This window comes from uncultured Microbacterium sp., assembly GCF_937927635.1.
In the GTDB taxonomy this organism is placed as follows: domain Bacteria; phylum Actinomycetota; class Actinomycetes; order Actinomycetales; family Microbacteriaceae; genus Microbacterium.
This window is the reverse complement of record NZ_CALBRW010000018.1, coordinates 279312-335572: the sequence shown is the minus strand read 5'-3', so window position 1 is coordinate 335572 and position 56261 is coordinate 279312. Positions and strand designations below refer to the sequence as shown.

General features: G+C 69.3%; 56 protein-coding genes (2 of these 56 cut by a window edge). 43 read left to right on the top strand and 13 right to left on the bottom strand.

Annotated features, from left to right (window positions below; all coding sequences use genetic code 11):
* Nucleotides 1–2335 carry the 5' portion of an ATP-dependent helicase gene (locus Q0568_RS10105; RefSeq protein WP_298865965.1) on the bottom strand. Its footprint begins 2282 nt before the window's first position, so 2335 of the gene's 4617 nt are visible here — the first part of the coding sequence; its start codon is at nucleotides 2333–2335; its stop codon lies off the left edge, out of view.
* Between the two features lie 125 nt (nucleotides 2336–2460).
* Here Q0568_RS10105 and Q0568_RS10100 point away from each other — a divergent pair, with 125 nt between their 5' ends.
* Complete coding sequence (locus tag Q0568_RS10100) at nucleotides 2461–5085, top strand: hypothetical protein (protein WP_298865963.1); 2625 nt, start codon at nucleotides 2461–2463, stop codon at nucleotides 5083–5085.
* A gap of 50 nt (nucleotides 5086–5135) precedes the next feature.
* Nucleotides 5136–5546, top strand: coding sequence for a DUF6157 family protein (locus Q0568_RS10095; protein ID WP_298865961.1), 411 nt, complete (start codon nucleotides 5136–5138; stop codon nucleotides 5544–5546).
* Between the two features lie 3 nt (nucleotides 5547–5549).
* Here the strand turns inward: Q0568_RS10095 and Q0568_RS10090 are convergent, their stop codons facing one another.
* The gene (locus Q0568_RS10090) at nucleotides 5550–7214 is read right to left on the bottom strand and encodes an ATP-binding cassette domain-containing protein (RefSeq protein WP_298865959.1); all 1665 of its coding nucleotides are present in this window, start codon (nucleotides 7212–7214) and stop codon (nucleotides 5550–5552) included.
* A gap of 279 nt (nucleotides 7215–7493) precedes the next feature.
* On the opposite strand from Q0568_RS10090, the gene Q0568_RS10085 reads away from it, so the two are divergent.
* A complete protein-coding gene (locus Q0568_RS10085; protein WP_298865957.1) occupies nucleotides 7494–7772 on the top strand; it encodes a hypothetical protein in 279 nt (92 codons plus the stop codon).
* Here the strand turns inward: Q0568_RS10085 and Q0568_RS10080 are convergent.
* Nucleotides 7763–8416 (bottom strand): alpha/beta fold hydrolase, encoded by a 654-nt coding sequence (locus Q0568_RS10080; RefSeq protein WP_298865955.1) that lies wholly within the window; start codon nucleotides 8414–8416, stop codon nucleotides 7763–7765. The two genes, Q0568_RS10085 and Q0568_RS10080, sit on opposite strands and share 10 nt — an antisense overlap.
* Nucleotides 8417–8483: 67 nt before the next feature.
* Between Q0568_RS10080 and Q0568_RS10075 the strand changes: the two genes are divergently transcribed.
* Nucleotides 8484–9071: an NUDIX hydrolase family protein gene (locus tag Q0568_RS10075; RefSeq protein ID WP_298865953.1), complete on the top strand. Its 588-nt coding sequence runs from the start codon at nucleotides 8484–8486 to the stop codon at nucleotides 9069–9071.
* A 167-nt stretch (nucleotides 9072–9238) separates the two neighbouring features.
* Here Q0568_RS10075 and Q0568_RS10070 read toward each other — a convergent pair whose 3' ends face one another.
* Nucleotides 9239–10306 (bottom strand): low specificity L-threonine aldolase, encoded by a 1068-nt coding sequence (locus tag Q0568_RS10070; protein ID WP_298865949.1) that lies wholly within the window; start codon nucleotides 10304–10306, stop codon nucleotides 9239–9241.
* 165 nt (nucleotides 10307–10471) lie between these two features.
* On the opposite strand from Q0568_RS10070, the gene Q0568_RS10065 reads away from it, so the two are divergent.
* Nucleotides 10472–11125 carry a TMEM175 family protein gene (locus Q0568_RS10065; protein WP_298865947.1) on the top strand — a complete coding sequence of 218 codons (654 nt, stop codon included), beginning with the start codon at nucleotides 10472–10474 and terminating at the stop codon, nucleotides 11123–11125.
* Here Q0568_RS10065 and Q0568_RS10060 read toward each other — a convergent pair.
* Nucleotides 11091–11741, bottom strand: a complete 651-nt coding sequence (locus Q0568_RS10060) for an SDR family oxidoreductase (RefSeq protein ID WP_298865945.1) — start codon at nucleotides 11739–11741, stop codon at nucleotides 11091–11093. The genes Q0568_RS10065 and Q0568_RS10060 overlap by 35 nt on opposite strands.
* A gap of 149 nt (nucleotides 11742–11890) precedes the next feature.
* Nucleotides 11891–13339: a DUF6421 family protein gene (locus Q0568_RS10055; RefSeq protein ID WP_298865943.1), complete on the bottom strand. Its 1449-nt coding sequence runs from the start codon at nucleotides 13337–13339 to the stop codon at nucleotides 11891–11893.
* 72 nt (nucleotides 13340–13411) lie between these two features.
* On the opposite strand from Q0568_RS10055, the gene Q0568_RS10050 reads away from it, so the two are divergent.
* A complete protein-coding gene (locus Q0568_RS10050) occupies nucleotides 13412–13852 on the top strand; it encodes an Lrp/AsnC family transcriptional regulator (RefSeq protein ID WP_298865941.1) in 441 nt (146 codons plus the stop codon).
* Between the two features lie 6 nt (nucleotides 13853–13858).
* Here the strand turns inward: Q0568_RS10050 and Q0568_RS10045 are convergent, their stop codons facing one another.
* Entirely contained in the window at nucleotides 13859–14656 is a 798-nt protein-coding gene (locus Q0568_RS10045) for a pyridoxal kinase (protein WP_298865939.1), read from the bottom strand.
* The gene (locus Q0568_RS10040) at nucleotides 14653–15420 is read right to left on the bottom strand and encodes a YggS family pyridoxal phosphate-dependent enzyme (protein ID WP_298865937.1); all 768 of its coding nucleotides are present in this window, start codon (nucleotides 15418–15420) and stop codon (nucleotides 14653–14655) included. The genes Q0568_RS10045 and Q0568_RS10040 overlap by 4 nt, the downstream gene beginning before the upstream one ends.
* A gap of 317 nt (nucleotides 15421–15737) precedes the next feature.
* Here Q0568_RS10040 and Q0568_RS10035 point away from each other — a divergent pair, with 317 nt between their 5' ends.
* Together Q0568_RS10035 and Q0568_RS10030 are read left to right on the top strand one after the other, a co-directional pair.
* Nucleotides 15738–16631, top strand: coding sequence for a 1,4-dihydroxy-2-naphthoate polyprenyltransferase (locus Q0568_RS10035; RefSeq protein ID WP_298866039.1), 894 nt, complete (start codon nucleotides 15738–15740; stop codon nucleotides 16629–16631).
* A gap of 62 nt (nucleotides 16632–16693) precedes the next feature.
* The gene (locus Q0568_RS10030; protein WP_298865935.1) at nucleotides 16694–17335 is read left to right on the top strand and encodes a dihydrofolate reductase family protein; all 642 of its coding nucleotides are present in this window, start codon (nucleotides 16694–16696) and stop codon (nucleotides 17333–17335) included.
* Nucleotides 17336–17359: 24 nt separating this feature from the next.
* Here the strand turns inward: Q0568_RS10030 and Q0568_RS10025 are convergent, their stop codons facing one another.
* A complete protein-coding gene (locus Q0568_RS10025) occupies nucleotides 17360–17623 on the bottom strand; it encodes a DUF4229 domain-containing protein (RefSeq protein WP_298865933.1) in 264 nt (87 codons plus the stop codon).
* Between the two features lie 92 nt (nucleotides 17624–17715).
* Between Q0568_RS10025 and Q0568_RS10020 the strand changes: the two genes are divergently transcribed.
* Nucleotides 17716–18057, top strand: coding sequence for a PLD nuclease N-terminal domain-containing protein (locus tag Q0568_RS10020; RefSeq protein ID WP_298865932.1), 342 nt, complete (start codon nucleotides 17716–17718; stop codon nucleotides 18055–18057).
* Between the two features lie 92 nt (nucleotides 18058–18149).
* On the top strand, nucleotides 18150–19931 hold the full coding sequence (locus Q0568_RS10015) for a thiamine pyrophosphate-binding protein (RefSeq protein WP_298865930.1): 1782 nt from the start codon (nucleotides 18150–18152) through the stop codon (nucleotides 19929–19931).
* Between the two features lie 420 nt (nucleotides 19932–20351).
* Here the strand turns inward: Q0568_RS10015 and rmuC are convergent, their stop codons facing one another.
* Complete coding sequence (rmuC, locus tag Q0568_RS10010; protein ID WP_298865928.1) at nucleotides 20352–21941, bottom strand: DNA recombination protein RmuC; 1590 nt, start codon at nucleotides 21939–21941, stop codon at nucleotides 20352–20354.
* Between the two features lie 57 nt (nucleotides 21942–21998).
* On the opposite strand from rmuC, the gene Q0568_RS10005 reads away from it, so the two are divergent.
* Nucleotides 21999–22841 (top strand): polyphosphate kinase 2 family protein, encoded by an 843-nt coding sequence (locus Q0568_RS10005; protein WP_298865926.1) that lies wholly within the window; start codon nucleotides 21999–22001, stop codon nucleotides 22839–22841.
* An 87-nt stretch (nucleotides 22842–22928) separates the two neighbouring features.
* Here the strand turns inward: Q0568_RS10005 and Q0568_RS10000 are convergent, their stop codons facing one another.
* A complete protein-coding gene (locus Q0568_RS10000; RefSeq protein ID WP_298865924.1) occupies nucleotides 22929–23642 on the bottom strand; it encodes a class I SAM-dependent methyltransferase in 714 nt (237 codons plus the stop codon).
* 172 nt (nucleotides 23643–23814) lie between these two features.
* Between Q0568_RS10000 and Q0568_RS09995 the strand changes: the two genes are divergently transcribed.
* From Q0568_RS09995 to Q0568_RS09960, 8 genes are all read left to right on the top strand, one after another.
* On the top strand, nucleotides 23815–24411 hold the full coding sequence (locus Q0568_RS09995; RefSeq protein ID WP_298865922.1) for a hypothetical protein: 597 nt from the start codon (nucleotides 23815–23817) through the stop codon (nucleotides 24409–24411).
* A 9-nt stretch (nucleotides 24412–24420) separates the two neighbouring features.
* Entirely contained in the window at nucleotides 24421–25686 is a 1266-nt protein-coding gene (locus Q0568_RS09990) for an isochorismate synthase MenF (RefSeq protein WP_298865921.1), read from the top strand.
* A 4-nt stretch (nucleotides 25687–25690) separates the two neighbouring features.
* Nucleotides 25691–26131 (top strand): MarR family transcriptional regulator, encoded by a 441-nt coding sequence (locus Q0568_RS09985; protein WP_298865919.1) that lies wholly within the window; start codon nucleotides 25691–25693, stop codon nucleotides 26129–26131.
* Nucleotides 26132–26184: 53 nt separating this feature from the next.
* Nucleotides 26185–27243 carry a M20/M25/M40 family metallo-hydrolase gene (locus Q0568_RS09980; protein WP_298865917.1) on the top strand — a complete coding sequence of 353 codons (1059 nt, stop codon included), beginning with the start codon at nucleotides 26185–26187 and terminating at the stop codon, nucleotides 27241–27243.
* Nucleotides 27244–27294: 51 nt separating this feature from the next.
* The gene (locus tag Q0568_RS09975; protein WP_298865915.1) at nucleotides 27295–28356 is read left to right on the top strand and encodes a polyprenyl synthetase family protein; all 1062 of its coding nucleotides are present in this window, start codon (nucleotides 27295–27297) and stop codon (nucleotides 28354–28356) included.
* A gap of 13 nt (nucleotides 28357–28369) precedes the next feature.
* On the top strand, nucleotides 28370–29749 hold the full coding sequence (locus Q0568_RS09970; RefSeq protein ID WP_298865913.1) for an FAD-dependent oxidoreductase: 1380 nt from the start codon (nucleotides 28370–28372) through the stop codon (nucleotides 29747–29749).
* 78 nt (nucleotides 29750–29827) lie between these two features.
* Nucleotides 29828–30820 carry an alpha/beta hydrolase gene (locus tag Q0568_RS09965; protein WP_298865911.1) on the top strand — a complete coding sequence of 331 codons (993 nt, stop codon included), beginning with the start codon at nucleotides 29828–29830 and terminating at the stop codon, nucleotides 30818–30820.
* A gap of 471 nt (nucleotides 30821–31291) precedes the next feature.
* Nucleotides 31292–31708 (top strand): hypothetical protein, encoded by a 417-nt coding sequence (locus Q0568_RS09960; RefSeq protein WP_298865908.1) that lies wholly within the window; start codon nucleotides 31292–31294, stop codon nucleotides 31706–31708.
* A gap of 226 nt (nucleotides 31709–31934) precedes the next feature.
* Here the strand turns inward: Q0568_RS09960 and Q0568_RS09955 are convergent, their stop codons facing one another.
* Nucleotides 31935–32582: a GntR family transcriptional regulator gene (locus tag Q0568_RS09955; RefSeq protein ID WP_298865906.1), complete on the bottom strand. Its 648-nt coding sequence runs from the start codon at nucleotides 32580–32582 to the stop codon at nucleotides 31935–31937.
* 158 nt (nucleotides 32583–32740) lie between these two features.
* Nucleotides 32741–33229: a YajQ family cyclic di-GMP-binding protein gene (locus Q0568_RS09950; protein WP_298865904.1), complete on the bottom strand. Its 489-nt coding sequence runs from the start codon at nucleotides 33227–33229 to the stop codon at nucleotides 32741–32743.
* A gap of 189 nt (nucleotides 33230–33418) precedes the next feature.
* Between Q0568_RS09950 and Q0568_RS09945 the strand changes: the two genes are divergently transcribed.
* The 24 genes from Q0568_RS09945 to rpsS form a co-directional block, all read left to right on the top strand.
* Entirely contained in the window at nucleotides 33419–34657 is a 1239-nt protein-coding gene (locus Q0568_RS09945) for an extracellular solute-binding protein (protein WP_298865902.1), read from the top strand.
* Nucleotides 34658–34732: 75 nt separating this feature from the next.
* Nucleotides 34733–36349 carry an ABC transporter permease subunit gene (locus tag Q0568_RS09940; protein WP_298865900.1) on the top strand — a complete coding sequence of 539 codons (1617 nt, stop codon included), beginning with the start codon at nucleotides 34733–34735 and terminating at the stop codon, nucleotides 36347–36349.
* 1 nt (nucleotide 36350) lies between these two features.
* Entirely contained in the window at nucleotides 36351–37238 is an 888-nt protein-coding gene (locus tag Q0568_RS09935; protein WP_298865898.1) for a sugar ABC transporter permease, read from the top strand.
* 15 nt (nucleotides 37239–37253) lie between these two features.
* Nucleotides 37254–39143 carry a glycoside hydrolase family 13 protein gene (locus Q0568_RS09930; protein ID WP_298865896.1) on the top strand — a complete coding sequence of 630 codons (1890 nt, stop codon included), beginning with the start codon at nucleotides 37254–37256 and terminating at the stop codon, nucleotides 39141–39143.
* Nucleotides 39144–39364: 221 nt separating this feature from the next.
* Nucleotides 39365–39691 (top strand): PadR family transcriptional regulator, encoded by a 327-nt coding sequence (locus Q0568_RS09925; protein ID WP_298865893.1) that lies wholly within the window; start codon nucleotides 39365–39367, stop codon nucleotides 39689–39691.
* 2 nt (nucleotides 39692–39693) lie between these two features.
* Nucleotides 39694–40284, top strand: coding sequence for a hypothetical protein (locus Q0568_RS09920; protein WP_298865891.1), 591 nt, complete (start codon nucleotides 39694–39696; stop codon nucleotides 40282–40284).
* 257 nt (nucleotides 40285–40541) lie between these two features.
* Nucleotides 40542–40694 (top strand): hypothetical protein, encoded by a 153-nt coding sequence (locus tag Q0568_RS09915; protein ID WP_298865888.1) that lies wholly within the window; start codon nucleotides 40542–40544, stop codon nucleotides 40692–40694.
* A 102-nt stretch (nucleotides 40695–40796) separates the two neighbouring features.
* Nucleotides 40797–41828: an ABC transporter gene (locus Q0568_RS09910; protein WP_298865886.1), complete on the top strand. Its 1032-nt coding sequence runs from the start codon at nucleotides 40797–40799 to the stop codon at nucleotides 41826–41828.
* A gap of 39 nt (nucleotides 41829–41867) precedes the next feature.
* Nucleotides 41868–42362: a hypothetical protein gene (locus tag Q0568_RS09905; protein WP_298865883.1), complete on the top strand. Its 495-nt coding sequence runs from the start codon at nucleotides 41868–41870 to the stop codon at nucleotides 42360–42362.
* 49 nt (nucleotides 42363–42411) lie between these two features.
* A complete protein-coding gene (locus tag Q0568_RS09900) occupies nucleotides 42412–43059 on the top strand; it encodes a spermidine/putrescine ABC transporter substrate-binding protein (RefSeq protein ID WP_298865881.1) in 648 nt (215 codons plus the stop codon).
* Between the two features lie 90 nt (nucleotides 43060–43149).
* Nucleotides 43150–43626: a DUF2975 domain-containing protein gene (locus tag Q0568_RS09895; RefSeq protein ID WP_298865879.1), complete on the top strand. Its 477-nt coding sequence runs from the start codon at nucleotides 43150–43152 to the stop codon at nucleotides 43624–43626.
* A 1-nt stretch (nucleotide 43627) separates the two neighbouring features.
* A complete protein-coding gene (locus Q0568_RS09890; protein ID WP_298865877.1) occupies nucleotides 43628–43843 on the top strand; it encodes a helix-turn-helix transcriptional regulator in 216 nt (71 codons plus the stop codon).
* Nucleotides 43840–47784: a hypothetical protein gene (locus tag Q0568_RS09885; RefSeq protein ID WP_298865875.1), complete on the top strand. Its 3945-nt coding sequence runs from the start codon at nucleotides 43840–43842 to the stop codon at nucleotides 47782–47784. The genes Q0568_RS09890 and Q0568_RS09885 overlap by 4 nt, the downstream gene beginning before the upstream one ends.
* Before the next feature lie 213 nt (nucleotides 47785–47997).
* On the top strand, nucleotides 47998–48366 hold the full coding sequence (gene rpsL, locus Q0568_RS09880) for a 30S ribosomal protein S12 (RefSeq protein WP_067194597.1): 369 nt from the start codon (nucleotides 47998–48000) through the stop codon (nucleotides 48364–48366).
* Nucleotides 48367–48371: 5 nt separating this feature from the next.
* The gene (gene rpsG, locus Q0568_RS09875) at nucleotides 48372–48842 is read left to right on the top strand and encodes a 30S ribosomal protein S7 (RefSeq protein ID WP_017201608.1); all 471 of its coding nucleotides are present in this window, start codon (nucleotides 48372–48374) and stop codon (nucleotides 48840–48842) included.
* A gap of 77 nt (nucleotides 48843–48919) precedes the next feature.
* A complete protein-coding gene (gene fusA / locus Q0568_RS09870; protein WP_298865872.1) occupies nucleotides 48920–51034 on the top strand; it encodes an elongation factor G in 2115 nt (704 codons plus the stop codon).
* Nucleotides 51035–51189: 155 nt separating this feature from the next.
* Complete coding sequence (gene tuf, locus Q0568_RS09865; RefSeq protein ID WP_298865871.1) at nucleotides 51190–52383, top strand: elongation factor Tu; 1194 nt, start codon at nucleotides 51190–51192, stop codon at nucleotides 52381–52383.
* Between the two features lie 150 nt (nucleotides 52384–52533).
* Nucleotides 52534–52746, top strand: a complete 213-nt coding sequence (locus Q0568_RS09860; RefSeq protein WP_298865869.1) for a hypothetical protein — start codon at nucleotides 52534–52536, stop codon at nucleotides 52744–52746.
* A gap of 678 nt (nucleotides 52747–53424) precedes the next feature.
* On the top strand, nucleotides 53425–53733 hold the full coding sequence (gene rpsJ / locus Q0568_RS09855) for a 30S ribosomal protein S10 (RefSeq protein ID WP_193596815.1): 309 nt from the start codon (nucleotides 53425–53427) through the stop codon (nucleotides 53731–53733).
* An 8-nt stretch (nucleotides 53734–53741) separates the two neighbouring features.
* On the top strand, nucleotides 53742–54401 hold the full coding sequence (gene rplC, locus Q0568_RS09850) for a 50S ribosomal protein L3 (RefSeq protein ID WP_298865866.1): 660 nt from the start codon (nucleotides 53742–53744) through the stop codon (nucleotides 54399–54401).
* A 2-nt stretch (nucleotides 54402–54403) separates the two neighbouring features.
* On the top strand, nucleotides 54404–55066 hold the full coding sequence (gene rplD, locus Q0568_RS09845; protein ID WP_298865864.1) for a 50S ribosomal protein L4: 663 nt from the start codon (nucleotides 54404–54406) through the stop codon (nucleotides 55064–55066).
* Nucleotides 55063–55383, top strand: a complete 321-nt coding sequence (gene rplW / locus Q0568_RS09840) for a 50S ribosomal protein L23 (protein WP_285637097.1) — start codon at nucleotides 55063–55065, stop codon at nucleotides 55381–55383. The genes rplD and rplW overlap by 4 nt, the downstream gene beginning before the upstream one ends.
* A gap of 20 nt (nucleotides 55384–55403) precedes the next feature.
* Complete coding sequence (rplB, locus tag Q0568_RS09835) at nucleotides 55404–56243, top strand: 50S ribosomal protein L2 (RefSeq protein ID WP_298865857.1); 840 nt, start codon at nucleotides 55404–55406, stop codon at nucleotides 56241–56243.
* 12 nt (nucleotides 56244–56255) lie between these two features.
* Nucleotides 56256–56261, top strand: the beginning of a protein-coding gene (gene rpsS / locus Q0568_RS09830; RefSeq protein ID WP_197220002.1) for a 30S ribosomal protein S19. 276 nt of this gene lie beyond the right edge of the window; the window shows 6 of its 282 coding nt (coding positions 1–6); its start codon is at nucleotides 56256–56258; the stop codon falls past the right edge of the window.

Here is a 56261-nt window from a genome sequence, read left to right as displayed (position 1 = left end):
GCGCACGGGCCGCGCACTCGCGGAACCGTGAGGCGAACAGCGCCGAACCGCCGACCTCGGCCGTGACGATCTGCTCGAGCTCGTCGGCGTCGAAGACGAAGAGGTCCGCACCGGGCGGCTCGGCGTCGGCATCCGGGATGCGCACGATGATGCCGTCGTCGCTGGCGACGGCCGAGCCCTCCACGCCGAGCCGCTCGCGCACCCGCGAGTTCAGGGCGAGCGCCCACGGCGCGTGCACCTTCATGCCGTAAGGGGAATGCAGGATCAGTCGCCAGTCGCCGACCTCGTCGTGGCCGCGCTCGACGGTGAGCGTGCGATCGGTGGGCAGGGTGCCGGTGGCCTCGCGCTGCTCGGTCAGGTAACCCAGCAGATTGTCACGGGCCTTCTCGTCCAGGCCCGCGTCGATCAGCCGCTGCTGCGCCTTGGCGGGTGCAGCGGTGGACACCTCGCGCGAGAACCGGCCCAGCGCCTCGCCCAGTTCGAACGGACGTCCGATGCCGTCGCCGTGCCAGAACGGCACCTTGCCGGGCTGGCCGTAGGCGGGCAGCACGTTCACGCGGTCGTGCGTGATCTCGGCGATGCGCCAGCTGGTGGTGCCCAACGTGAACACGTCGCCCACGCGCGATTCGTACACCATCTCCTCGTCGAGTTCGCCGACGCGGCGGCCGGGTCCGTCGCCGGCGACGAACACGCCGAACAGCCCGCGGTCGGGGATGGTGCCGCCGCTGGTCACCGCGATGCGCTGCGCGCCGGGCCGGCCGGTCAGAGTGCCGGCATCCCGATCCCACACCACCCGCGGCCGGAGCTCGGCGAACTCGTCGGACGGGTACTTGCCGGCCAGCAGGTCCAGCGTCGCCTCGTACGCCGAGCGCGGCAGGGTCTGGAACGGGGCGCTGCGGCGCACGGTCTCGTACCACTCCTCGACCGAGAGCGGATCCAGCGCGCAGGCGGCGACGGTCTGCTGCGCAAGGATGTCCAGCGGGTTGCGCGGCACGGCGATGGCCTCGATCTGCCCCTTCAGCATCCGCTCGGTGACGATGGCCGTGTGCAGCACGTCGCCGCGATGCTTGGGGAAGAGCGAGGCGCGGCTGACCTCGCCGACCTGGTGACCGGCGCGGCCGACGCGCTGCAGACCGGATGCCGCCGACGGCGGCGCCTCGACCTGGATCACGAGGTCCACCGCTCCCATGTCGATGCCGAGCTCCAGGCTGCTGGTGGCGACCACGCAGCGCAGGATGCCGGATTTCAGCTCCTCCTCGACGACGGCGCGCTGCTCCTTCGACACCGAGCCGTGGTGGGCCTTGGCCAGCACGGGCTCGCTGCCGGGCGCCGCAGGCTCGGTCTCGCCGCGCATGATCGCCAGCCGCGCCTCGTAGATCTCATTGAGCCGCCCGGTGAGCCGTTCGGCGAGGCGTCGGGAGTTGGCGAACACGATGGTCGAGCGGTTCTCGAGCACCTTGTCGACGATGGCCTCCTCCACGTGCGGCCAGACCGAGCCCGTGACCTCGGTGTATTCGGCATCCGCCGCTTCGGTGGGTGTCGGCGTGCCGGGAGGCGGGGGAGGGTTGCGCATGTCGTCGATGGGCACAACCACGCCCAGCTCGAACGTCTTCATGGCGCGCGGCGCGACGATGTCGACCGGCGCGGATCCCCCCAGGAACCGGGCCACCTCGTCGATCGGGCGCACGGTCGCGGACAGGCCGATGCGCTGGGCGGGGCCCTCGGCACCGCGCGCCTTGCGCAGGGCGTCGAGCCGCTCCAGACTCACCGCCAGGTGCGCGCCGCGCTTGGTCGCCGCCACCGCGTGCACCTCGTCGATGATCACCGTGTGCACGCCGCGCAGCGTCTCGCCGGCGCGGCTGGTGAGCATGAGGTACAGCGATTCGGGAGTGGTGATGAGGATGTCGGGCGGGTCGCTGACCAGCCTGCGACGATCTGCCGCCGGGGTGTCGCCGGAGCGGACGCCGACGGTCACCTCGGGCACCGGCAGACCGAGCCGGCGGGCGGACTGGCCGATGCCGATCAGCGGGGAGCGCAGGTTGCGCTCGACGTCGACGCCCAGCGCCTTCAGCGGGGATATGTAGAGGATGCGGGTGCGCGGCGTGCCGTCGGAGGGCTCTTCGGATGCCGGGTTCGCCCGCTCCCGGAACACGCTGTCGATGGCCCACAGGAACGCGGAGAGCGTCTTGCCCGAGCCCGTCGGCGCGACCACGAGCGCGTTGTGGCCCGCGGAGATCGCCTCCCAGGCGCCGGCCTGGGCGGCCGTCGGCGCGTCGAACGCCCCGCGGAACCAGTCCTGGGTGGCGGGGGTGAATCGCTCGAGCACGTCGCGCACCCCTCCATCATGCGGCAGACGTCCGACATCGCTCCTCGCGGGACCTCCTGATCGGCGTCACGGAGTTTGAGCGGAAGGCCTCGGAACTGGTACACAGGGAACACTCAGACTTCAGAGGGGGAGCGATGAGCGATCAGTCGCGCATGGATGGAAACGAGCCGGAGGGCCCGGCAGCCACAGCGGATGCCGTGGTGCCGCCGGCACCGGCGGAGGAGCCCGCAGCGGTATCAGGTGCGCTTCCGCCGGCCCCGCCGGCAGGTGCGGTTCCGCCGGTACCGCCAGTCGTGCCCGGCGCTGAGTCCGCGGTTCCGGCATCCGCTCCTGCTCCGTCATCCGCTCCACCGGTGCCCGACGCCGCGCAGATTCCCGGACCCACCGCGCAGGTGCCCGCATCCGATACCGTCCCGCCCCTGCCCGGCTCCATCCCGCCCGCGCCTCCGCGGCAGGGATCCACCTGGCTGAAGCCGTTCACGCAGCCCGTGCTGCTCGGCGCCCTCTCGCATGTCGGCATCGCCGTCGGCGCGGCGGTGGTCGGCGCGATCCTGCTGGTGTTCCTGGTGCTCTCCAGCGCCTCCGACCTGCCTTCGACGCCGCTCGGCTCGATCGACGATGTCCGCGTGGACTTCGGCGTCCTCGCGGGTCTGCTGTTCGCGCTCGCCGCCGTCGTGTACGGCGGCGAGATCAACGGCACCATGGATGCCGGTGGTGGCCTGTTCTCGATCGGCGGCTCCGCATCCATCTGGGTCTTCCCGCTCACCCTCACCCTCGCCGCGCTGGTGGCCGTGTTCTGGTGGGGCGTCCGACAGGGTCGCACCCACCGTCTCCCGACCTGGCAGCACCGCGCCGCGTACTCGGCCGTCGTCGGCCTCGCCACGGGGCTCGTGCTGCTGATCCTCACGCTCGTCTTCGCCATCCGCGTCGACGAGAGCAGCGTGCATGTGCTGGTCACCGCTGCCGGGTACCGCGTCGTGCTGTTCTCCCTGGTGCTGGTCGGCATCGCGACGCACCTCGGACGCTGGGCGGGATCGGTCGCGCAGCCGGGAGAGAACTGGTTCCGCTCCGGCATCCGCCTCTTCCGCGCTCTGCCCCGCGTCGCGCGCGAGGCGCTCGCCTACGCCGCGTTCGGCGGCGCTCTCTTCGCCGTGCTCGGCGCTGTCTTCGGCGTGATCGGCTCGTGGCAGACTCTCGGCGTGGGCTCGATCGCCCTCGGCCTGCTGGGGCTGCTCAACATGGCCCCGCTCGCCGCGGTCCTCGGCCACCTCGGCGGGCTTACGGCCACCGTCCCCGGGGTCGAGAGCACGTTCACGGTCTTCAAGACGGATGACCCGCTGCTGTGGATCGCCGTGCTGGCGGCCGTGCTGCTCAGCATCTTCGTGGCGCTCTGGATCGGCATCCGACGCCCCCGCCGCAACGGCATCGACTGGGCGTCCACCTGGCGGCTGCCTCTGGTCGTGCTGCTGGGCTGGTTCGTGGTCGGATCCGTGTTCTTCGGCCTGGGAGTGAGCGCGGGCGCTCGTGGTGCGGCTTTCAGCGTGGGTATCGGGATCGCACTGTGGTCCCCCTTCGTGATGGCCGTGTGGGCGTTCGCCGTCGAGGTCGGCGCGCAGACGCTGCCCGCGCTCGCCTACGGCTCGGCCCCGCAGCTGCTGGGCGCACTGACCGGACACTCCGCCGTCGCGGCGTGGGCGGCCGGCACCAGCGGCACCACGGTCGGAGCGGATGCCGCGGATCATTCCGCGGGTGCCGTCGGCGCCGTTCCCGAGCCCAAGCCGCTGAGCCCGGCCGCCAAGCGCGGGCTCCTCATCGGCCTGTCCGCCGTCGGCGGCGTAGCCGTGCTGGCCATCGCCGCCGGCATCGCGGTGAGCGTGCTGAACTCCAGCCGCACTCCCGAGGCTGTCGCCCAGCAGTACCTCGACGCGATCGCGGCGGGTCACGCCGAGGCCGCCAACGCGCTCGTGGACCCGAATGTCCCGACAGCGCAGCGCGCGTTCCTCACCGATGCCGTGATGAAGTCGGCATCCGATCGCATCACCGACGTGTCCGTCGAGCGCGAGGGGACCGGCGGCGGCGACTCCGCATCGCTCATCGTCACCTACCGGCTCGACGGCGTCAAGCAGACGGCGCAACTCAACGCGTCCAAGGGCGATCCGGAGTTCGTCGTGCTGGACACGTGGAAGCTGGATGACAGCCTGGTCGTGCCGGTGGACATCCAGATCGACGGGCAGGGTAAGGCGAGTGTCGGCGGCGTGGAGCTGCCGTTCGAGTTCGAAAACGGCTACGGGCAGGCCACGGTGCCGATGTATCCGGGCGTGTACGAACTGTCGACCGAGGGGTCGAAGTACTTCGCCCTGGAGCAGAAGGCGCTGAAGGTCGGGTCGCCGGACGACTCCTTCCAGGATCTGTCCTTCGCGCCGACGGATGACCTGAAGGAGGCCGTCACGAAGCAGGTGAACGATCTGGTGGACACCTGCCTGGCCTCCGCCGCGGCTGACCCCGACGGATGCCCGTTCCACGCGTACACGTTCGACGACGACACCAAGGTGACATGGACCAAGCAGGGTGAGCCGACCGTCGAGATCGATGACCGGGGCACTCAGGTAGCCGTGGAGGGTACCGTCGTCGGCAGTTACACGGAGGACTTCTTCGGCACCACGCGCGAGCAGTCCGACGAGGACGATTACTCGATGTACGGAGACATCGTGATCGACGGCGACACCGTGAAGGTCGCGTTCGACGACAGCTGGTGGTGAATCGCCGGCGGGGGCTTGCCGATGTCGGCGGCCCCCGCCAGGCTGTGGTCATGGCGCACACGACCAACTACACCAGCACCTTCATCGAGGTCTCCGAGGACTGCCGCGCGGAGCACGGCGAGGAGCCCCCGATCGCTGAGAACCTCTCGATCGCGGCTCTGCACTACCGACTGCTCAACGACGAGCCTTACACCCGCACCTCCGACGATGTGCTGTTCGAGACGCATGCGCTGCGCAAGGGCATCGACCCGGCCGATGCCGCTGCCCGCGAGGAGTTCTTCTCGACCGGCCAGGCGTGCCTGCGGTCCTCGCCGCTGGCCAAGCGCTACGGGTGGGGCATCCATCACGATGCGCAGGGAAGAGTGGCGCTGGTGTCCCGCGATTCCGAGGAGTACGCGCGTCTGGCCGCCGATCCCGCGCTCGAGCATGTGAAGGCCATGCGGTCCAGCCGGGCGGCGTGACCCTCACCCGACCTCGGTGAGGTGCCCCTCTGCATCCAGCTCCAGGGTCAGCGTGAGACCGAGCCGCTGCAGGAAGACGTCGTCGTGGCTGACGACCAGCACCGCACCGCGGTAGGCGCGCAGCGCCTCGACCAGCTGGTCCACGGTGTCGAGGTCGAGGTTGTTGGTCGGTTCGTCCAGCACCACGAGGTGCGGTGCTGGATCGGCCAGCAGCAGGGTCGCCAGCGCAGCCCGGAATCGCTCACCGCCGGACAACGCCGACACGGGGCGGTCCATGGCGGCTCCTCTGATCAGGAAGCGGGCGGGGCGGTTCCGCAGCTCCTTGTCGGGCACGTGCGGGGCGGCTGCGGCGACGTTCGCCACGACGGACTGGGTGTCGTCCAGACCGTCCACGCGCTGGGACAGGTAGCCGATGCGGTCCGTGTGCGGTTCACAACTCCGGAGAATCGGCAACAGAAGCTCCGGAATGCCGGATTCCGGGTCGATTCCGCTCGGATCTCCGGAGTTGTGAACGGAGCCCGCCACAAGCCGCCGCAGCAGCGTGGTCTTGCCGACTCCGTTCCGGCCGATCAGCGCCACCCGCTCCGGCCCCTGGATCACCCACGACCGCTCGCCGTCGCCCAGCGTGGTGATGCGCCGAGAGTCGGAGACGCCGGGATCGGGCAGGTCGATCTTCATGGTCGCGTCGTCGCGGATGCGCCGGCCGGCGGCATCCCGAGCAGCGCGGGCGGCGTCCTCCTTGCCCGCGACCTCCGTGCGCAGCCTGCCCGCCGACACCTGTGCCGCCATCTTCCGGCCGTTGGCGACGATCTTGGGCACACGCTTCTCCTCGAACGCCTTCTTGGCGAAGCTCGCCCGATGCGCGAGCTTCGTCTCGGCCTCGATGCGCTGCCGCTTCTCCTTCTTGAGTGCCTGGGTCGCATCGCGCTCGGCCTGCTTCGCAGCATCCTGCTCGGCATCCAGCCACGCCCGCCACGCGGAGTACGGACCGCCGAACACGTTCAGCTCGCTGCCGTACAGCTCGGCGGTGTCGTCCATCAGCTCCAGCAGGGCGATGTCGTGGCTGACCACGATCAGTGCGCCCTTCCAGGAGCGCACCATCTCGGAGAGCCTCGCGCGCGCGAACCTGTCGAGATTGTTGGTGGGTTCGTCGAGCAGGGTGATCGGCGCGCGGCGCAGGCGGATGCCGGCGATCGCGACCAGCACGGCTTCGCCACCGGACAGCTCGCCGACCGTGCGATCGAGGAACGACGGGTCCAGCCCTGTCTCGGCCAGCGCGGCCTCGGCCCTGGCCTCGATGTCCCAGCCGTCGCCGACGGCGTCGAAGTGCGCGGGGTCGACGTCGCCCGCGGCGATGGCGCGCACGGCATCCAGCGCTGCGGCGACGCCCAGCAGCTCGGCCACGCGGCGGCCGGTGTCGAGCGTGAGCTGCTGCGGCAGGTACGCCACCTGGTCGGTGCGGATGATCTGCCCCGATGTGGGCGTCAGCTCTCCTGCGATCAGGCGCAGCAGGGTGGACTTGCCGGCGCCGTTGCGTCCGACGAGCCCGGTGCGGCCGGCCCCGAACGAGCCTGAGACGGCGTCGAGCGCCGTCGAGCCGTCGGGCCAGGTGAAGGTCACGCGGTCGAGCGTGACGGCGGCGGTGGTGAAAGCGGATGGTGCTGACATGAGCGTCTCCCGGAGATGTGCGGGTGCGCGGATGTCGACGGCACGTCGGGACGTGGCAGGACCGGAGCCTCGAGGGGCCTGAACGGGTCGGAAGGATCGTCGGATCAGCGCGTGGATGATTGCGCGGAGGGCGACGACTCAGATCAAGGAACTTCCAGACACGGCGGACAGGACTCTGCGACGATACCCGCTGCCGACCGAGGGTGCAACCCGAGCGTGTCGTGGATATCCGTCGCACGGCGGATGCCGGGCATGCGGCGATTCCGTACGGTTGAGGTCATGGACGACAGGCAGCCGAGTTCGCACGAGACGCGCGCTCGTATGGGTTTCGCAGGCAGCATCCTGATCGGACTCGGCGTCGCGGCAGCCATGAACGCCGCCACGCACGACATGGGCGTGAGTCTCGGAATCGGCCTGGCCATGACCGTCGTGTTCATGGTCGTGTTCACGCGCAGGCCGCGCCGACGGCATCCGGATGCCGGTGGTGCGAAGGATGCCGGTGGCGAGAACGATGCCGGTGACGAACCCGGCTCGGCGGAAGACGGCCCTCAGTCCTGAAGCGCGTCCTTCCACTGCGAGAGGAACAGGTTCACGTCGGCCAGCTCCTGCTCGGAGATGGAGTGCGTGAGACCGGTGTAGACGCGGCCGGACAGTTCGGCGTGGCCGGGCAGCCACTGCGCGGTGTGGTCGATGAGGTTCGGCGGGATCACGTCGTCCCGGCTGCCGCGACCCCAGAACACCGGCGGACGCAGCTCCTGAAGCGAGGCGTCGTTCGGCAGGTCGCCCGGTGCCGCATAGCCGCTGAGCGCCACCACGGCCGAGATGCGCGACGGCGCCAGTCGCAGCGCCTGCAGCGCCACCGCCGCGCCCTGCGAGAAGCCCAACAGAGCCACCGACGAGCCGTCTGCGGCTGTCGCATCCAGCCATCGCAGCACGGCCTCGGCCGCGACGGTGATGCCCGCGGCATCCCTCGAATTCAGCGCGTCGATGGCGTACCACGAGCGTCCCGGCATCGGCCACGGCGGCGTGAGCGGGGCGGCGACGGAGGCGACGGTGATCCCGCCCGGCAGATACGGCACCAGGCTGAACAGGTCCTTCTCGTCGGCGCCGTAGCCGTGCAGCAGCACCAGCAGCGCCTGCCCGGACTGATCCTCGGGCGACCACAGCGTGAGGGAGTCGTCGATCTCCATGGGTTCGCTCATGCAGTCATCCTGCCAGCGACGACCGACGCGCGGTCGTGCCGTCTGCGGGTGCTGGTAGAAAAGACACATGGCGGTGCGCACACCAGATCCAGACCCCGACGGCGGCTTCGGGTTCGATGACGTGCCCGGCGCGGACGCGAATCCGGCGTGGCTGACGGACATCGAGCTGGAAGAGGCGAGGCGGCGCCTGCCCATGCTGTACGTCGAGGCGGTGCCCGTCGTCACCGACGGCTCGGGACAGGTCACCTCGATCGGCGTGCTGCTGCGCTCCACGCCGTTGGGGGAGATCACCCGCACCCTGGTGTCGGGGCGCGTGCGCTACGGCGAGACCATCCGCGACGCGCTGTTCCGGCACATGGAGAACGACCTGGGGCCGATGGCCTTCCCCCTGCTGCCGGTCTCTCCCACGCCGTTCACAGTGGCGGAGTACTTCCCGATCCCCGGTGTGAGCGCCTACACCGACGACCGGCAGCACGCCGTCTCGCTGGTGTACATCGTCCCCGTCACCGGCACCTGCGAGCCCCGCCAGGACGCCCTCGAGGTCACCTGGTTCTCGCCGGAGGAAGCCGCCTCCGACGCGCTCGCCTCCGAGATGGAGGGCGGTCGCGGCACGCTGATCCGCCATGCGCTCGCGCATCTCGGCCTTCTGCGCTGAGGTCGGGCTGCGCGCGCTGACGCCGACACCCCGGATATCTGCTGAGACCCCGTGCTGCAGACGTCCGCAGCACGGGGTCTGGCCGGTAAGACGGGGCCTCGGCGAAGGCATCGGCGGCGGCTGCGACGTGCTGCGTGCGCGGCCTGCACGTGCAGGACTGGACCTGATCAGGCCGTCGTCAACCGGCTCAGCTCGGCGACGAACGCGTCGACGTCGGACTCCTGGGTGTCGAAGCTGCACATCCAGCGCACCTCGTTGCGCGACGCATCCCAGTCGTAGAACCGGAACTTCGAGCGCAGCTGGTCGGCCACGCCGTCGGGCAGGATCGCGAAGACGCCGTTGGACTGGGTGGGCTGCGAGAACGAGACGCCGCGGATCGATCCCTCGCGAAGGCCCGCCTCGACGGCGCCGCGCAGGCGCTGGGCCATGGCGTTGGAGTGCTGGGCATTGCGCAGCCACAGATCGCCGTCGAGCAGCGCGATCAGCTGCGCGGAGATGAAGCGCATCTTCGAGGACAGCTGCATGTTGAACTTGCGGCTGTAGATGAGCCCGTCCGCGGCCGACGGGTTCAGCACGACGATGGCCTCGCCCAGCATCGCGCCGTTCTTGGTGCCTCCGAAGCTCAGCACGTCCACACCGGCGTCGCGAGTGAAGGCGCGCAGCGGCAGGTTCAGGGCGGCAGCGGCGTTGGAGATGCGGGCGCCGTCGACGTGCAGCTTCATGCCGTGCTCGTGCGCGTGATCGGCCAGGGCCTTGATCTCCTCGGCCGTGTACAGCGTGCCCACCTCGGTGGACTGCGTGATGGAGACCACCAGCGGCTGCGCACGGTGCTCGTCGCCCCAGCCCCAGGCCTCGCGGTCGACCAGTTCGGGGGTGAGCTTGCCGTCGTCGGTGGGCACGGCCAGCAGCTTGAAGCCGCCGATGCGCTCGGGAGCTCCGCCCTCGTCGACGTTGATGTGCGCGGTGGTCGCGGAGATCACCGCGCCCCAGCGCGGCAGCATCGACTGCAGGCCGGTGACGTTGGCGCCGGTGCCGTTGAACACGGGGAACGCGGTGACGCCCTCGCCGAAGTGCTTCGTGAACACCTGCTGCAGGTGCTCGGTGTAGACGTCCTCGCCGTACGCGATCTGGTGGCCCTCGTTGGCCTGGGCGATCGCCTGCAGCACCTCGGGGTGGATGCCGGAATAGTTGTCGGATGCGAAACCGCGCACAGCGGTGTCATGCAGAATGCTCACCCGACAACTCTACGGCTCAGCATCCGTTCTCCTCTGTCGGCAGCCCTGGCGGATGTCGGCGTCCTCGGGACGTTGTTCGCCATCCGCGACTGGTGGCCGCGACCGTTCCGCAGATCGCCGCGGGAGGGGCTTGACGCCGCCACCGTGGCGCGAGAGCATTCCCCGGTGACAGATGCGACCGACAAGACCGGGATGTCCGCGCATCCGCTGGTCTCCGCCGACCGGCTGAAGGCCTTCACCGACGGGGTCGTCGCCATCGCGATGACGCTCCTCATCCTGCCGCTGATGGAGGGCGTCATCGATCTGGGGCGCGAGGGGCGTACGGTGCTGGAGTACCTCGACGAGGATCAGGGCCAGCTGATCAGCTTCGTGATGAGCTTCGTGCTGATCGCGTCGATGTGGGTGTCGCACCATCGCATCTACGAGCGTGTCGAGCGCACCTCGAACATGCTGACCTGGCTGACGATCGCGTGGATGTTCACGATCGTGTGGCTCCCGGTCGCGACCGCGATGGTCGGCGCGATGCCCGACGACGCGGCGCAGAAGTCGCTGTACGTGGGCACCCTCATCGCCGCGACCCTGATGCTGCTGCTCGTCCGCATGTACCTGCGCAGGCATCCCGAGCTGCACGATTCGCCCCACGAGCAGCTGCGAGGCGGTATCCGCGCCGACGCTGTGACCATCGTGCTGTTCGCACTCGCGCTGACGGTCGCGGTGACGCTGCCGCAGATCGGCTACTTCGCGATGTTCCTGATGCTGCTGACCAGCCCGGTGATCCGCCTTCTCAGGCGGCGGTCAGCTCGACGACGCTCGCGTTGAGCTCGCTGGCTGGTGCATCCCACAGGCCGACCACGGCCCGGGCGAGCGAGTCGGGATCCAGCCCGCCCTCCACGCGCAGGATGACGGATGCCGCGCGCAGCGCCGCGCCGGCATCCCGGGCCGCCTTCGCATAGCCCTGCGCGACGGCGCGCGCCCACGTCTCGGCGGCGGCCTTGATGGTGACGTAGTTCGCACCGCCCGCCAGGGGCTTGAGCACAGCGGTGGAGGACACGATTGCGAAGCGACCGGCATCCGACGCCTTCAGCTGCGCGTCGAACGCGCGACTGGTGACGCGGACGGCCTGCAGGGCCGGGAGCAGGGCGGCGAAGTCCTCGTCGCTCTGCCCGGCAAGACCCCCGCCGCCGCGCCAGCCGCCGACCAGCGAGATCACGCCGTCGACGGCATCCAGTCGCTCGGCCAGCGCCGTCATGTCGGCCCAGGCCGTGGCATCCGCCACCTCGATCTGCGCTCCCGCCTCCGCAAGCGGGGCCAGGCGCTCGGCGGAACGGCCGGTGGCCACGACGTGCGCGCCGGCGGCGATCAGCGCGCGGGCCGTGGCCAGGCCCGCGGCGCTGGTGGCGCCGGCGAGGACGATCGTGCGTCCGGATGAGGTCATGAGCAACTCCTTCGAGGGACGGATGTCGGCCGAGATCACGGATGTCGGCCGTTTCAGCCATTCTGCGCCGACATCCGTGAAACCGACCGCCATCTGTACCACGCTTGCACGGCCGATGTCGGTGGACGGGTCAGCCGGTCGGCCGTACGTCAGTCGTCGGTGCCGCGGATGCCGACGGTCGACTCGATGACGGGACGCATCTTCTTGTTCAGCGTCTCGAAGAACATCGACAGCGGGAACTCGTCGTCCATCACCGCGTCGGTGTAGCCGCGGGGCGCCCCGGCGAGGATCTCGTCGCTCAGACCGCGGGCCCACTGGGATGCCGGGTGCGGGGTCAGCGTGCCGCGGACCAGCTCGTAGGCGGCCAGCCAGTGCGCGATCTTCGGGCGGTCGATCGAGTGCCAGTACAGGTCGTCGATGGCATCGCCCAGCGCGACGACGGCGTCGGGCACGTTCTCCCAGTCGAAGGCGAGAGCGGTGTCGGTCCAGTGCAGCACGCCGCGCTGGTGCAGCCAGGCGAACAGCAGCTGCCCGCCGACCGCGTCGTAGTTGCGCACGCGGGTGCCGGTGATCGCGAAGCGGAAGATGCGATCGAAGATCACGGCGTACTGCACCAGGTGCGCGTAGTCGTGCATCTCCTGCTCGGCCTCGGTGAGCGTCTCGCCGGCGGCGACACGGGCGTCGAGCGCGCGCTCGATCTTCACCGACTCGCGGAACGCCGTCATGTCGCAGCGCATCTCCTCGAGGGAGTACAGGAAGAACGGCATCCGCTGCTTGATCATGAACGGGTCGAACGGCAGGTCGCCGCGCATGTGCGTGCGGTCGTGGATGATGTCCCACATCACGAACGTCTTCTCGGTCATCTGCTGGTCATTCAGCATCGCCGCGGCGCGCTCGGGCAGCTCGAGGTTGGTGATCTCGGATGCCGCGCGCACCACGCGACGGTATCGGGCGGCCTCGCGGTCCTGGAAGATCGCGCCCCAGGTGAAGGACGGGATCTCGCGCATCGCGATGGTCTCGGGGAACAGCACGGCCGAGTTGGTGTCGTAGCCGGGGGTGAAGTCGACCAGCCGCAGCGAGACGAACAGCTTGTTGCTGTAGTCGCCGGCCTCGAGCTCGGCGATGAACTCCGGCCATATGGTCTCGACGATCAGCGCCTCGACCAGACGGTCGGTCGAGCCGTTCTGGGTGTACATCGGGAAGACGACCAGGTGGCGGATGCCGTCGATGCGGTTCTGCTGGGGCTGGAACTGCATCAGCGAGTCTAGGAAGTCCGGCTCGCCGAAGCCGCCGTCCATCCAGCGCTGGAAGTCCACGATCGCGGCCTCGAGATAGGCGGCGTCGTGCGGGAAGGCGGGGGCCAGGGCCCGGATGCCGGAGATGATGGCTGTCACGTGCTGCGCTGCGAGCTCATGGGTCGGGGAACCCGTCGAGGGGTCGACGCCCTCGGGGATCGAGCCGTCCTTGATCTGCAGCGGGCGCAGCGCGATGGCGGCGTCCTTCAGCTGCTTCCAGGCGGCGCTGGTCTCGGCGGTGGCGGCGTCCTCAACGACCTCGGGCTCGCCGATGATGGTCTGGGTGGTGCTGATGATGGACATCGAAGCCTCCGATCCTGAGGAGAAGTGGAAATTTTCCGACAGTTGCCGGTTTCAACAACTATTATTCCACTCATGGATGATGCTGTCGACCGCACCCTGCTCGCCGAGATCTCGCGCGACGGGCGGGCCACGCTCTCGCACCTGTCCGAGCTCGTCGGGCTGTCCACCTCGGCCGTGCAGTCCCGCCTGAAGCGGCTGGAGGCCCGTGGCGTGATCGCCGGCTACCGCGCCGTACTGGATGCCGAGAAGGTCGGTAGGCCGCTGTCGGCGTTCGTGGAGATCACGCCCATCGACCCGGGCCAGCCCGATGACGCCCCGGCGCTGCTGGAGGAACTGCCCGAGATCGAGGCGTGCCATTCCGTCGCTGGAGAGGCCAGCTACATGCTGATGGTGCGCGTGGCGGGGCCGAAGGCCCTGGAGAAGCTGGTCAACGACATCCGTGCGATCGCCAACGTCCGCACCCGCACGACCATCGTGCTGCAGACCTACTACGAGCACCGCCCCATCGTCTGAGTCGCGTCAGGCGAGCAGGTCACGCACCGCGGCGGCTGCGTGATCAACGGCATCCGTCACGGAGGCTCCCCGACGCAGTGACGCGAGCAGCGCGCCGGCGAACGCATCGCCGGTGCCCTTGACCGTGGTGGGGATGAGCGGATGCTCGAATTCCTCGCTGCCGTCGCGGGTGACCACGACGTCCACCAGCGTGCTGTCGCCGGATGCGGCGCCGCCGCTGATCACGGCCCACTGCGCACGCGGGCCGAGCAGTGATCGCGCAGCCTCGGCGGCATCCGTCTGCTGCAGATCCGCACCGCTCAGCAGCGCGAGTTCGAAGCGGTTGGGCACGATGCCGGTGGCGAGCTTCAGCAGCCGGTCGCGCAGCGCCGGGGCGACGGCCGGATCCGTGTACAGCCCGACATCCGAGTCGCCGAGCGTGGGATCGACCAGCACGCGCAGGCCGGGCCGGCGATCGAGCAGCGGCTGCACGGCATCCGCCACCGCCTCCACCTGATCGGACGAGGCGAAGTACCCCGTGCAGATGCTGTCGATCTCGTCCAGCACGCCGAGTGCGTCCAGATCGCGGATGCTGTCGCCCAGCCACTGCGCGGGCATCGGCTGCGCCTGCACTCGCGGATAGTGCGGCAGGTTCGCCAGCACGATGGTCGGCAGCGGCACGACCCTGGCATCCGCCAGCATGGGCAGGACGCCGTTCATCCCGACCGAACCGAACGCGACCTGTGAGCCGATCAGCAGCACGTCCGCCGGCCGGCGGTCCAGCTCCCAGCGCTCGCGGCCCTCCGACCAGCCCGCCTCGCTCATCCCGCGAAGCCCGGCCAGTACTCGGAATCGGGCGTGGATCGCGCGCCGAAGATGGCCTGGCCCACGCGCACGACCGTGGCGCCTTCCTCGATGGCGGCCTCGAAGTCGCCGGACATGCCCATCGACAGCCCGCCGGGGCCGATCAGGTCGCGCTCGCGAGCCTGATCGCGCAGGTCGCGCAGGATGCGGAAGCACTCCCGCACCCGCTCGGTGTCGCTGGTGAACAGCGCGAGGGTCATCAGGCCCTGCACGCGCAGACTGTCGCGATGCCGCAGCTCCTCGAGGAATGCGAGGGTGTCGGCCGGCTCCAATCCGAACTTCGACTCCTCGGCCGAGGTGTTCACCTGCACGAACACGTCCAGTCCGCGCCCGGCCGCCTGCAGGCGGTGATCCAGGGCGTCGGCCAGGCGGATGCTGTCCAGCGCCTGGAACTCGTCGGCGAAGGCCACCACGTCCTTGGCCTTGTTGGTCTGCAGATGCCCGATCACCGACCAGCGCACGTCCTGGTCGGCGAGGTTCTCGGCCTTGCGCTTGGCCTCCTGCACCTTGTTCTCACCGAGGTCCGTCGCTCCCGCCTGGATGGCCAGCAGCAGCCGCTCCTCGGGCACGGTCTTGCTGACCTGCAGCAGCCGCACCTCGTCCGCCGAGCGCCCGGCTCGCTCGGCAGCGGCGGCGATCCTCGCGCGCACGTCGGCGATGTTGAGGGCGAAGTCCTCCACGGACTCCGCATGCGGATACTGCGGGCGAGCGGGCTGATCGGTCACGCCTCGAGGCTACCGCCGCCGCCTTGCCCCCGCCGCCTCGCCCCCCGTCCGCCCCGCCCCCCTTCCGTCGAGAGCACGGGACCTCGCCGAGTGCACGCGAAGATCGCGCGAAGAAGTCGTGCGATCGGCGAGATGTCGTGCTCTCGACGGTGCAAGACGGCGGCACCGCGGGGTGCGCGGGCGGCAAGTAGGATTCCAGCGTGGCATCCCGTTCCTCCAAGAAGCGCTCCCGTCCCCGCGGCCAGGGCGCACGCGGCCAGCGTCAGCAGGCAGGCTCGCAGCGCCGGCGCACCAGCGGGAACCCCGCGAAGCGCCCGGTGATCGAGGCGGGCCCGGTCACGCTGGGTGACTGGATCGGCGCTGCCCGGCTGCGCACCCTGCCGCTGGCCGTCGCCCCCGTCATCCTCGGCACCGGCGCCGCGCAGGTAACAGACCGCCACCTGCACTGGGTGATCGCGCTGGCATGCCTGGCAGTGGCCGTGCTGCTGCAGATCGGCGTGAACTTCGCCAACGACTACAGCGACGGCATCCGCGGCACCGACGCCAACCGCGTCGGCCCCGCCCGGCTGACGGCATCCGGTCGTGTTCCCGCCAAGCAGGTGCTGGTGATCGCGCTGGTCTTCTTCGCGCTCGCCGCCGTCGCGGGTCTCGCCATCGTCATCCGCACGCAGCAGTGGTGGATGCTGCTGGTCGGCGCTGCGTGCATCGTGGCCGCCTGGTTCTACACCGGCGGCAAACGCCCCTACGGCTACAACGCCCTGGGCGAGCTGTTCGTGTTCGTGTTCTTCGGCCTGGTGGCCGTGCTCGGCACCACCTGGGTGCAGTCCTTCGCGCTGCCGCTGGAGGCCTGGCTGGCCGCCGTCGCCGCAGGGCTGTTCGCCTGCGCCGTGCTGCTGGCCAACAACCTCCGAGACATCGACCAGGATCGCGTCTCCGGCAAGCGCACGCTGACCGTGCTGATCGGCAGGCGCGCCACGCAGATCGTCTTCACGGTCTTCGCCGTGCTGCCCTTCCTCATCGCCGCGTTCTTCGCGCTGCTGCTGTACCCGGTGGCGTGGCTGGCGCTGCTGGCGCTGCTGGGAGTCGGACCCGCGATCCTCATCGTCTGGACCTATCGCGAGGCCCGCGAGCTGGTCATCGCGCTGAGCCTGACCTCGCTGTCGTCCGTGGCGTATGCCGCGCTGATGTACTGGGCGCTCGTCGCGCCGTGATCGACGGCTGATCCTCACGCGCAGGGGTTCCCTGCGGCCATCCGCTCGGGGAGAATCGACGGATGACAGTACGCGTCGACCTGAACATCTCCCTCGACGGATTCGCGACCACCGTCGACCAGACGCCCGAGAACCCGATGGGCGAGGACTGGGGACGGCTGGTCTCGGCCTACACGGCCACGCGCACCTTCCGCGAACGCGTGATGGGCGAGACCTCGGGCGAGGGGACCACAGGTGTCGACGAGAAGTACGCGAGCGCGTACTTCGAGGGCATCGGCGCGGAGATCATGGGCGCTGGCATGTTCGGGCTGCATCTGAATGCCGACGACCCCGACTGGCGCGGCTGGTGGGGAGAGGAGCCGCCGTTCCGCGTGCCGGTGTTCGTGCTCACGCACGTGCCGCGCGAATCGATCGAGTTCGCCAACGGCACGGTGTTCCACTTCCTGCAGGCGTCACCGAAGGATGCCCTCATGCGGGCCCGGGATGCCGCCGGCAGCGCGGATGTGCGCATCGGCGGGGGAGTGGACGTGGTGCGGCAGTTCCTCGCCGCCGGACTCGTGGACCGGCTGCATGTCGGCATCGCCCCGATCCTGCTCGGTGACGGCGAGCGCCTCTGGGACGGACTGCGAGGCCTGGAGGACGGTGCCGAGGTCGTCAGCGAAGTGGCCGAGAGCGGCGTCGTGCACGTGACGTTCCAGCGCTGAGGCGCCGGGTCGCGGGCATCCGCTTCACTCCTCTTCGGTCGCGCTGTCCTCCACGTCCTCGTCGGCGTCGTGACGGTTGCGCTTCGCGTACAGCGCGCGCGAGGTGGCCGACAGCGGCGCGCGCAGGAACAGCAGGGAGATGCTCATGCCGATGAGTGCGGCGAACAGGGCGGCCAGCCACCAGAACTCGCGGAAGATCGGGAAGAAGAACCACATGATCGCGAGCGGCACGAGAAACGCCAGCAGCCGCAGCACGCTGTAGACGAGGAGGGGTGGCAACTTCTTCACGCGCTCAGTCTAGGAGCGCACGCTAGGCGGGGGCTGTGCAGTCCTGATGAGACATCGGAACCCGCCTGAGCGCCGCGACCTACACTGGAGGCATGGCTCGTGTCCTGATCGTCGGCGGTTTCCTCGCCGTCGTGTTCTGGGTGTACAGCATCGTCGACTGCACCGTGCAGCCGGCGACGCGGCACCGTGGCGTCTCCAAGAGCGTCTGGGTGCTCATCGTGATCCTGCTGCCGGTGATCGGCGGCGTGCTGTGGTTCACGCTCGGCCGGTTGGCCGCAGGGCAGGTCCCGACCGCGTACGTCGTGCCGCCGGATGACGACCCGCAGGTGCTGCGGCGGATGCACAACGCCGAACAGGATGCCCGCATCCGCGAGCTCGAGGCGGAGCTGGCGCGCCTGGACGACGACTCCGACGGCGCGGACCCGCGCTCGTGACGGCGGCTGGTTCCTCTTCGGCTCCTGCTGATCCGGCGACGCCTGCTGATCCGGCGGCGCCTGCTGATTCGACAGCCTCTGCAGCTGCGGGGATGCCTGCTGTTCCGGAGACTCTGGCTGTTCCGGGCGGTTCGCCCGCCTCGGATGCTGCGGCAGCGCTGCTGACGGAACTGGTGGCCAACGGCATCCGCGACCTCGTGCTCTCTCCCGGATCTCGCTCGCAGGCCCTCGCGCTGGCGGCCATGGAGCTGTCCCGCCAGGGCGTGCTGCGCGTGCACGTGCGCATCGACGAGCGCGCCGCCGGGTTCACCGCGCTGGGCATCGCCCGGGAGAGCCGGCTGCCGGTCGCGGTGGTGTGCACGTCGGGCACTGCCGCGGGCAACCTGCTGCCGGCGACCATGGAGGCCTTCCACTCCGGGATCCCGCTGCTGCTGCTGACCGCCGATCGCCCACCCGAGCTGCGCGGCGTCGGCGCCAATCAGGCCACCATGCAGTGGGGGCTGTTCGGTTCGTTCGTGAGATGGCAGGCGGATGCCGAGGTACCCGGTGCTGTCGTGCCCGGTCGCCTGGAGCGGGGGGCCCGTGCGGATCGCGTCTCGGAGGGACGTGCCGCCGCGACGACCGGTGTCCCGGATGACGGCGCGACTGCGTGGCCCGCGCTCGGCCGTCGTGCCGTGGTTGCGGCGCTCGGGCTCTCCGGGGAGGGCGTGCCTGGGGTTGCTGGACCCGTGCACCTCAACCTGCCCGCGCGCGAGCCGCTGTCCGCCGTGACGGATGTCGTCGCCCAGCCGGGGCCCGCCCCAACCCGCGCTGCCGTCGAGCCGCTGGTGCTGGAGCGCGCGTTGCGCACGATCGTGATCGCGGGAGCGGATGCCGGGCCCGGTGCCGAGGAGATCTCGCACCAGGGCGGCTGGCCGCTGATCGCCGAGATCGTCAGCGGCGCGAGGTTCGGGCGCCTGGTGGTGCACGGATACCGCGAGCTGCTGAAGGACGAGTCCTTGGGCGGTCGGATCGAGCGTGCGGTCGTCTTCGGGCATCCGACTCTCAGTCGTGAGGTGGCGGGGCTGCTGGCGCGCGATGACATCGACGTCGTCGCCGTGCGCGGCGGCGGCGAAGAGCTGAACCTCAACGGGCGCACGATGGCCGTGGACGGTGTCGCGGTCGCCGACGGTGACAGGGACCGGCAGTGGCTGGGCGCCTGGATGAACGCCTCGGCCGCGCGCGTGGTCGACCTCAGCGCCCCCGCGCCCGACAACGACGGACTGTTCTCCGACGACAAGGAGGCCCGGCTCAGCGCCGTGCGCGCGGAGCTGGCGGCTGTGCGGGCTCGAGTGGATCGGGAGATTCTCGTGGATGCCGTGTGGCGGGCGACCTGGCCGCACGACCGGCTGATGTTCGGGTCGTCGCGGCTCGTGCGCGTGGCCGATCAGGTGCTGGGCGGCAAGAAGGTGCCGGTGCACGCCAACCGCGGGCTCGCCGGCATCGACGGCACGATCGCGACCGGGCTCGGCATCGCACTGGCCAGCCAGGCCGCCGGAGCGGCGGGCGTGACGCGCGTGCTGCTGGGTGACCTGGCGTTCCTGCACGATGTCGGAGCACTGCTGCTGCCCGCCGATGAGCCGCATCCGCGCATCCAGGTGATCGTCGGCAACGACGGCGGCGGCACGATCTTCGACGGGCTCGAGGTCGCCGCATCCGCTCCGGCCGAGGATCTGGACCGGGCGTTCTACACCCCGCACGGTGCGGACCTGTCGGCGCTGGCGACAGCCTACGGCTGGGAGTACACCCAGGTGTCCACGCGCTCGGCGCTGGAGCAGGCGCTCACCTCCCCCGCACCGGGTCCGCAGATCATCGAGGTCCCGCTGGAGCGCTGAGGGTGGGGCTTGGCTTGCTGGGCTGAGAGCAGCGCAGTCTCGCGGGGCCTATATGGCGGCCTCCTCGTCCTTGAGACAGCCGAACGGGACCCGTGACATGCGCGGGTGATTCAGGCCCGCCGCCCGCGGGGCCCACTTGGTCGTTTCCTCGTGGTTGAGGCAGCCATCCGGGACCCGCGAAAGCTCATGCGCTCGCGCTGCAGTTCTCAGCATCCGTGAATCGTCGCGCTGCACTTCTCAGCGCCTGGAAGGTTCCGCGCTGCAGTTCTCAGCGTCGATGAGTCTCCGCGCGGCAGTTCTTCGTCCGCGCGGCGCATATATCCGCCGCGCTGATCGAGAAGTGCCGCGCGGGCTGAGGAGTGCCGCGCGGGCTGAGGAGTGCCGCGACCGAGAAGGGCTGCGCGGCACGCGAGGAGCCGCTTACTCGAGCCGTCGGCTGACCTCGCCGAGGTCGACGCTGGCGTAGTGCTCCTCGTCGCCGGAGCCTCCGTCCGCGGAGCCTGAGCCCGCCTCGAGTTCGAGCTCGGACACCTCGTACAGGTCTGCCTTCGACGGGGCGATGGCCAGAGCCTCGACAGGCGAGGTCTCGGTGAGCACCTCGTCCAGACCCTGTAGGGCGCTGAACCGGCGCGCCTGCGTGACGACGTTGCGGTCCAGCGAGCCGGCGAACCTGTTGTACGCGTCGACCGTGGAGTTCAGGCTCTTGCCGAGTTTGGCCAGGTGCTGGCCCAGGGTGCCGAGGCGCTTGTGCAGCTCCTTGCCGACCGTGAAGATCTGCTGCGCCTCATGCGCAAGCTGGTCCTGCCGCCACGCGTGCCCGACCGTGCGCAGCAGCGCGATGAGCGTGGACGGCGTGGCGATGACGACGTTGCGCTCGAAGGCGTACTCGTACAGCGTGGCGTCCTGATCCAGCGCTGCCGCCAGGAACGGCTCGGCCGGCACGAACATCACCACGAACTCGGGGGAGCCGGCCACCACGTCCCAGTACTGCTTGGTGCCCAGGTCGTCGATGTGCTTCTTCAGATGACGGGCGTGCGCGGCCAGGCGCTGCGCGCGCACCGTGTCGTCGGTGGCCTCCATGGCCTCGAGATATCCGTTGAAGGCGACCTTCGAGTCGACGACCACGTTCTTGTCGCCGGCCAGGTGCACGACCAGGTCGGGGCGCAGCGCGCCGTCGTCGGTGTCGTGGTGCATCTGCTCGTCGAAGTCGACGTGATTGAGCATCCCCGACGCCTCCACCACGCGGCGCAGCTGCAGCTCGCCCCAGCGGCCGCGCACCTGCGGCGCGCGCAGCGCGTTGACCAGGTTGCGGGTCTCCGAGCCGAGCGTCTCGGACGACTGCCGCATCAGCTGCACCTGCTCGTGCAGCGCGGCGTTGGCCTCCAGCCGGGCCTTCTCGGCGGTGCCCATCTCGGTCTTCACGCCCTCGAGCGTCTTCTGGATGGGCTCGATGAGCTGCTGCACGGCATCCTGCCGCTTCTGCAGCTCGGCCGCACCCTCGCTCTGGCTGCGTTTGAGGCGCTCCTCCGCCTGCTGCAGGAACACCTTCGAGTTCGCCTCGAGCGCTCGCCTGCTCAGCGCATCGAACTCATCGGAGAGCCGCTTCTGGTCCGCCTTCAGCTCCTCCAGCCGGTCGGCTGCGCGCCGCCGCTCGGCCAGCACATCGGCATCCGCCTCCTGACGAACCTCGGCCAGCCGCCGCTCGTGCTCCAGACGTTCGTGCTCCAGGCGCGCCTGCGCCTGGGCGCGAGCATCCGCCACTGCCGCCTCGCCCAGCCGACGCGTCTCGACGACCCGCTGCTCGCCCAGCGCACGCTCCTCCTGCACGCGGGTGGCGGTCTCGTCACGCAGCGCCGCGGCATCGGCCTCCAGCGCCTGCACCCGCAGCAGCGCGGCCCGGCCCTCGGCATCCGATGAGCGGCCGCGCTGCGTGCCCAGCACGAATCCGAGCGCGCCGGCCAGCGCCGCGGCGATGACGGCGACGACGATCACGAGAAGCGAGGTGTCCATGCTCCGATTGTGCCCGGGGCCACCGACATCGCCCGTCGCACCCTGCACAATGGCACCATGACGAAGACGACATGGGCCACCGCGTTGCGGGTGGACGACGGTTTCCAGCTGGCGGACGTCGACCCCGACAGCACACCCGGGTTCGATGGCGACAAGAAGGACGGCGAGAAGGCGCTGGACAAGCGCAGGGAGACATTGAGCGACCTGCAGGAGCGCCTGTACGCGGCGTCCCGATCCGGCGAGTCGACGGATGCCGTTCTGCTGGTGCTGCAGGCCATGGACTCCGCAGGCAAGGGCGGCATCGTGCGGCACGTCGTCGGCGGTGTGGATCCGCAGGGCGTGGAGCTCGCCGCCTTCAAGGCGCCGACCGACGAGGAACGCGCGCACGACTTCCTCTGGCGCATCGAGAAGCGCCTGCCGCGGCCCGGGTTCATCGGCGTCTTCGACCGCTCGCACTACGAGGACGTCCTGATCGGCCGGGTGCGGATGCTCGCACCCGAGGACGAGATCGAGCGCCGCTACGGCGCCATCGTCGACTTCGAGCGCCGCGTCGCGGCATCCGGGATCCGCATCGTCAAGGTCATGCTGCACATCTCCCGCGACGAGCAGAAGGAGCGCCTGATGGAGCGCCTGGACCGCTCGGACAAGCACTGGAAGTACAACCCGGGAGATGTCGACGAGCGGATGCTGTGGGACGACTACATGGCCGCCTACCAGTCCGTGTTCGACCGCACCTCCGCGCCAGAGGCTCCCTGGTACGTGATCCCGGCGAACAGCAAGTGGTACGCGCGCCTGGCCGTGCAGGAGCTGCTGATCGCGGCGCTGGAGGATATCGATCCGCAATGGCCCGTCGCCGACTTCGACGTGGAGGCGGAGAAGAAGCGCCTCGCCGCGAGCTGACCTGCCCGAGACCCCGGGCTGCCGCCGACACCCCGCCCTGCGGGCGACCGCACCACGGGGTGTCGGCGAGAAGTCGGGGTCTCGGCGTCAGGCGCGGGGCTTGCGCGCGCGGTGCAGCGCGACGATGCCGAACGTCAGGTTTCGGTACTCGACATCCGTCCAGCCGGCCTCGCGGATCCACGCCGACAGCGTCTTCTGGTCGGGCCAGTCGCGGATCGACTCGTTGAGGTAGTCGTAGGCGTCGCCGTTGGTGCCCGCGATGCGCGCCACCTTCGGCAGCACCTGCGCGTTGTAGAAGCGGTACAGGCCGCGGAACAGCTTTCCCGGAGGCGTGGAGAACTCGTTGATCACCATCCGCCCGCCGGGCCTGGTCACGCGGAACAGCTCGGCCAGTGCCTTCTTCGGCTGCTGCACGTTGCGCAGCCCGTACGACATGGTCACCGCGTCGAACTCCTCGTCGCCGAACGGCAGATCCGTGGCGTCGGCCTGCACGAAGGTGATGTTGGGCAGGTGCCCATGCCGGCGGCGCCCTTCGGTCAGCATCCCGGGGGAGAAGTCGGCGGCGACGACCTGCGCGCCGCTGCCTGCGAGAGAGGCGGAGGAGGATGCCGTGCCCGCGGCCAGGTCGAGGATGCGCTCGCCGCGCTTGGGCGCCACCGCGCGCGTCGTGGCCGCGCGCCACAGCGCGTCATTGCCGAAGGTCATCACGGTGTTCGTGCGGTCGTAGCCTGCGGCCACCTGATCGAACATGCCGCTGACGTGCGAGGGGTCCTTGCCGAGGTCGGCGCGATTCGGCTCCATGCTTCGATCCTAGGCGGGCGGATGCTGCGCTGCCTGAGACGGATGTCGGCAGGAATCACGGATGTCGGCAGGAATCAGGCATCCGCGCCGACATCCGTGATCTGAACCGACATCTGTTCTCCAGGGCGACTGGCGGATGCTCAGGGCACAGCGCCCGCCGTAGACTCGGCGGGTGAGTGCGAATCGTCCGGAGCCCGGCACGTCGATGATCTTCCAGTGGCGCAAATGGGACGGTTCGCCGCACTGGGCCAACCAGGAGGTGTACCTGGGGTCGGACCGGTGGGGCGACTGGCTCGGCCAGCCCGCCGGCTGGCGAAGCTCCCGCCCCGGTCGCGAATTCATCGCGGACTCCGCCGACGTCACGCTGATCCCCCGATCGGATGCCGAGCACGGCGCCGACCACGCCGTCACCGTCCACCGGCATCACTCCACGGCGATGCGGATCTACATCGATCTGGGCTGGGAGATGCGCTGGGAGGATGCCGGCATCGACGCCGGCACGGGTCTGCACATCCTCGCCACCGGCATCGACATGGACCTCGATGTGGTGCGCCGGCTCGATGAGCGCGGCACGTACGTCGATGACCGCGACGAGTGGGCCGAGCACAGCATCCGCTACGGGTACCCTGCCGACGTGATGGCGCACCTGGAAGCCCTCACCCTCGATCTCGAGAACAGGGTGCGCGCGCAGGTCCCGCCGTTCGACGACGCGACCGCCGATGCGTGGCTGGACCGTCTCGAGGCACTCGACCTGAAGCCGCGCAACTAGGCTGGAGGGGTGAGCAGCATCCGCCTGGTCGCGCAGACCCGCGAGATCCCACCCGTCGACGATCTGCTGGCGCACACCTCCGCGGCGAACCCGCTGGCGTGGCTTCGCCGCGGCGACGGGATCGTGGCCGCGGGCGACGGCATCGCGGCATCCATCCGCATCCGCGGCGGTCAGGACCGCACCCGGGAGCAGCGCATGGCCGACGCCTGGCGCGAGCTGGCGCAGGATGCCGAGATCGACGACCCCGTAGCACTTCCCGGCACCGGACTCGTGGCCTTCGGTGCGCTCACCTTCGACGAGGACTCGAAGGCCGACAGCGTCCTCGTGGTGCCGCAGGCCGTGATCGGCCGTCGTGACGGGCGCAGCTGGATCACCCGCATCCGCACTCTCGACGACGCGGACTTCGCCCCCGTCTCCGAGCCCGCAGCCCTCGCCCCGCACTGGGCGGGCCGCGTCGGCCCCGGCGCGCAGACGCCGCAGGGGTATCAGGATGCCGTCCGCGCAGCTCTCGGCGAGATCACCGCCGGCGCGTACGAGAAGGTCGTGCTGGCCCGCGACCTCACCGGCACCGTGCCCAGCGACGCCGACCTGCGCCGGCTGGTGGGCGCGCTGTCGACCGACTACCCCGACACCTGGACCTTCGCCGTGGACGGCCTGGTGGGGGCGAGCCCGGAGACTCTCGTGACCACGCACGCCCGCACCGTCACCGCGCGGGTGCTGGCAGGCACCACGGCGCGCGGGGCCGACCCGGTGGCCGACGCCACGGCATCCGCTGCCCTCGCCGCAAGCGCGAAGGACCTCGACGAGCACGGCTTCGCCGTGCAGAGCGTGCTGGCGACTCTCCGCCCGCACACCCGTGCGCTCGAGGTCGATGGTCCGTTCGTGCTGGAGCTGCCCAACCTGTTCCACCTGGCCACCGATGTGCGCGGCGACCTGGCCGACGGCGACTCCGCGCTCGATCTGGTCGGTGCCATGCATCCCACTGCGGCTGTCGCGGGGACGCCGACGGATGCCGCCATCGCGGCGATCCGGCGCCTGGAGCCCTTCGACCGCGGACGCTACGCCGGACCGGTCGGCTGGATCGACGCATCCGGCGACGGCGAGTGGGCCATCGCACTGCGCTGCGCGCAGTTCGCCGACGCTCCGAGCGACGCCTCCCGTGCGCGGCAGGTCACGGCCTACGCCGGGGCCGGCATCGTCGCCGGCAGCGATCCCGAGGCGGAGCTGCTGGAGACCCGCGTGAAGTTCCGCCCGCTCGTGGATGCGCTGGCCTGAGCCGATGTCGTCGGAACCCGCTCCCGAGCTCGGCGTGCTGTTCGACGTGCTCCGCGCCAACGAGGCCGTCGGAGCCATGCTGCGCGACGCCCTGACCGGCACAGGGCTGACGCCCACCGGCTACGCGGTGCTGAGCCTGGTGGCGACTCTCGGCACGACGACGCCCAGCGAGGTCGCGGCGCGCATCGGGGCGAAGCCCTCCACGCTCACCGCGCATCTGGCCGGGCTCGAGACGGACGGGCTGATCTCGCGGCGACGCGGGGCGGACGGAAGATCGGCGGATCTGCAGATCACCGAACAGGGGCGCCGGGCGCACGGCGACGCGCACCGCCGCGTCGAGCTCGTCTGGCGATCCGTCTCCGGTGAGCTGGACGTTCCGGAGCTGCGGGCCGTTCTCGCGCGGTTGATCACCTCGCTGACCGAGAGGGCCCGCCCATTGCGGTGAGCGGAGGGGCGCGACAGAATAGTTCGGATCCGAAACAGTTCTGAGGAGCCCGAATGCCGTTCACCGTCAACTCCCGCACCAGGATGCGGCAGGCCGTCGCACTCGCAGCCACGACGATTCTCGTCACGACCGTGCTCACTGGCTGCGGATCCACGGCATCACCAGGCGCCACCACGAGCCTCTCGCCATCGGAGGCGACGCCGACCATCCCACAGGTCGACGCATCTCTCGACTCGGTGACCGGTGACCCGGCGGCGCTCGTCGCCCGTGTCGACGGGGATCGGATCATGACCGACGTGCGAACCCTGGGGAAGACCCCGCGCGACCCGGCCCAGAACAGGGACCAGACGATCGCCGCGGCCGAGTACGTCAAGACGCAGCTGCAGGATGCCGGACTCGCGCCGAAGACGATCGATGTGACCCTGCGCGACATCACCCTGCCGACGGTGTGGGCGGAGATCCACGGGCAGCAGTGCGCTGACCGCGTGTTCGTGCTGACCGCGCACTACGACACCGTCCCCGGGTCACCCGGGGCTGACGACGACGCGTCCGGTGTGGCAGGCGTGCTGGAGACGGCGCGCATCCTCGCCGATGCGCAGCTGCCGGCGACCGTGGTGGTCGCCGCCGTCCCGTTCGAGGAGGAGGGGAGTCCCTACGCCGGCGCAGCGGCGCTGGCGACCGAGCTGATCGAGCAGCAGCACAGGGACGTGTTCGGCATGGTGAGCGCCGAGATGCTCGGCTACGCCACCACCGAGCCGAATGCCGACGGCCAGGTCGGCGACTTCCTCAACGTGCTCGGCTACCCCGACGCGGAGCAGCTGGTGCAGATCTTCGACCACGCGAACACGGAGTGGGCCGGCGGCGCGAAGGCCCAGGTCGCGACGGTGCCCGAGACGGAGACCTTCATCTCCCGCTCCGATCACGCAGCGTTCCACCTGAAGCGAGTGCCCGCGGCGTTCGCGACCGACGGTGCGAACTTCCGCACGCCGTACTACCACACGCCGCAGGACGTACCGGAGAACATCAGCACCGACTTCTTCGCCGGGGCAGTGCGCACTCTCGTGGCAGGAACGATCGGAATGGCCGGTCGCACCGCCGCCTGTGAGGGCTGAACCCGTCGGGATCGGAAGGAGGGCCGGGGGATCGCAGGTAGGCTGGAAGGCGTGACTTCAAGCCCCGCGACCCCGGGCACGCGACTGGCGAGCCGACTCGGCTTCAGCGACCGCGTCTTCCTCAGCCCCGCTGCCCGGCGCATCGCTGCCCGCATCGAGGACGGCCTGGATCTTGTCGAGGCCGGTCTCGCGGAGGAGCTGAAGTTCGCCGACCCCGTTGCGGATGCCGCGGCCCGCTACCTGTACGAGGCCGGCGGCAAGCGCATCCGCCCCGTGCTCGCGCTGCTGACCGCCCAGCTGGGCGACGGCAACAGCGCCGCGGTGATCGACATCGCCAAGGCGCTCGAGCTCACGCACCTCGGCTCGCTGTACCACGACGACGTCATGGACGGCGCCGACACCCGCCGCGGGGTTCCCGCCGCCCACGGCGTGTGGGGCAACAACGTCGCCATCCTCACCGGAGACATCCTGTTCTCGCGCGCCAGCCAGATCATGTCGCGCTACGGCGAGCGGGCCATGCGCCTGCAGGCCGGTACGTTCGAACGGCTGGTGCTGGGGCAGATGCACGAGACCGTCGGCGCGCAGCCGGGCGACGACCCCATCGACTTCTACATCCAGGTGCTGGCCGACAAGACCGGTTCGCTCATCGCGGCAGCCACGCAGGGCGGGGTGATCTTCTCCCACGCCCCGACCGAGTTCGAGGAGCCGATGCGCGTGTACGGCGAGAAGGTCGGCGTCGCGTTCCAGCTGCTGGATGACGTGATCGATCTCTCGGCGGATGCCGCGGAGACCGGCAAGGTGCCGGGCACCGACCTGCGCGCGGGCGTACCCACCATGCCCTCGCTGCTTCTGAAGACCGGCACCGCACCCGCTGACATCGACCTGGCGAACCGCATCGACGAGGGCGTCGCGCGCATCGCGGAGGGGGCCGACCCCGCCATCCTCGACGGGCCGCTCGCCGAGCTGCGCGTCCACGACGCCACCGCGCGCACGATGGAGCTGGCCCGCACCTGGACGGCGGATGCCGTCGCCGCACTGTCGCCGCTGCCGCGCGGCACCGTGCGCGAGTCGCTCACCAGGTTCGCCGAGACTCTCGCTGATCGCAGCAGCTGACGGAAGGATCCCCATGACGAAGCTCAAGCTCGCCGTCGTCGGGGCAGGCCCGGCAGGCATCTACGCCGCCGACATCCTGCTCAAGGCCGAGCGCAAGTTCGATGTGTCCATCGACATCTTCGAGCAGCTCCCCGCCCCCTACGGACTGGTCCGCTACGGCGTCGCGCCCGACCACCCCCGCATCAAGGGCATCATCACGGCGCTGCGCAACGTGCTCGACCACGGCGACATGCGCCTGTTCGGCAACGTGCGCTTCGGCACCGACATCACGATCGAGGACCTCAAGCGTCACTACAACGCCGTGATCTTCGCCACCGGATCGGTGCGCGACGCGCCGCTGGACATCCCCGGCATCGATGCCACCGACTCGTTCGGCGCGGCGTCGTACGTCAGCTGGTTCGACGGACACCCCGACGTGCCGCGCGAGTGGTCGTTGGATGCCACCTCGGTGGGCGTCATCGGCAACGGCAACGTCGCACTCGACGTCTCGCGGATGCTGGCCAAGCACGCCGACGACCTGCTGGTCACCGAGGTGCCCGACAACGTCTACGAGGGTCTGAAGGCCAGCACCATCACCGACGTGCACGTGTTCGGCCGCCGCGGTCCCGCGCAGGTGAAGTTCACCCCGCTGGAGCTGCGCGAGCTCGGCGAGCTGCGCGACGTGGACATGGTGCTCTACGACGAGGACTTCGACTACGACGAGGCGTCCCAGCGCGCCATCGCCACCAACAAGCAGGTCATGGTCATCGACCGCATCCTGCAGTCCTGGCGCAAGCGGGAGTCCAACAACAACGCAGGCGGCACGGCGTCCCGCCGCCTGCACATGCACTTCTGGGCGCGTCCGATCGAGGTCCGCAAGGACGAGAACGGCCGCGTCGCCGCCCTGGTCTACGAGCGCACGAAGCCCGACGGCAGCGGCGGCGTGGTGGGCACAGGGGAGCTGCGCGAGATCCCGATGCAGTCGCTGTACCGCGCGATCGGGTACTTCGGCTCCCCGCTGCCGGGCGTGCCCTTCGACAAGAAGCACGGCGTGATCCCCAACCGCGAGGGTCAGGTGCTGGAGGCCAAGTCCAACCAGCGCGTGCCCGGCATCTACGTCACCGGCTGGATCAAGCGCGGCCCGGTCGGCCTGATCGGTCACACCAAGTCCGACGCCATGGAGACGGTCAGCCACCTGATCAACGACCAGGGCTCCTGGTGGCGCCCCGAGGACACGTCCGAGGACGCCATCCCCGCGCTGCTGGCCGAGCGCGGCGTGAAGTGGACGGACCTCGACGGCTGGCACCGCCTCGACGCACATGAGATCGAGCTGGGCAGGACCCACGCCCACGAACGCGAGCGCGTCAAGCTGGTGCCGCGCGAGGAGATGATCCGCGTCTCCCGCGGGGAGTGAATCCGGGCCGCCGGGGTCGCTCCATCACTGGGTCCCTGAGCTTGTCGAAGGGTCGTCGCGGGCCGCTAGTCTGAGCCCATGGGGGAGTGGGTGCCGGATGTGCTCGGCGATGAGTTCCAGCAGCTGACGCTGCCGATGAAGGCGGATGCCGAGGGCGAGGTCGTCGCGACCCTCGTGCGTGCGCTGCCGCACCCCTCGCCATGGTGGCGCCTCCACGACCGTCGTCCGCTCGCCGACGTGGACGTGCTGTACGTGCACGGGTGGTCCGACTACTTCTTCCAGAAGCGGCTCGCGCGGTTCTGGACCTCGCGCGGAGCACGGTTCTTCGCGCTGGATCTGCGCAAGTACGGGCGCAGTCTGCGGTCGCATCAGACGCCAGGGTACGTCACGGATCTCACGGAATACGACGAGGACATCGCGGGGGCGCTGGCGGCACGCGGTGGCACTGCCGGGCGCCGGCTCGTGCTGCTCGGCCACTCCACCGGCGGTCTGACCCTGAGCCTGTGGGCATCCCGGCATCCTGACCAGGCCGATGCGGTGATCCTCAACTCGCCCTGGCTGGAGTTTCAGCTCGGCGCAGCCCGGCCCGCCATCGCGCCGATGGTGGGGCTGCAGGCGCGGTGGTGGCCGAAGGATGCCTCGCCGCAGGTGGACCTGGGGTTCTACACGCGCGCGCAGAACGAGGTCGCCGATCCCGACGATCCCATGTCCGTCGACCTGGCGTGGCGCCCAGAGCAGTCGATGACTGTGCACGTGGCGTGGCTGCACGCCATCCTGCAAGGGCATCGCGCCGTGTCCGCAGGACTCGGCATCCCCGTGCCGGTGTGCGTGCTGCTGTCGGCGCGCACGGCCGTGCCGACCCGCTGGTCCGACGAGCTGACCAGGGCCGACAGCGTACTGGTGGTCGACGACATCGCTCGGGCCGCGCTGAAGCTCGGCCCGTCGGTCACCGTCGAGCGCATCGACGGAGCCCTTCACGACGTGTTCCTCTCGCGCCGCGAAGCTCGCGAGGACGCCTACGCCCGGCTGGATCGATGGGTGCGCGGCTGGGCCGCAGGGCTGAGCGATTGACATGACGATGTCGGATGAGCTCACTTTCGCGATCATGCTCGATCGTGCGATCGCCCAGAGCGAGATCTCGCTCCACCGTCTCAGCGGGCTGCTCGCAGCCAGGGGCGACCCGGTGAGCGTCGCCACCCTCAGCCACTGGCGTCGTGGCAGGCGGGCGCCGCATGGCGACTCTTCGTACGACGCCGTCGTCCGCCTCGAGGAGGCGCTCGGGCTCCAGGCGGGCGAGCTGGTCTCCAGGATCCCGCACGGAGCACGCCGGGGCCGGACCGTCGCCGCTCCTTCGACGAGCTGCAGGCGCGAGGCGACGTCCCGTCCAACGTCGAGGAGCTCTCTGCCAGGCTCGGCCATCGCGCCAAGGACACCGCGCTGATCCTCACCCACCACCGCTACGACATCGGGGCGGATCGCCGCATCGAGCGCGCTCGCTTCCACAATGTCTGGGTCGCCCGGACGGATGGCACCCGCAGCGTCATGGCGTCATGGCGGTTCGACTCCCCGCCGGAGGAGGAGCCCAGGATCGCGACGATCGACGGAGCGACGGTCGGCAGCACCATCTTCGACAGGGCGCACCGCACCTTCGTCGCCGAGATGCTGCTGCCTCGCGCGCTGGAGCGCGGAGAGACGTCGATCAATGAGTACACGCTCGAAGGGCTCGGCGAGCAGGACGAGGTGACGTGCCTGTACAGCGTCCTGGAGCGTCGCGTGGATGCGGCGTCGATCTGGCTCAGGTTCTCGCCGACGGCGCTTCCCGAGGCACCGCGGCTGATCATGGAGAACCTGCAGGTCCGGCAGACGGAAGCCGTCCGCTGCACGGACGGAGAGCTGCACCAGGTCGTGCGCGCGTTCGGGCCGGGCATCATCGGCGTCGACTGGGCATGGCCCGACTGAGCGCGGCCGGCCGCGCGTGCACGGCGACGGGCGGGAAGGCGAGCCGCAGTCGCCGTCTTCCCGCCCGTCTGCACTTCGGCTGTGAACCGCAGCGCCCGGTGCCCGAAACACCGATGGCCTCGCTGCACGGCTCCCCAGAGACCAAGAGCGAGATCCCCAACAGGGAAGTCTTGCAGTCGTGCGTTCACGGCATTCCTGCGGATGCCGTGAACGCACGAGGCTTCGCTCAGGCGACCCCGTAGATCATGCGGGTGGCGTGCTCCGCGGCATCCGCGTCACGCTCGCGCAATGCGCGCGGCATCTCGTCGCATCCCCTCAGCAGTGATTCGCGATGCTCGGGCGTGACGACGAACCCCCGCAGGGCGCGGGCGAGTGCGATCGACGCCTCGTCGACGAGGGCCTGCTGCAGCCGGTTCCCCGTTCGGGCGGCCAGATAGCCGACGACCTCGCGCCGTGCCTGCGAGCATGCCGCGGCATCGTCGACCGTCAGCGGCACGTGCTCGACGAGTCGCACCACCGCGTCGATCTCGTCCTCGGCCAGTCGCGGACACGCCAGGCGCGCGATGACGCCCGCCTGCAGCCCCGCGAACTCGTGCGCGACGCGGACTGCGTCGGGCGTGAGCCGCGTGACCTCCGTGAACCTGCTCGGATACATCTTCACCAGGCCGATCCGCTCCAGCCTCTGCAGCGCCTCGCGCACGGGGGTGCGTGAGACGGAGAGCTCCCGGGCGAGCTCAGCGTCGCGGATCCGATCACCCGGAGCGAGCTCGCCCCGGACGATGCGCTCGCCGATGAAGTGGAAGACCCCTTCGGCCAGCAGCTCCTTCTTCGTTCCTGCATCGCGGACCCCCACCCGCGGTTGTTCGAGCACCACAGTGCACTCCTTCGTCCCCATCCGAGCCTGCGGAGCGTCCCTCAACGCCCCGCAATGCCATACACGATGCACTCTATCGGCTCGCCGGACATCGCCGACATATCGGAGTCATGGTGTGACTGAGGTGTGACCGAAGCCGTCAGCCGCGGCGGCCGGGATCAGCGGTAGTTGATGAACTGCAGGTCGACGTCGAGATCGCTGCCCTTGAGCAGCGCGATGACGGACTGCAGGTCGTCGCGGCTCTTGGACTGCACGCGCAGCTCGTCGCCCTGGATCTGCGACTTGACGCCCTTGGGGCCCTGGTCGCGGATGATCTTGCTGATCTTCTTGGCGTTCTCGCTGGAGATGCCGTCCTTCAGGCTCGAGGAGATCCTGAACTCCTTGCCGCTGGCGAACGGCTCGCCGGACTCCAGGCTCTTCAGCGAGATGCCGCGCTTGATGAGCTTGGACTGGAACACGTCGAGCACGGCCTTGGCGCGCTCTTCGGTGTTCGCCTTGATGAGGATGTCGTCACCGCTCCATGCGATCGAGGCTCCGGTGCCCTTGAAGTCGTAGCGCTGCTCGACCTCCTTGCGGGCCTGGTTGAGCGCGTTCTCGGCCTCCTGGTGGTCGACCTTGGAGACGATGTCGAAAGAAGAGTCAGCCATGCCCGCAGTCTAGCGAGGAAGCCGACTGGCTGACTGTTTGGAAGCGCTTCCATGGGTGCGCCGTGAATGTCCGGGTATGTCACAGCTTGATATCGGTGGAATCTGACGTTGTGAAAATCGTTCGTGACGGGCAATACTGTAAGCGCTTGCAGTCCGTGCAGGCCCGATCACGAAAGAGGCACACCACCAATGAAGGTGACCAAGAGGAGCATCGCCGCATTCGCTGCGATCACCGTCCTGACCTCGCTGGCCCTCGCCGGCTGCTCGAGCGCGAAGAGCGATGACAAGAGCGCGGACGGAGCAGCCGCCGGCAGCAGCGGCAAGCTCGTCGTCTGGGTGGACTCCGAGCGCGTGGACGCGCTTCAGGGCGCGGCCGACGCCTACCAGAAGAAGACCGGGGTCAAGGTCCAGCTCGTCGGCAAGAACGTCGACGACATCAAGGACGACTTCATCCAGCAGGTTCCCACCGGCAAGGGTCCGGACATCACCATGGGCGCGCACGACTGGCTCGGCGAGCTGTCCACCAACGGCGTCGTGGCTCCGCTGGAGCTCGGTGACTCCGCAGCCGAGTACCTGCCGGTCGCCCTGCAGGCCTCGACCTATGACGGCAAGGTCTACATGCTCCCCTACGCCGTCGAGAACATCGCGGTGCTGCGCAACACCAAGCTCGTCCCCGAGGCCGCGACCAGCTTCGACGACATGATCGCGAAGGGCAAGGCCGCCGGCCTGGCTCAGCCGTTCGTCGTGGAGCAGGGCGCCGAGGGCAACCCGTACCACCTGTACCCGTTCCAGACCGCGTTCGGCGCCCCGGTGTTCGGCACCGACGCCGACGGCGCCTACGACGCCACCGACCTGAAGCTGGGCGGCGAGGGCGGCACCGCCTTCGCGAACTGGCTGTCCGCACAGGGCAAGGCCGGCACGCTCAACACCGACATCGACGGTGAGATCGCCAAGCAGCAGTTCCTCGGCGGCAAGGCCGCCTTCTGGCTGACCGGACCGTGGAACGTCGGCGCGGCTGTCGACGGCGGCATCGACGTCGCGATCGACAAGATCCCCAGCCCGACCGACAAGGCCGCTTCGCCGTTCGCCGGCGTGAAGGGCTTCTTCGTCAGTTCGGAGTCCAAGAACAAGGTCGCCGCGAACGACTTCCTGGTGAACTACATCGGCACCGCCGATGTGCAGCTGGAGCTGTTCAAGGCCGGCAACATCCTGCCCGCACTGACCGCTGCCGCGGACAAGGCCGCATCCGACCCGATCATCGCCGGCTTCCAGGCCGTCGGCGGCGAGGCCGTGCCGATGCCCGCGGTCCCCGCGATGGGCTCCGTGTGGCAGTTCTGGGGCGTCGCCGAGGCGGCTGTCATCAACGGCGCCGACCCGGCGGCGACGTGGCAGAAGCTGACCGACGACGTCGCCGGCGCGATCAAGTAATCGCGATCGATCGATGCTGAACACGGCTGCCGGGATGGGACTGCCATCCCGGCAGCCGTGCACGATGAGGTGAAGATGAGTCAGATCACTGAGCAGGAGGCGCCGCAGGCGCCCCGCACCAGGAAGCAGCGCCAGGCTGCGGCGATCGCGGAGGCGGCGTCGGGCCACGTCGGCTGGACGCTGCTGAAGATCGTTCTGCTGGCGATCGTCGACGCGGTCGCGGTGTACGCCGCGTTCGTGCTGTTCACAGCATCCGAATGGCTGGTGCTGGGCATCGTCGCGGCCGTGACGATCCTGGTGAACTGGATCTACTTCTCGCGCAGGCGGATCCCCGCGAAGTACCTCGCCCCCGGAGTGGTCTTCCTGATCATCTTCCAGGTCTTCACCCTGCTGTACACCGGCTACATCGGCTTCACCAACTACGGGACCGGCCACAACGGCAGCAAGACTCAGGCCGTGGCCGCGCTGATGCGCTCCGCGCAGGAGCGCGTGGCCGACTCGCCCACCTACCCGGTCGCAGTCGTCGAGCGCGACGGCATGCTCGGGCTGCTGGTCACGGATCCCGACGACGGCGACGTCTCCGTCGGCACGGAGGACCAGCCCCTGCAGGCCGTCTCCGGCGCGACGATGGACGGCGATCGTGCGGTGGCGGTCGATGGCTGGACCACGCTCCCGTTCGCCAAGGTGATCGCGCGCTCGAGCGACATCGAGAAGCTGTCGGTGCCCTTCAGCGACGACCCCAACGACGGAGCCATCCGCACGCCGGACGGTCGCAGCGGGTACCTGTACGTCTCCACGCTGCAGTATGACGAGCGGGCCGGCACCATGACCGACACGCGCAGCGGCACCGTGTACAGCGACACCGGCGTCGGCGCATTCACCGCCGAGAGCGGCGAGCAGCTGCTGCCCGGCTGGCAGATCACCGTCGGGTTCGACAACTTCGTGCGGGCGGTGACGGATGCCTCCATCCGCGGCCCGCTGATCTCCGTGACGGTCTGGACGTTCGTGTTCGCGCTGATCTCGGTGGCATCCACGTTCTTCCTGGGCCTCCTGCTGGCGCTGGTCTTCAACAGCAGCCGGATGCGCTTCCGCAACGGCTACCGCATCCTGCTGATCCTGCCGTACGCGTTCCCCGCGTTCCTCTCGGCGCTGGTGTGGGCCGGGATGATGAACGAGAGCTTCGGATTCCTGAACCAGGTGATCTTCGGCGGAGCGTCGATCCCCTGGCTGACCGACCCGACGCTGGCGAAGGTCTCCGTGCTGATCGTGAACCTGTGGCTCGGCTTCCCCTACATGTTCCTGGTGTGCATGGGCGCGCTGCAGGGCATCCCGGCGGATGTCAACGAGGCCGCCGAGATGGACGGCGCGAACCCCTGGCAGATCTTCCGCAGCATCAAGCTGCCGCTGCTGCTGGTGACCGTGGCGCCGCTGCTGATCTCGTCGTTCGCGTTCAACTTCAACAACTTCAACCTGATCTACATGCTCACCGGCGGCGGACCGCGCTTCGACGACGTGTCGATCCCGGTCGGGCACACCGACATCCTCATCTCGATGGTCTACAAGGTGGCCTTCACCGGTCAGACCCGCGACTACGGGCTCGCCTCGGCGTTCACCATCCTGATCTTCATCGTGGTGGCGGCGATCTCCATCATCAGCTTCCGCAAGACCAAGGCACTCGAGGAGCTGAACTGAGATGAGCACCGCATCCTCCGTCCGTCCCGCCCGCAGATCGTTCGGGAAGTGGTTCGCCGACACCGGATGGCGGCACGTGATCGCCATCGTGGTGAGCGCCTTCGCGGTCTTCCCGCTGCTGTACGTGATCTCGGCCTCGCTGAATCCGAAGGGCACGCTGACCGGCTCGAACCGGCTGTTCTCCGCCATCGGGATCGACAGCTACGTGCGTATCCTGACCGATCCGAAGAACCCCTATCCGATGTGGTTCTGGAACACCCTGGTGATCGCCACGGTCACCGGCTTCGTCACGGTCTTCCTGGGCGCGCTGGCCGCGTACGCATTCTCGCGGATGCGGTTCACCGGTCGTCGCGTCGGCCTGGTCACCATCGTCGTGGTGCAGATGTTCCCGCAGCTCCTTGCCGTGGTGGCCATCTTCCTGCTGATGTCCACGCTCGGCGACTGGTTTCCCGCCATCGGGCTGAACACCCACACCGGCCTGATCCTGGTGTACCTGGGCGGCGCGCTCGGCGTGAACACCTACCTGATGTACGGCTTCTTCAACACGCTGCCGATGGAGCTGGACGAGGCCGCCCGCATCGACGGCGCCGGGCACGCCCGCATCTTCTTCACCATGATCCTGCCGCTGGTGGCGCCGATCCTCGCGGTGGTCGCGCTGCTGTCGTTCATCGGCACCGTCAACGAGTACGTCATCGCGAGCGTCATGCTCATCGATCCGGACAAGCAGACGCTGGTCGTGGGACTGACCAAGCTGGTGGCCAACCCGCGGTACGCGGACTGGTCGGCGTTCTCGGCCGGCGCGGTGATGGCGGCTGTCCCCGTGATGGTGCTGTTCCTGTTCCTGCAGAAGTACATCGTGGGCGGTCTCACCGCCGGCGCGGTGAAGTAGCGCAGGATTGCAGTCATGACCATGCTGCGCCCGCACCACGACGGTTCGCCCCTGCACGTCTCGAACGACGCTCCCGCTCTCGGCGACACCGTCGCGGTGCGCCTGCGCGTGCCCTCCGGCTACGGCCCGCTGAGGGCCGTGCGCACCCGCTCGAACCCCGACCACGAGCCGGAGTGGACGGATGCCGTGCTGCTCGGCTCCGCGGACGGCTGGGACTGGTTCCAGGCGCCCGTCCACGTGCGCAACCCGCGGCACGGCTACCGCTTCGTGCTGCTGCACGAGGATGGTCGGGTCGAGTGGCTGAACCAGACCGGCATCCACACCGGCGAGACGCTGGATGCCGAGGACTTCGCCCTTGTCGCCAACCCCGCTCCGCCCGCGTGGCTGCACCACTCCGTGCTGTACCAGGTGTTCCCCGACAGGTTCGCCAGGTCGGCGGATGCCGATCGGCATCCCACCCCGGACTGGGCGATCCCGGCATCCTGGGACGACCCGGTCGATCCCGTCGTGCCGGGGCGCTCGCAGCAGTTCTACGGCGGCGACCTGCCCGGCGTGCGGGAGCACCTCGACCACCTCGTCGAGCTCGGCGTGGACCTGCTGTATCTCACGCCGGTGTTCCCCGCCGGATCCAACCATCGCTACGATGCGGCGAGCTTCGATGAGATCGACCCGCTGCTGGGCGGCGAGGACGCGTACATCGAGCTCATCCAGGCCGCGCACGCCCGCGGCATCCGCGTGATCGGCGACCTGACCAGCAACCACTCCGGCGACCGCCACGAGTGGTTCCGGCAGGCGCACGGTCATCCGGGGGCCGAGACGGAGAGCTTCTATTACTTCACGGATGCCGGCAACACCACCTACGAGTCGTGGCTGGGCACGCCAACGCTGCCGAAGTTCGACTGGTCGTCCCAGGCGCTGCGCGAGCGTTTCATCACCGGCGAGGACTCCGTGGTGGCGAAATGGCTGAAGCCGCCGTACGGCATCGACGGCTGGCGCATCGACGTGGCCAACATGACAGGGCGCTTGGGCGCGGTCGACCTGAACGCCGAGGTGCGGCAGCAGCTGCGCGAGACCGTGCGCGCGATCAACCCCGACGCCATCGTGCTGGGGGAGTCCACCAACGACGCCGCATCCGATCTGCAGGGCGACGGCTGGGACGGCGCCATGACCTACCCGGCGTTCACGCGTCCGGTGTGGGGCTGGCTCTCCGAGCCCACCGGCACGCCATACCTCGCCTACGACGGCGAGCAGGTCAGTGAGCCGTGGTTCTTCACGCAGCCGATCGGCGGCATCCCGCGGTACACCGCACGGGAGTTCGCGGATGCCGTGACGCGCTTCACCGCCGGCATCCCGTGGCGGGTGCGGCTGGGCAACATGCAGCCGCTGGACACCCACGACACCGCCCGCTTCGCCACCAACGCCGCACCGGGCACGCTGCCCGTGGCCGTGGGGCTGTCGATGACGCTGCCCGGACTGCCGGTGATCTTCGCGGGCGATGAGTTCGGGCTGACCGGCGCCGACGGCGAGTCCAGCCGCACGCCCATGCCGTGGGCGCGGCAGGAGGAGCCGGAGCTGAAGTCGGTGTTCGAGATGTACCGCTCGTTGGTCGGACTGCGCCGTTCGCATGAGGTTCTCGCGACCGGAGGCCTGCGCTGGCTGCACGTCGACGACGACACCGTGGTGTTCGTGCGCGAGAGCGCCGAGCAGAGCGTGCTGGTGCTGGCCACGCGCGGCGGAGCGGATGTCGAGCTCGAGCCGGGCCTTCTGACTGGAGCCGCGGATGCCGAGGAGCTGTACGGCTCGGCGACCCTGGCGGTGGCCTCGGACGGCGCCGTCGCGCTCGCCGCCGAGGGCCCCTCGTTCGCCGTCTGGCTGCTCCCCGGCATCCGGGTTCCTGCGGCCTGACCCGTCCTCGCTGCGCGACGTTCCTCGTCTCGTCGCGCCCCGCGCTGCACTTCTCGACGGCGCCGGGCGTTCGCGCTGCAGTTCTCGTCCCGCGCTGCGCGAATATGCGTCGCGTTGATCGAGAACTGCCGCGCGCACGAAGACACTGGTCGAGAACTGCCGCGCGAAGGATCGGCATCCGCTCATTGAAGTATCTTGTGACGCACGCTAGCGTGTGATGCATGACAGTGGACGTGGGGGCGCAGATGCGCAAGGGGGTGGTCGAGTACTGCGTGCTCGGCCTGCTCGCCCGCGAGCCGATGTACGGCTGGCAGCTGTCCGACGCGCTCATCGAGTCCGGCCTCATCGCCAGCATCGGCACGCTGTATCCGCTGCTGGGCAGGTTGCGCGACAACGGCTGGGTGTCGACTTTCGACCGACCTTCCGACGCGGGTCCTGTGCGCAGGTACTACCGGCTGACGGATGCCGGCATCGCGCAGCTCGCGCTGTTTCGCACCCAGTGGGCACCGTTCGCCCGCACCGTCTCGACCCTGGTGGGAGAGGAATGACCATGACCGCCACCTCCGAGTACCTCGCCCGTCTGGACGACGCGCTGAGAAGCGTGCCGTACGGCGTGGCCGCCGAGATCCGGGCCGGCATCGCCGAAGAGCTGCAGAGCCTCGACGCGAATGGTGCGGCTGAGCGCATCGCGCAGCTGGGCGATCCCGCCGTGATCGCGCGGGAGGCGATGGCCGCGGACGAATATGCGGCACGGCGCATACCGGCACCCGCTCCGGCTCCTGCCGCCGCTGCGTCGCCGGCATCCGTCCCCGTCTCACACAGTCGCGGATTCGCGATCGCTGCCGCACTCGCGCTGAGCTTAGGTGCGTTCGTGCTTCCGGTCGTGGGATGGTTCGTCGGCGTGGGCCTCGTGGTGAAGAGTTCTCTGTGGCACACCTGGGAGAAGGCCGTCGCGATCCTGGCACCGTTGGGAGTGCTGCTCCTCGCGATGGTGGGGTCCATCCCCGCGTGGATCTGGGTCGACAACGTGCTCCAGCCGACGTCCGCCGTCCACTCCTTCATCGTCGTCGTCATTGTCGTGGTCATCCCGGCATCCGGACTCTGGCTGCTGTGGCGGATGCGCGGGCGCACGGCATCCTGAGCACCCCGCGCGGCGCGGCTCTTCTCATCGAGCGCTGCACTTCTCGACGGCGCCGGGCGTTCGCGCTGCAGTTCTCGTCCCGCGCTGCGCGAATATGCGCCGCGTTGATCGAGAACTGCCGCGCGCGCGGAGACACTGGTCGAGAACTGCCGCGCGAAGGTGCAGGCCGGGCGATCTGCAGACGCCCGAACCGGACCGCTCCGCGACACGGCATCCGGCCTCCCGGGGATGATCCGGCGCGGGCGTACGGTGAGGCCATGGCGGCTCGTGTGGGAGGGCGCAACCGGGTGATCAGCTGGATCGTCGGGCTGCTCTGCGCGGGGGTCGTCGGCGCGCTGCTGTGGCTCTCACTGCCGGCAGGGCCCGGGATGCTGGCCATCATCCAGCAGATGCTGCCGGGAACCGGATAGCGTCCGCCAGGCGGCGATGACCCGACACATCGGCACGCCTCCGGGTTCTGGTTCTACCCGGGCGTTACCCTCGCTGTGCACCTATCCACGAGAGGCGAGGCCATGAGCGACCCCGAGGTTCCCCAGAACGACCAGCCGAACGACATCGATGACGTCGTCGGCAGCGCCAACGAGGGTCTGGACGCTGCCGCCGCTGCCCGCGCCGACGTTCCGGCCGACGACGCGGATGCTGAGACGCCCGCCGATTCGGATGCCGGGCCGGCCGAGTCCGACGCGAAGCCGGTCGACGCGGACATGGAGGCGTTCGCCGCCGCCGAGCGCGACCACCCCGGCACCTTCGGCGCGTTCGAGGCACCGTCCGCGAACGCCCGCGAGGCGGATGCCGAGCCCGCGGCCACCACGCGCATCCTGTCCTCGGGCGCCGACACGGCTGATGTCGCCGAGGTTCACGTGAGCGATGCTCCCGGTGTCGCCGACGAGGTCTACACCACGGATGCAGCCGCCGCAGCGGCCTCCGCCGCCGAGACGCAGGTCGTGCCGGCGGAGCCGCTGGCCCCGCCCGCAGCCCCGCAGCCGATCTTCGTGCAGGCGCCGGAGCCGCCGCGTGACCTGGGCAACCGCGGCACCGCGGGCGCCATCGGACTCGTCGCCGCGATCGCCTTCGCGATCCTGTACCTGGGGGCGATCCTGGGACTCGGAGCCTGGGCCGGAAAGGTCGACGTCGACAACGTCGGCGAGGCCGCGCTGGCTCCGCTGAGCACGGCGGGGTTCTGGGTTCCCGTCGCCGTCTTCTTCCTCGCGTTCTGGCTGCTGGGCGCCTTCGTCAACCGCGCCCGCTGGGGCAAGTGGGTCGTCTTCGGTCTCCTGGTCGGCCTCGCCGCCTGGGGCGGCCACATCCTCGGTCAGCTGTTCCAGGAGCGTTTCTGGCAGCTCACTCCCACGGAGTCGACTGAGCTGGTGAACAAGCAGCTGCTGGCTCCGCTGGCCATCGCAGCCTTCGTGTTCGCCCGTGAGCTGACCATCTGGTTCGGCGCCTGGGTGTCGCGCAGCGGTGCCAAGAAGAAGGCGCTGAACGCCGAGGCGCAGGCTGAGTACGAGCGCACGCTCGAGGCCGGTCCCTCAGCACTTCGCTGAGCGCGCCCGGGCCGGCGCGCTGCGCGTAGGGTGGCGCTTATGACCACGACCGACGACCCCCACGGCATCCCGCCGGCGGGGGTCTCGGCGTCTCTGGCGCTGGTCATCGCGTTCGTCACGTTCGCGGCGCTCACGATCCTCGGGCTCGGGATGCTGAGCTTCTTCGCCGACCTCGACATCCTCGCCGTACCGGGGCTCGACTGGTGGCCGGGCATCGTCGGCATGATCGTCGCGATCGGCGTCTTCGCCTGGATGCTGTGGCCGACGCTGAAGAACGAGCATCCCTCCTACATGCCGGTGTTCGCGGTGGGACTGGTGTCGGCCGTCGCGCACGTCGTGGCGGTCTGGCTGGGCGCACTGCTGAGCGGCGCGGGCACCGAGGCGGCCTTCGCAGCTGTCGTCCAGCTGGTCACGCAGGGCTCCAGCGGGGTCGTGCTCGGAGCCGCGCTGCTGGGCTCGTGGTTCGCCATCGCGCTGCGCCGCACCGGCGCACAGCCGCCCACCTGGCCGTGGGAGCACGAAGACCCCGAATGACACGCCCGGATGCCGCGCCGCGAGAGGCCGTGGGCCTTACCCTGTAACCGTGGAGCGGTCACTGGAAACCCAGGTGAGCCAGGCAGTCGAGGCCTGGCTGCGATGGGTGCCGCGCTGGGAGCCCGCCACCCATCGCGGTCGCGTGGCCCCGTGCCGCAGGTGCCTGGGGTCGCCGATCCTCTCGGCCGCCGGGATCGGCGTCAACGTGCCGCACGGCGTGCAGCACGGGCTGTCGACCCGCATCAAGGCCATCGTCGACCACGCGGTCGCCGAGTACACCGCCCGCAATCTGCCCATGCTGCAGGGGGAGCTGGATCATCAGGCCGACCGCAACCGGTCGCGCGCCTACCGTCCCGCCGAGGGGCTGGATCCGGAGTACGAGGGGATGCCGCTGGATCCCGATCCCGTGCCGGGGGCGCCGTTCCTGTTCACCGTCGCCGGGCTCGCAGATGAGGCGTCCGCCCAGCTGCCGCCGCTCCCTCCGCTGAGCGAGGAGGAGAAGGCCGCGCTTCGGCAGGAGGTGGCGCTTGCCGACGAGTACGCGAACATGGTGGGCCGCGAGATCTGCGGTCTGCTGCTGCGGCACCGGCTGCAGGTGCAGGCCGCCATCTCGCAGTACGTCGAGCCGCAGATCGAGGCCATGCTGGCCGAACTCAGCGAGGCACTGGACTCGCCGTGGGATCCCGACACCCCCTGACCTGGGAATCGACCGTGCGCGCTTGCCCTCGACAGCATCCACCATCTATCGTTTTTCGATAGATAGTTGCTGTCTTTCGATAGGAGTGCCATGCAGCCCGTCGCCACAGTCCTGCTGCGAGCGATGATCGCCGTCCTGATCGCACTGCTGCTGTTCGCCCAGGTGTTCATGATCCCCGGGGTCGCCGCCGACACCGCCGCGCGCAACCCTGAACTGGCCTACCTCGAGGTGCCGGGCGTCATCGGCGGAGTGCTGTTCCTCGTGCTCATCGAGGTCGTGCTGGTGTGCGTGTTCGTGCTTCTGTCGCTGGTGCGGGCCGATCGGATCTTCTCGACGCACGCCTTCCGCTACGTGGACGTCATCATCGCCATGATGCTGGCCTCCGCCGTGCTGCTGATCGCCTCGTTCACCGTGCTCCTGGTCGCCGGCGCCGTGAATCCCAGCATCCTGATCCTCGGCGTGCTCGGAGTGGTGGTGAGCCTGTCGCTGGCGCTGCTGGTGGGTGTGATGCGCGGACTGCTGCGCAAGGCTCTGCAGCTCGAGCAGGATCTGTCCGAGGTGGTCTGAGATGCCCATCGTCATCGATATCGACGTGATGCTGGCCCGGCGCAAGATGAGCGTGCAGGACTTCTCGGAGGCCATCGGCATCACTCCGGCCAACGTGGCGGTGCTGAAGAACGGGCGCGCCAAGGCCGTCCGCTTCACCACGCTCGACGCCATCTGCCGGGTGCTGGACTGCCAGCCCGGCGATGTGCTGCGGTACGTTCCGGAGGAGCAGAGATGAACACGGCGTGGACGGATGCCGCGATCGCGCGGCTCTCCGACGGCAGGATCTGCCCGGTGTGCGAGCAGTCGGCGCTGGTCGACGGATGCTGCGCGCGCTGCGGCGCGGATCTGCGCGGAGCGGAGGGGAGCGCGCTGTGGAGCGCCTCGGTCGCGGCCGTCGACGCCCTGCGGGCGCGTGAGACGGCCCGCGGCCGGGTGCCCCGCGCGGTTCCGGTGCCGATGGCAGCCGGGGCCGTCCTGCCGCCTCTGACGTCGTCGGTGCAGGCGAGGCCTGTCGCGCCGCCGCCGGCCCTGCGCGCGGACACACCGACCGCGGGTGCGAGCCTGCAGTCGGTGCTGGCGACAGCGGGCGCCGCGCTGTTCGCCGTCGCGGCCATCGTGTTCACCTTCTTCAATCCCGAGCTGGCCGACCGGACCGTGCGCAGCTGGATCATCTGCGGCGTGACGCTGGTGTTCCTCGCGGGCGCCTGGCTGTTGGCCAGGCGGCGGCTGCAGTCCTCGGCCGAGGCCGTCGGCGGTCTGGGGCTGGTGTTCGTCGGGCTCGACGTGCAGGCCGTCGCGGGCTCATTCACGGGACAGGGCGCCACCTGGACCTCCGCCGCGCTGGCGGCGCTGGTCGCGGGTGGACTGATGCTCGCAGCGGGTCTGCGCGCCCGCATCCGGATCTGGCTGTGGACCTCGCTGCTGGCGCTGGCCGCCGTGCCTGCCATGCTCGGCTTCGGCACGTCCGACGATCTCGGCGGGGCGCTCTGGCTGGCGGCCTCGGGCTTCGCGGCGACCGGACTGATGGCGCTGCTGCCGCGGTTCGCGCCGAGCTTCCCGATGCGCGGGAATGCCGTGGGCGACACGGCAGGGGCGGATGCCGGGCCAGGCGTCGTCGCCGAGCCGACCGTGGCCACCAGGCCGGCGGCGCCCACCGAGCCTGCCCTCCCCGCCGTGCCTGCCCTCCCCGCCGAGCCTGCCCTCCCCGCTGAGCGTTCCGTGCCCGTCGTGCCCGGCTTGCCCGTGGTGCCCACCGAGACCCGTCTACCGCTGATGCCGGAGCTCGCAGCCCTGACCGTGCTGCAGGTGGTCGTCACCGTGCTGGCTGCAGGGCGCATCATCTTCGTTCCCGTCGGGGCCGTGCCGATCGCGGTGGTCCTCGCGGTGCTCGCGGTGCAGGCCGTCGTCGCCACGACGCGCACGATGGCGTGGGCATGGTCCTTCGTCGCGGGCGGACTGGCGGTCGCGGCCGGCGCTCTCGCGGCATCCGCTCTGCTGTCCGGCGGGAGCCGGTGGGAGAACTGGCTCGCGGCGATCGTGCCGACAGGAGCGGTGCTGGTGCTGCTCCTGTGCGCCCTCGTGTCGCTGCCGCGTCGCACGATGCGGGTGCCGCTGTCGGTCGGCGCGGGTCTTGCCGCCGGGATCACCAGCGCTCCTGCCGTGCTCTCCGGGGCGATCATCGGCAGCGACCTGCTGCGGTTCGCCGGGGCGCAGGCGGGGCGGACCACCGGCGGATCCGTGCTCGGTTCGCTGACGTGGGCGGGGATCGTCGGTCTGGGGATGATCTCGGCGGGCTTCGCCCTGTTCGCGCTGTGCACCAGGCGCAGGTCGGACATCCTCTCGCTGCGCCCCGCCGCCCTCGTCGTCGCCGTGCTGTACGCCACCGCCGCCGTTCTCGCGCTGAGTGCCGGGCGGGTGCTCCCGCTGCCGCTGAGCATCGCCGTGCTGCTGGTCGTCGCGGCCGCGGCTGCTCTCGCGAGCGCCCGGCCCGCCGGAAGCGGCTGGTCGTCCGCGCGGTTCCTGCTGGTGCTGGGTCTGCATCTCGCGCTGCTGATCTCGGTGGTGCTGGCCTGGCACGATCGAACGGTCGTGCCTTACGCCGGCGTCGGCACTCTGATCGTGCTGGCGGTCGTGGCGCGCACGACACCCGTCGCCGCACGGTTCCTGTATGCCGGCGCCGGATACGGCTACGCCCTGGCACTGATCGGCACCGCGCTCTCACTCGCAGGCGTCGGAGGCATCGCGCTGCTGTCGCTGGTGGCATCCGCAGGCCTGCTGGGGGCTGTGGCCGCGACGTTCCTGCCCCTCGGCGCGCGCAATTGGCAGGCCGTGCTGGTCGTCGCCACGGTGCCGTTCGCGATCGGCGTCGTGCAGGTCGCGTTCGAGCGCAGCGGCTGGACCGCGCTGTCCACCGGGATGATGTTCGTGCTCGCGCTGGTGCTGATGCTCACCCGGCGCGCCGGCCTGACCGTCGTCATCCGCACCCTGGCCGCAGCACTGCTGGTGCCCGCCCTGTCGGTGACGATCCTGTGCCTGGGCGCCCAGCTGCTGGTGCGCAGCGGTTCCCCGGTGGTGCTTCCGATCATCGCCGCCGTGGTCGCTCTGGTGCTGCCTTCGGGGCGGATGATCCGCGATGCGCTGGTCGCCCGGGGCAGGGGCGCCACCACGGCGGATGCCGCGCGTGCCGCGATCGAGGCCTCCGCGCTGCTGACCGGCGCCATCGCCGTGATCCTGGCCGTGATGCGCGAGGCGGCGGGGTTCGGCGCGGCGTGCCTGGTGCTGATCCTGCTCGGCACCGGCGCCGCGCTGACGTCGATGCTGGCCGATCGTCGCTACGGCTGGTGGGTGTCCGCTGCGGCATTCACCGGCGCGCTGTGGTCGCTGTGGGCGCTGAACGGGGTCGATCTCCCCGAGGCGTACCTGCTGCCCCCGTCTCTCGGCGCGGCGCTGGTGGCCGTGCTGCTCATGCTTCGCGGCGCGAGAGCCGTGCCGCTGCTCGCAGCGGGACTGGCCGGCGCGATCGTGCCGGTGCTGGCGCTGCTGATCACGGCCGAGGGGACGGATGCCGTGCCCTGGCGCGCCCACGCGCTGCTGGCCGCCGGCTGGGCGCTGCTGGGAGTCGCCGCCCTGGTGACCCGCACCGAGCGCCCAGCTCTGCGCCGCCTGCGGCCGCTGCGCACGCCGGCCGTGCTGGCAGCATCCGTCGCAGCCCTGGGCGGCACCGTCCAGGCCGTGCGATGGGGGAGCGGGCTCGACGCCTCGCCCGTGCGGGGCGGGGATGCCGGCGTCTTCCTGCTCTGCGCGGGGCTGAGTGCCGTGTCCGCTCTCGTACTGCTCCTGGCGGCACGGATGCTGCGCTCCGCAGCATCCGCTGTGCGCCTGCCGCGGCAGAATGCGCTCCACACGGACGGAATCGGGCAGGATGCCCGCGCGGAGCGCACATCTCCGCGCGAGACGCACGGCATCCCCGCGCGCTGGCTGCCCGTGCCGGCTGCACTGGCGTTCGCCGTCGGCACCTGGCCCGCGATCGCCGAGGACTGGTTCGTGATCTGGGGCATGTGGGCGCTCATGCTGCTCTGGCTCGCCGCCGTGGTCGTCGCAGCGCGCCGCTCGCGCGACGTGCTGATCCCACCCGCCTGGGTGCTGTTCGGCATCGCCTTCGTCACGGCTGTCGTCGCGTGGAGCCCGCGCGAGCTGCGCGTCGAGATGTTCTCACTGCCGCTGGGCGCCCTCCTGCTCGTCGCGGGAGCCGTCGGGATGCGGGATGGCGCGGATGCCGGGCGGCGAGCCCTCCGGCTGGATGACTGGCCGCAGGGGACGCAGAGCTCCTGGTGGCGGCTGGCGCCGGGACTGGTCGTGCTGCTGTCGGCATCCATCGTCTCCACCTTCACGGATCCGCTCACCTGGCGGGCCGTGCTGGTCATGGGCCTCGCGCTCGCCGCCATCCTGCTGGGCGCCGCCCGGCGGCTGGCCGCGCCGTTCGTGATCGGACTGGTCGTGCTGCCGGTGGAGAACGTGTTCGTGTTCGCCGTCCAGATCGGCCGGGGCATCGACTCCATGCCGTGGTGGATCACCCTGGCGACGGTCGGCGCCGTGCTGCTGATCATCGCCGTGGCGGGTGAGCGGCGCGAAGGGGCCGGCCGGGGCGTCGCCGCCCGCATGCGGGATCTGCGCTGAGCGGCGTGGGTCGGCATTTGACCGTCCGGGTTACGCAGGATTACACTTGGTCGGGTGTGTGCACCATTGCGTGCGCGCGCATCGGGCGCTGACACCGTCGGTTCGCCCCCACGGCATACCCATCACACCAAAAGCAGGGCGGTTCCGTCCTGCTGGTGGGTCATGATGTGAAACCCATCACGCTGTCACCGTGCAGCACTATGAGGAGAGAACGTGCCAACTATTCAGCAGTTGGTTCGCAAGGGACGCACGCCCAAGGTCTCGAAGACCAAGGCGCCCGCCCTGAAGGCGAACCCGCAGCAGGCCGGCGTGTGCACCCGCGTGTACACCACCACCCCGAAGAAGCCGAACTCGGCGATGCGCAAGGTCGCTCGTGTGAAGCTCCGCAACGGCACCGAGGTCACGGCCTACATCCCCGGTGAGGGACACAACCTGCAGGAGCACTCGCTGGTGCTCGTGCGCGGTGGTCGTGTCAAGGACCTCCCCGGTGTCCGCTACAAGATCGTCCGTGGCGCCCTGGACACCCAGGCCGTCAAGAACCGTAAGCAGGCTCGTTCCCGCTACGGCGCGAAGAAGGGTTGAGATAGATGCCTCGTAAGGGACCCGCTCCCAAGCGCCCGGTCGTCAACGACCCGGTCTACGGTGCTCCGATCGTCACCTCGCTGGTGAACAAGATCCTCGTCGACGGCAAGAAGTCGCTGGCCGAGTCGATCGTCTACGGCGCCCTCCGCGGCGTCGAGGCGAAGAACGGCCAGGACGCCGTCGCCACTCTGAAGAAGGCGCTCGACAACGTGCGCCCCACCCTCGAGGTCCGCAGCCGCCGCGTCGGCGGCTCGACCTACCAGGTGCCCGTCGAGGTCAAGCCGCACCGCGCGAACACGCTCGCGCTGCGCTGGCTCGTCAGCTACGCGAAGGGTCGTCGTGAGAAGACGATGACCGAGCGTCTGCAGAACGAGATCCTCGACGCGTCGAACGGCCTGGGTGCCGCGGTCAAGCGCCGCGAGGACACCCACAAGATGGCCGAGTCCAACCGCGCCTTCGCCCACTACCGCTGGTAATGGGCTGAGCGGATGCCGCCACCGCGGCATCCGCTCCCACTCTCTGTTCGTTCCTGAACCATCCCGGAGGAACCCCCGTGGCACAAGAAGTGCTCACAGACCTGAGCAAGGTCCGCAACATCGGCATCATGGCGCACATCGATGCCGGCAAGACCACCACCACCGAGCGCATCCTGTTCTACACGGGTGTCAACCACAAGCTCGGCGAGACCCACGACGGCGCTTCGACGACCGACTGGATGGAGCAGGAGAAGGAGCGCGGCATCACCATCACGTCCGCGGCCGTGACCTGCTTCTGGAACAAGAACCAGATCAACATCATCGACACGCCCGGACACGTGGACTTCACGGTCGAGGTGGAGCGCTCGCTCCGCGTGCTCGACGGTGCCGTCGCCGTCTTCGACGGCAAGGAGGGCGTCGAGCCCCAGTCCGAGACCGTGTGGCGTCAGGCTGACAAGTACAACGTGCCCCGCATCTGCTTCGTCAACAAGATGGACAAGCTCGGCGCGGACTTCTACTACACCGTCGACACCATCGTGAAGCGCCTGGGCGCCAAGCCTCTCGTGCTGCAGCTCCCGATCGGCGCCGAGAGCGACTTCATCGGCGTCGTCGACCTGATCGAGATGCGCGCGCTGGTGTGGGAGGGCGACGCCAAGGGCGATGTGACCATGGGCGCCCACTACGACGTGCAGGAGATCCCCGCCGACCTCCAGGCGAAGGCCGAGGAGTACCGCCAGCAGCTGCTGGAAACGGTCGCCGAGACCGACGACGCGCTGCTGGAGAAGTTCTTCGGCGGCGAGGAGCTCACGATCCCCGAGATCAAGGGCGCCATCCGCAAGCTGGTCGTCGCCAACGAGATCTACCCCGTGCTGTGCGGCTCGGCGTTCAAGAACCGCGGTGTGCAGCCGATGCTGGACGCTGTCGTCGACTACCTGCCGAACCCTCTGGACGTGGGCGCCATCGAGGCGCACGACCCGAAGGACGAGGAGATCGTCATCGAGCGTCACCCCGACGCCAACGACCCGTTCTCCGCGCTGGCCTTCAAGGTCGCCGTGCACCCGTTCTTCGGTCGTCTGACCTACGTGCGCGTGTACTCCGGTCACCTGGACTCCGGCTCCGCGGTCATCAACTCGACCAAGGGCAAGAAGGAGCGCATCGGAAAGATCTTCCAGATGCACGCCAACAAGGAGAACCCGGTCGACGCGCTGACCGCCGGCAACATCTACGCCGTCATCGGCCTGAAGGACACCACCACCGGTGACACCCTCGCCGACCCGGCGCACCCGGTCGTCCTCGAGTCGATGACGTTCCCGGAGCCGGTCATCGAGGTCGCCATCGAGCCGAAGACCAAGGCCGACCAGGAGAAGCTGGGCACCGCGATCCAGAAGCTGGCCGAGGAGGACCCGACCTTCCGCACCGAGTTGAACCCCGAGACCGGTCAGACGACCATCAAGGGCATGGGCGAGCTGCACCTGGACATCCTCGTGGACCGCATGAAGCGCGAGTTCAAGGTCGAGGCCAACGTCGGCAAGCCGCAGGTGGCGTACCGCGAGACGATCCGCAAGGCCGTCGAGAAGCACGACTACACGCACAAGAAGCAGACCGGTGGATCGGGCCAGTTCGCCAAGATCCAGTTCACGATCGAGCCTCTCGAAGTCACGGGCGACAAGACGTACGAGTTCGAGAACAAGGTCACCGGTGGCCGCATCCCGCGCGAGTACATCGAGCCGACCAACCAGGGCTTCCAGGACGCCATGTCCGCCGGCGCCCTGGCCGGCTACCCGATCGTGGGTGTGAAGGCCATCCTGCTCGACGGCGCGTCGCACGACGTCGACTCCTCGGAGATGGCGTTCAAGATCGCCGGCTCGATGGGCTTCAAGGAGGCCATCAAGCGCGCCAACCCGGTGCTGCTCGAGCCGCTGATGGCCGTCGAGGTCCGCACGCCCGAGGAGTACATGGGCGACGTGATCGGCGACCTGAACTCCCGTCGTGGTCAGATCCAGTCCATGGAGGATGCTCAGGGCGTCAAGGTCGTCCGTGCGCACGTGCCGCTGTCCGAGATGTTCGGCTACATCGGCGACCTGCGCTCGAAGACCTCGGGCCGTGCGGTGTACTCGATGGAGTTCGACAGCTACGCTGAGGTTCCGCGTGCCGTCGCCGACGAGATCATCCAGAAGACCAAGGGCGAGTAAGTCCTTCATCCGGGATGCGCCGCTCAGGCGGTGCATCCCGGATACCCCACAACTTCACATTCACTCTCCACTAAACTGAGAAACCGAAATCAGTAGGGAGCCGGTCACAATCCAGTGCCCGTCTATCTCTACGCGAACGTCCTGAGGAGGACCAAGTGGCCAAGGCCAAGTTCGAGCGGACCAAGCCGCACGTCAACATCGGAACGATCGGTCACGTCGACCACGGCAAGACCACGCTGTCTGCCGCGATCTCGAAGGTGCTCGCCGACAAGTACCCGTCCGACGTCAACGTCGTCCGCGACTTCTCGTCGATCGACTCCGCTCCTGAGGAGCGTCAGCGCGGCATCACCATCAACATCTCGCACATCGAGTACGAGACCCCGAAGCGCCACTACGCGCACGTCGACGCCCCCGGACACGCCGACTACGTCAAGAACATGATCACCGGTGCCGCTCAGATGGACGGCGCGATCCTCGTGGTCGCCGCCACCGACGGCCCGATGGCTCAGACCCGCGAGCACGTGCTGCTGGCCAAGCAGGTCGGCGTGCCGTACCTGCTCGTCGCCCTGAACAAGAGCGACATGGTCGACGACGAGGAGATCCTGGAGCTCGTCGAGCTCGAGGTCCGCGAGCTGCTCTCGTCGCAGGGCTTCCCCGGCGACGACGCTCCCGTCATCAAGGTGTCGGCTCTCGGCGCCCTGAACGGCGAGGAGAAGTGGGTCAACTCGATCCTCGAGCTCATGGAGGCCGTCGACAACAGCGTTCCCGACCCGGAGCGCGACCGCGACAAGCCCTTCCTGATGCCCATCGAGGACGTCTTCACGATCACCGGTCGTGGCACCGTCGTCACGGGCCGCGCCGAGCGCGGCACGCTGGCCATCAACTCCGAGGTCGAGATCGTCGGGATCCGCCCGACGCAGAAGACCACGGTCACCGGTATCGAGATGTTCCACAAGCAGCTCGACGAGGCATGGGCCGGCGAGAACTGCGGTCTGCTGCTCCGCGGCACCAAGCGCGAGGACGTCGAGCGCGGCCAGGTCGTCGTGAAGCCGGGTTCGATCACCCCGCACACCAACTTCGAGGGCACCGCCTACATCCTCTCGAAGGACGAGGGCGGCCGTCACAACCCGTTCTACACGAACTACCGTCCGCAGTTCTACTTCCGCACCACCGACGTCACCGGCGTCATCACGCTGCCCGAGGGCACCGAGATGGTCATGCCCGGCGACACCACCGACATGGCCGTCGAGCTGATCCAGCCGATCGCCATGGAGGAGGGCCTCGGCTTCGCCATCCGCGAGGGTGGCCGCACCGTCGGCGCCGGAACGGTCACCAAGATCAACAAGTGATCTGACTGATCCTCAAGAGAGGGGTCGGGCCTTCGGGCCCGGCCCCTCTTCGTCGTCCCAGCGCGCGATTCCCTCTGTCGCATCGGTCTCGAATTGCGTAGAAAGGAGGTGACGCAGAGTGCTGCGTGAAACGACAGGGGGAGGAAACCCATGGGCATCGAAGATCTGGTGAATAAGGGCAAGGACCTGTTCGAGCAGAACAAGGACAAGGTCGATCAGGCTCTCCACAGCGAGCAGGCCGAGGGCGTCAGCGACAAGCTGCTCGACGGCGCCGCCGACCTGGCCAAGAAGGTCGCGCCGGGCGCTGCGGAGCAGATCGACTCCGTCCGTGACAACGTCGACAAGGCTGTCGGGAACGAGTGAGACCACTCATCACGTCCGGAAGGGGCGGTGCGCTTCGGCGCATCGCCCCTTCCTGTTCCCTCGATCAGGTTCGTCCCATATACTGAGGGCGCCGCCTGGGGTTCTGTGCGGCAGGAGCACTGTGGGGGCACAGTGCTCGAATGGCTGGGGGATTCATCATGGGGAAGACCATGCGCATCACGCGGGTCCAGTACCGATGCGCCGCCATGTCCGCGCGACGGCTTCGTCGCGTCCCTGTTCGAGGCGGCCGGCATCCCTTCTCGCCGGCGCCTCCTGCTCGGCGGATCCCCTCCCGCCGGGCCTCCCAAGACGCTGGGCGGGGCATGGGGATGCCCCGCCCAGCGTCGCTTCGCACGGCCTGAACGACCCGCGACACGCCCGGGTTTGCAGTAGTCGAATCCGGCATGGCAGAATAGACAGGTTCCACATTCCTGTGCCCTTACGGATGCGCGGGATCACTGCTACGACAGTGCATAGACGGCGCGGGAGCGCAGGGTTCTAGGCCGCGGGCAGCAGAACACTCCCACTCGATGACGCGGGCACACCGTGCCGGCGCCTTCGGTGTGACAAGAGAACAGTGGTGCGCAAGCGCCGAGGCGCAACTGCGCCGACGTGCGTCCAATGCCCCAGGGTCACCCGGCCCCGGACGGTAAGACGCCTGAAGAGAGAGAGCAGACAATGGCGGGACAGAAGATCCGCATTCGCCTGAAGTCGTATGACCACGAGGTCATCGACACGTCGGCGCGCAAGATCGTCGACACCGTGACCCGTGCGGGCGCGACTGTCGTCGGCCCGGTGCCGCTTCCGACGGAGAAGAACGTGATCGCCGTGATCCGTTCGCCCCACAAGTACAAGGACAGCCGCGAGCACTTCGAGATGCGCACCCACAAGCGTCTGATCGACATCGTCGACCCGACGCCCAAGGCCGTCGACTCGCTGATGCGTCTCGACCTGCCTGCCGATGTCAACATCGAGATCAAGCTCTGAGGCTCGACATGACTGACACCAACGCAAAGATCTCCAAGGGCATGCTCGGCACCAAGCTCGGCATGACCCAGGTGTGGAACGAGAACGGCAAGCTCGTTCCCGTCACCGTCATCGAGCTGGCCCCCAACGTGGTCACCCAGATCCGGACCCCCGAGAAGGACGGCTACAACGCCGTCCAGATCGCCTACGGCCAGATCGACCCCCGCAAGGTCACCAAGCCCCTGACCGCTCACTTCGAGGCCGCCGGCGTCACGCCGCGTCGCCACGTCACCGAGATCCGCACCGCGGATGCCGCTGACTACGCGCTGGGCCAGGAGCTCACGGTCGACGGCACCTTCGAGGCCGGCCAGCTGGTCGACGTCGTCGGTACCAGCAAGGGCAAGGGCACCGCGGGTGTGATGAAGCGCCACAACTTCAAGGGCGTCTCGGCGTCCCACGGTGCACACCGCAACCACCGCAAGCCCGGTTCGATCGGCGCATCGTCGACCCCGAGCCGCGTCTTCAAGGGCATGCGCATGGCCGGCCGTATGGGCGGCGAGCGCGTGACCGTCCTCAACCTCACGGTGCACGCCGTCGACGCCGAGAAGGGTCTGCTGCTCGTCAAGGGCGCCGTCCCCGGTGCCCGCGGTCGCATCGTCTTCGTCCGCAACGCAGTGAAGGGTGCCTGAGCATGGCTGACTCGACTCTCGCGCTCGACGTCCTCGCGGTCGACGGCAAGAAGGCAGGCTCCATCGAGCTGCCCGCCGCGATCTTCGACGTCAAGACCAACATCCCGCTGATCCACCAGGTCGTCATCGCGCAGCTCGCTGCCGCACGACAGGGCACCCACTCGACCAAGCGTCGTGGTGAGGTCTCCGGTGCCGGCCGCAAGCCCTTCAAGCAGAAGGGCACGGGTAACGCCCGTCAGGGCTCCATCCGCGCGCCGCACATGACCGGCGGTGGCATCGTCCACGGCCCGAAGCCGCGCGACTACTCGCAGCGCACCCCCAAGAAGATGATCGCCGCCGCCCTGCTGGGTGTACTGAGCGACCGCTTCCGCGGTGAGCGCCTGCACGCAGTCGAGGCGTTCGTCGCCGACAGCACCCCTTCGACCAAGACCGCTGCGAGCCTGCTCGCCGCCGTCGCCGGTCCGAAGAACGTGCTCGTCGTCATCGAGCGCAGCGATGAGCTGACCTTCAAGAGCGTTCGGAACCTGCCGAACGTGCACGTGCTCAGCTTCGACCAGCTGAACGCCTACGACGTGGTCGTCTCCGACGACATCGTCTTCACCAAGGCCGCCCTCGAGGGCTTCATCGCCTCGAAGACCGGCGCAACCGAGGAGGTCTCGGCATGACTGAGCAGAACATCCTCGCCACGGCCCTGAACAAGGACCCGCGCGACATCATCCTGGGCCCGGTCGTCTCCGAGAAGAGCTACGGTCTCATCGACGAGGGCAAGTACACCTTCCTGGTGGACCCGCGCGCCTCGAAGACCGAGATCAAGCTCGCCATCGAGAAGATCTTCGGCGTCAAGGTGGCTTCGGTCAACACGATCAACCGCGTCGGCAAGGCCCGTCGCACCCGCTTCGGCACCGGCAAGCGCAAGGACACCAAGCGCGCCATCGTCGCGCTGAAGTCGGGCTCCATCGACATCTTCACGGCAGTCGGCTGACCGGGGGATAAGGACTAATAATGGCTATTCGCAAGTACAAGCCCACGACCCCGGGTCGCCGCGGCTCGTCGGTGGCCGACTTCGCTGAGATCACCCGATCGACGCCGGAGAAGTCGCTGCTGCGTCCGCTCGCCAAGACCGGTGGTCGCAACAACCAGGGCCGCATCACGACCCGTCACATCGGTGGTGGTCACAAGCGCCAGTACCGTGTCATCGACTTCCGTCGCAATGACAAGGACGGCATCGACGCCAAGGTCGCTCACATCGAGTACGACCCCAACCGCACCGCGCGCATCGCGCTGCTGCACTACTTCGACGGCGAGAAGCGCTACATCCTCGCTCCGAACAAGCTGAAGCAGGGCGACGTCGTGGAGTCGGGCGCGAGCGCCGACATCAAGCCGGGCAACAACCTGCCGCTGAAGAACATCCCCACCGGTACCGTGATCCACGCGATCGAGCTGCGTCCCGGCGGCGGTGCGAAGCTGGCCCGTTCGGCCGGCGCCTCCGTGCGCCTGGTCGCCAAGGACGGTCCCTACGCTCAGCTGCGTCTGCCCTCCGGCGAGATCCGCAACGTCGATGCGCGCTGCCGCGCGACCATCGGCGAGGTCGGCAACGCCGAGCAGTCGAACATCAACTGGGGCAAGGCCGGCCGCAAGCGCTGGAAGGGCGTCCGCCCGACCGTCCGCGGTGTCGCGATGAACCCGGTCGATCACCCGCACGGTGGTGGTGAGGGCAAGACGTCCGGTGGTCGTCACCCCGTCTCCCCGTGGGGCCAGGCTGAGGGTCGCACCCGTCACGCCAACAAGGAATCCGACAAGTACATCGTGCGTCGCCGCAACGCCGGCAAGAAGCGCAAGTAGGAGTAGAGGAAGATGCCA

What these genes read in the sequence shown, in the direction of transcription:
- Q0568_RS10100 (WP_298865963.1), top strand. Translation starts at nt 2,461, where the DNA reads ATGAGCGATCAGTCGCGCATGGATGGAAACGAGCCGGAGGGCCCGGCA.
- Q0568_RS10095 (WP_298865961.1), top strand. Translation starts at nt 5,136, where the DNA reads ATGGCGCACACGACCAACTACACCAGCACCTTCATCGAGGTCTCCGAG.
- Q0568_RS10090 (WP_298865959.1), bottom strand. Translation starts at nt 7,214, where the DNA reads ATGTCAGCACCATCCGCTTTCACCACCGCCGCCGTCACGCTCGACCGC.
- Q0568_RS10085 (WP_298865957.1), top strand. Translation starts at nt 7,494, where the DNA reads ATGGACGACAGGCAGCCGAGTTCGCACGAGACGCGCGCTCGTATGGGT.
- Q0568_RS10080 (WP_298865955.1), bottom strand. Translation starts at nt 8,416, where the DNA reads ATGAGCGAACCCATGGAGATCGACGACTCCCTCACGCTGTGGTCGCCC.
- Q0568_RS10075 (WP_298865953.1), top strand. Translation starts at nt 8,484, where the DNA reads ATGGCGGTGCGCACACCAGATCCAGACCCCGACGGCGGCTTCGGGTTC.
- Q0568_RS10060 (WP_298865945.1), bottom strand. Translation starts at nt 11,741, where the DNA reads ATGACCTCATCCGGACGCACGATCGTCCTCGCCGGCGCCACCAGCGCC.
- Q0568_RS10055 (WP_298865943.1), bottom strand. Translation starts at nt 13,339, where the DNA reads ATGTCCATCATCAGCACCACCCAGACCATCATCGGCGAGCCCGAGGTC.
- Q0568_RS10050 (WP_298865941.1), top strand. Translation starts at nt 13,412, where the DNA reads ATGGATGATGCTGTCGACCGCACCCTGCTCGCCGAGATCTCGCGCGAC.
- Q0568_RS10045 (WP_298865939.1), bottom strand. Translation starts at nt 14,656, where the DNA reads ATGAGCGAGGCGGGCTGGTCGGAGGGCCGCGAGCGCTGGGAGCTGGAC.
- Q0568_RS10030 (WP_298865935.1), top strand. Translation starts at nt 16,694, where the DNA reads ATGACAGTACGCGTCGACCTGAACATCTCCCTCGACGGATTCGCGACC.
- Q0568_RS10020 (WP_298865932.1), top strand. Translation starts at nt 17,716, where the DNA reads ATGGCTCGTGTCCTGATCGTCGGCGGTTTCCTCGCCGTCGTGTTCTGG.
- Q0568_RS10015 (WP_298865930.1), top strand. Translation starts at nt 18,150, where the DNA reads ATGCCTGCTGTTCCGGAGACTCTGGCTGTTCCGGGCGGTTCGCCCGCC.
- rmuC (WP_298865928.1), bottom strand. Translation starts at nt 21,941, where the DNA reads ATGGACACCTCGCTTCTCGTGATCGTCGTCGCCGTCATCGCCGCGGCG.
- Q0568_RS10005 (WP_298865926.1), top strand. Translation starts at nt 21,999, where the DNA reads ATGACGAAGACGACATGGGCCACCGCGTTGCGGGTGGACGACGGTTTC.
- Q0568_RS10000 (WP_298865924.1), bottom strand. Translation starts at nt 23,642, where the DNA reads ATGGAGCCGAATCGCGCCGACCTCGGCAAGGACCCCTCGCACGTCAGC.
- Q0568_RS09985 (WP_298865919.1), top strand. Translation starts at nt 25,691, where the DNA reads ATGTCGTCGGAACCCGCTCCCGAGCTCGGCGTGCTGTTCGACGTGCTC.
- Q0568_RS09980 (WP_298865917.1), top strand. Translation starts at nt 26,185, where the DNA reads ATGCCGTTCACCGTCAACTCCCGCACCAGGATGCGGCAGGCCGTCGCA.
- Q0568_RS09970 (WP_298865913.1), top strand. Translation starts at nt 28,370, where the DNA reads ATGACGAAGCTCAAGCTCGCCGTCGTCGGGGCAGGCCCGGCAGGCATC.
- Q0568_RS09965 (WP_298865911.1), top strand. Translation starts at nt 29,828, where the DNA reads ATGGGGGAGTGGGTGCCGGATGTGCTCGGCGATGAGTTCCAGCAGCTG.
- Q0568_RS09960 (WP_298865908.1), top strand. Translation starts at nt 31,292, where the DNA reads ATGGCGTCATGGCGGTTCGACTCCCCGCCGGAGGAGGAGCCCAGGATC.
- Q0568_RS09950 (WP_298865904.1), bottom strand. Translation starts at nt 33,229, where the DNA reads ATGGCTGACTCTTCTTTCGACATCGTCTCCAAGGTCGACCACCAGGAG.
- Q0568_RS09945 (WP_298865902.1), top strand. Translation starts at nt 33,419, where the DNA reads ATGAAGGTGACCAAGAGGAGCATCGCCGCATTCGCTGCGATCACCGTC.
- Q0568_RS09940 (WP_298865900.1), top strand. Translation starts at nt 34,733, where the DNA reads ATGAGTCAGATCACTGAGCAGGAGGCGCCGCAGGCGCCCCGCACCAGG.
- Q0568_RS09935 (WP_298865898.1), top strand. Translation starts at nt 36,351, where the DNA reads ATGAGCACCGCATCCTCCGTCCGTCCCGCCCGCAGATCGTTCGGGAAG.
- Q0568_RS09930 (WP_298865896.1), top strand. Translation starts at nt 37,254, where the DNA reads ATGACCATGCTGCGCCCGCACCACGACGGTTCGCCCCTGCACGTCTCG.
- Q0568_RS09925 (WP_298865893.1), top strand. Translation starts at nt 39,365, where the DNA reads ATGACAGTGGACGTGGGGGCGCAGATGCGCAAGGGGGTGGTCGAGTAC.
- Q0568_RS09920 (WP_298865891.1), top strand. Translation starts at nt 39,694, where the DNA reads ATGACCGCCACCTCCGAGTACCTCGCCCGTCTGGACGACGCGCTGAGA.
- Q0568_RS09915 (WP_298865888.1), top strand. Translation starts at nt 40,542, where the DNA reads ATGGCGGCTCGTGTGGGAGGGCGCAACCGGGTGATCAGCTGGATCGTC.
- Q0568_RS09910 (WP_298865886.1), top strand. Translation starts at nt 40,797, where the DNA reads ATGAGCGACCCCGAGGTTCCCCAGAACGACCAGCCGAACGACATCGAT.
- Q0568_RS09905 (WP_298865883.1), top strand. Translation starts at nt 41,868, where the DNA reads ATGACCACGACCGACGACCCCCACGGCATCCCGCCGGCGGGGGTCTCG.
- Q0568_RS09895 (WP_298865879.1), top strand. Translation starts at nt 43,150, where the DNA reads ATGCAGCCCGTCGCCACAGTCCTGCTGCGAGCGATGATCGCCGTCCTG.
- Q0568_RS09890 (WP_298865877.1), top strand. Translation starts at nt 43,628, where the DNA reads ATGCCCATCGTCATCGATATCGACGTGATGCTGGCCCGGCGCAAGATG.
- Q0568_RS09885 (WP_298865875.1), top strand. Translation starts at nt 43,840, where the DNA reads ATGAACACGGCGTGGACGGATGCCGCGATCGCGCGGCTCTCCGACGGC.
- rpsG (WP_017201608.1), top strand. Translation starts at nt 48,372, where the DNA reads ATGCCTCGTAAGGGACCCGCTCCCAAGCGCCCGGTCGTCAACGACCCG.
- Q0568_RS09860 (WP_298865869.1), top strand. Translation starts at nt 52,534, where the DNA reads ATGGGCATCGAAGATCTGGTGAATAAGGGCAAGGACCTGTTCGAGCAG.
- rpsJ (WP_193596815.1), top strand. Translation starts at nt 53,425, where the DNA reads ATGGCGGGACAGAAGATCCGCATTCGCCTGAAGTCGTATGACCACGAG.
- rplC (WP_298865866.1), top strand. Translation starts at nt 53,742, where the DNA reads ATGACTGACACCAACGCAAAGATCTCCAAGGGCATGCTCGGCACCAAG.
- rplD (WP_298865864.1), top strand. Translation starts at nt 54,404, where the DNA reads ATGGCTGACTCGACTCTCGCGCTCGACGTCCTCGCGGTCGACGGCAAG.
- rplW (WP_285637097.1), top strand. Translation starts at nt 55,063, where the DNA reads ATGACTGAGCAGAACATCCTCGCCACGGCCCTGAACAAGGACCCGCGC.
- rplB (WP_298865857.1), top strand. Translation starts at nt 55,404, where the DNA reads ATGGCTATTCGCAAGTACAAGCCCACGACCCCGGGTCGCCGCGGCTCG.